We start from the raw sequence: 57,275 nt of genomic DNA on the forward strand, positions 1-57,275 counted from the left end.
GCCGGGTGGGCCGCGAGGCGGCGCATGATGGCGCCATCATCATGCATGCCAATATGTTCGAAATGGCGGATGCCGCAATCCATCGGCGGGTGGTGAATGAACACCGTCACCGGTAGCTCGCCCGCGCTTTCCAGCGCACTCTCCAGCCATGCCAGGCGATCCACGCCATACCTGCCGCCGATGACATCGGCTTCGTGGCTGTCTAAAAACAGCAGTCGGCCGAAGTCCGTATCGATAAAGGACTGGATATAGCCATTATCGTCGCGCGGCTGTTCCGGGAAAGCTGCAACAAATTCCGGACGCCGGTCGTGGTTGCCAAGCATCAGCCGCACGGGCACGGAGACGGGCGCGAGAATATCGCGTAGCAGTTCATAGGCTTCCGGTTCGCCGTAATTGCAGAGATCACCTGTCATGACAAGAAGATCGGCGTCGGCATGTTTTTCGACAATATCGGCCACCGCCGCGCGCAGCTGCTTTTCCGGATCGACGCCGTTTACAGCGATGCCGGGGGGGACGAGATGGGTGTCGGTGATCTGGATGATCTTCATAACAGGTCTTTCTGCACAAAATGGCTGCGGGAACGGATTTCCCCGCAGCCTTCTCGATGGTTTTGCTTATTTCAGCAGGGCGTTGGTCTGCTCGACAACCTGCTTGAGACCGGCTTCCGGCGTCACTTCACCGCGCATGACGGTGCCGATGATGTCGCGCTGGGTGCGCCAGATGCGGACGGAATCACCACCCGGATAACCGGCCCATGGCAGCGAACGGTCAGCCTGAAGCGAAGCGGTCTTCACATTCGGGTTCTCGACATAATAGGGAGCGAGGAAGTCCGGGCCGGTTGCCAGCTTGTTGGTCGGCAGGTAACCGGTGATGCGAACGATGGTGTTCTGCGCTTCCGGACCGGTGATCCACTTCAGATATTTCCAGGCAGCGTCCTGCTTGGCTTTTTCCTGCGTCAGGATAACGGCAGAGTTGCCGCCGGTCGGCACGCCGCCCTTTTCCTTGTTGTCGAGCGGGAAGGTTGCCGTCTTCAGCTTGAAGCGGTCGCCAACCAGGCCCTGGATCGTCTGAACGTGGGCCGGGGTCGAGAAGATGAAGCCGGTGAGGCCTGCACCGAACTGCTGGCGGGACTGATCCCAGTCGAGCAGGTTCTGACCACCTTCAGTGACGAACTGGCGAGCCATCTTCAGGGCGTTGAGGCCGATCTCATTGTCGAAGGCAACGGTCTTGGTCTTTTCGTCAACGAGTTTGCCCCCCTGTTCGAACACCAGCGCCTGCCACAACCAGTCATCCGGCCAGCCGTTGATGTCGTAGCTCATGCCGGCAAACTTGGCATCGAGTGCCTTGATCTTCTTGGCGAGAGCGATGAGCTCCGGGAAGGTGGTCGGCATCTTGTCCGGGTCGCCGCCAGCCTTGGTGACGAGGTCGGCGTTGATGTAGATGATCGGCGAGGAAGCGTTGACCGGCAGGCCGTACTGCTTGCCGTCGATCTGGCCGAGAGCGGCCATCTTCGGGCTGTAGTTCTTGTCGAGGAAGGCCTGACCGCCTTCAGCCTGAATGAACGGGCCGAGATCGGTAATCTGGTTGCGCGGTGCGAGCGTGTGAACCAGTTCCGCCGTCAGGTTGTAACCCGAGAAATAAACGTCAGGCAGATTGCCCGTGACGGCAGAGCGCAGAACCTGCTGCTGGCCTTCATTGTAGCCTGCGGCCGGGGCGAGGAAGTTGATCTTCACATCCGGGTTCTTCTTCATGAATTCATCGGCCAGCGGCTGATGGAACTTGGTGAAGCCCGGCAGGTTGTAGAGAACGTTGAGCGTGATTTCATTGGCCAGAGCCGGCTGTGCAAGGCCTGCAAAAGCCATGCCGAGGGCCAGACCGCTCACCACAGCGCGTCGGTTGAGTTTCATATCAGTCTCCAGAGAGGTTGGGAGGAGGAGGAGTGTGAACGGCGTCACTTGACGCCGGTCATGGTAATACCGGCGATGAAATGGCGGCGTGCGAGGAGGAAGCACAGCACCATCGGCGCGGTAATCAGTGTGGCGCCCGCCATCAGCGCGCCGTAGTTCGCGCCGGATTCAACGTCGGCAAAGAACATCATGCCAAGCGGCGGCGGGGCGAGATTGGTATCGGAGACCACGATCATCGGCCAATAGAGGTCGTTCCAGTGGGCAACGAGCGAGAAGACCGAAAAAGCGGCGAGCGAAGGCAGCGAGCCACGCAGGACGAGCCCCCAGCAAATTTCCATTTCCGAAAAACCATCCATGCGTGCCGCCTCGATGATTTCATCCGGGTAGCTGCGGAAGGACTGGTTGAACAGGAAGATGGCGAAGACCGAGAGGAAGAACGGCATCATCATCGCAAAATAGGTGTTGAGGAGCTGCGTTTTCGCCAGCCCGACGAAAAGCGGCAGCGCCAGCGCCTGGATGGGAACGCAGAGTGCGGCGATGACGAGGCCCAGGAGCAGCTTGCGGCCCGGAAACCGGAGCTTCGCCAGCGCATAGGCCGCCGGAACCGAGGTCAGCACCTGAACAATAAGAATGCCGACGCAGACGATGACGCCATTCAGCATGAAGCGCGCCATCGGTACCTGCCCCGCCGCCCGGGCATAGTTTTCCACCGCGTCGAATTTTTCGGGAATCGGCCAGAGCGAGACGTTGAATATTTCCGCCGGTGAGCGGATCGACGTCAGCATCATCCAGTAGAACGGCAGGAGCATCACGAATGCGCCGAGCGCCAGCACCAGATGCGGGAAATATTTGCGGAGAGCGGCCATCAGTAATGCACCTTCCGGTCCATATGCAGCGTCTGACCTATCGACAGGACCAGCACGATCGCGAGGAAGATAATGGTCAGCGCCGCCGCATAACCGGTGTTGGAATATTCGAAACCCTCAAGATAAAGATCGAACAGCAGGGTTTCCGAACCGAAACGGCCCTTGGTCAGCACGGCGACCGTCTCGAATACCTTGAAGGCCGAGATGGAGGTGGTGACCACCACGAACATGGTCGTCGGCCCAAGCATCGGCCATGTCACCGTCAGGAACCGGTCTATGGGGTTCTTTGCTCCGTCCAGCCGCGCTGCCTCATGCAGATCCTTCGAAATGGCGGTAAGGCCGGCAAGGAACAGCACCATGTTGAAGCCCAGAACCTGCCAGATGCCGATCAGCGCCATGGTGGGAATGAGAAGGACGGGATTGGAAAGGAAAGCGACGGGTTCGAAACCCAGCCATTTGATCGCGGCATTCACCGGGCCGAGCGAGGGGTGCAGCAGGAATTGCCACACGGTTGCCATGGCGACGAGCGTTGCAGTGACGGGCAGGAAATAGGCGACTTCCCAGAAGGCGCGGCTGCGCTTGCGATTATAGACGAGCAGGGCCACGCCAAGCGCCAGAAACACACCGAAGGGGATGACGATGACCGCGTAGATGGCCGTGTTTGCCAGCGCGCGCAGGAACACCGGATCCTGAAACGCCTTGGCGAAGTTGCCGAGGCCGACGAAACGCGTGGAGAGCGCGCCGAGCTGGTAATCCGTGACGGAAAAACCGGCGAGAACCAGCATCGGAACAATATAGATGGCCAGAAGCAGCAGGCTTGCCGGGGCGGCGAACATCAGGCCGCGCCAGATCATCCGCCGGTCCGCCTTCGACAGGCGTGGACGGGATTTGGCACGCACAATCGTGGAAGCATCTACAACCGTCATGCCGGCACCCGCTCACGCACCGTCGTCTTGCGGCGCAGGCCATCGGCGGCAAAAAGATGAGCGCGTTCCGGAGCAAAACCGAGGTTCAGCACGCCATGCGCATCAGCCTCCAGTGCTTCGCCCGCACCCTGACGCAGGGTGATCGCAACCGTCTCGTCGCTGAGAAGACGGCAGCTGACGAAGCGATCCGCCCCGTGGGTTTCGCAGCGGACCACGCGCACGGCAAAACCTTCGGCACTCGGACGCAGATCTTCGGCGCGCAGGCCGAGGGTGGCAGGGCCGGCGTCGCGAGCTGCGGTGTCGATGCCCAGATCACGACCGAAAGCGCTGATCTTGCCGAGTGTATCGATTTCGACCGGCAGCAGATTGATGGAAGGCGTGCCGATGAAGCGCGCGACAGTCAGCGTTGCAGGCTTCCGGTAAAGCTCATCCGGCGTACCGAGCTGCTCGATGCGGCCTTCCGACATCAACGCGATACGGTCGGACATGGTCATGGCTTCAATCTGGTCGTGGGTGACGTAGATGAACGTTGCACCCAGCCGCCGATGCAGCCCGGCAAGCTCCTCGCGCATATGGGCGCGAAGCTTGGCATCGAGGTTGGAAAGCGGCTCGTCCATCAGAAATGCGGCGGGCGAGCGCACCAGCGCCCGGGCGAGCGCAACACGCTGGCGCTGGCCACCGGAAAGCTGCGCCGGCTTGCGGTCCAGCAGATGCGCGATCTGCAGGGTCTCGGCCGCCTGTTCGACGGCGGCATCGATCTCGCGCAACGTTTCGGCTTGCGCCATCATGCGTCCGATCAGCGGCAGGCGCGCGGCAAACGGCAGACGCCGCATGCGCAGCGGCGTCGCGATGTTCTGGCGGACATTCATATGGGGATAAAGCGCGTAGGACTGGAACACCATCGCCAGATTGCGATCGCTCGGATCGATCTCCGTCACGTCCTGCCCGCCGATCGACACCGAACCACGATCCGGCGTTTCCAGCCCGGCAATGATGCGCAGCAGCGTGGACTTGCCGCAGCCAGACATGCCGACGAGGGACAAAAACTCTCCGGGACGGATGGAGAGATCGATCTCTTTCAGAACATCGTCAGCCCCGAAGCCTTTGCCGATTCCTGAAAGCTCAAGTGATTGTGGCGTCATTCTGCGCTCCTTTTCTGAAGCGCATATGCTTATATTGTATGACAATATGACGAAGGTTTGCGGAAAGTTCGGTGACATCAAAAAGCCCGGCAAACCCGGCTCGCCGCCAGGCCTTGTAGTACAGGCTTTCACCAAAACCACTAATATTTAGGGGTTTATTCCCAAATGCGCAAAGCTGGCGTTTTTCGGCTTAAAACCGCCTCGGCGCGTGCAGTTCCTAAAACTATGGCGAGAATCACAAGCGCCCGAATTTTGGCTGAAATCTTTCCGCTGCCGCCATACCGTGCCTCAATCGCAGAGGCGACGCAGTCGTGATTTATCGGGGTCGAACGCGCAAACTGTGTTCTCTTCCAGCATGGCTTTTACTCTGGGCCACTGGTGGGCCAGAGACTTCGGCACATATTCGAGTGATCCGGAATTTGTTGGGCTCACGGAGCCTCGTCGCCGATACAGGATGGGGAGCGCATGCGGGCCAAACTATGCGGATAAGGCCGCGCCACAGCAACGATTGGCTTATGTCTTGTCGACAGTTTTATGGGAAGAGAAATGGCGCACCCGAAGAGATTCGAACTCCTGACCCCCAGATTCGTAGTCTGGTGCTCTATCCAGCTGAGCTACGGGTGCGTGCCGTTCCGGTCGTTTCCGGTGGCGTGGCGATCCTCTAAAACGTCCTCATTCCGATTGCAAGCGATTTCGTTTCGAAATTGTCATTTTTCCGCAGCAATTCATTTATGCCATTGATTACAAAAGAAATTCCATAGGGACCGTTTTTGCAGCGGCGCGCACCGCCCTTTTTCCAGCGGGCACGCCAATGGCTGAGGGTCGTTGACTGAGGAGATCTTCAGGCGGTTCTGGCCGCCTGCACAGTGGCGGCGCGGTCAGCGATCTCGATGCGGAACTGCGTGCCCGGGCCGGGCTTCTCGACAAGCGCTATGGTACCGCCGTGGGCAAGCACCAGTTCGCGGGCAATGACGAGACCGAGGCCGGTGCCGCCGGAGCGGGCCGACCCGCGGAAAGCGGAGAACAGGTTCTCCTTTGCTTTACGTGGCATTCCCGGCCCGTTGTCGTCGATGACGATGCTGACGACACTGCCGGCCCTTTGAGCAGCAATGGACAGATGTCGCGGCGCGGCATTTGTCGTATCCGATTGCAGGGCCTGAACGGCGTTGCGACAGAGATTGTGGATCACCCGGAACAGTTGCTCGGCATCCGCGTCGACGGTCAGATCGGTGGGGACACTGTCATGAAACTCGATGCCGCTCTCCGGCTCGAGCGCCAGAATATCGCGTACATCCCGAACCAGAAGGCTCAAATGAACCGTCTTGCGTTTCGGCGCACCCTCGGTTGCCTGCCCATAGGCCAGAACTTCACCCGTGTAGGCCACGGCGCGGTCAATGGTGCGCAGCAGTTTCGGAGCGAAACTGCGGACCATCGGGTCCTTGGCATCCACCAGGCGGTCAGACATGAGCTGCGCGGATGAGAGGATATTGCGCATGTCGTGGTTGATCTTGGAAACGGCGAGGCCGAGATCGACCAGGTTCTTCTGTTGCCTGAGCGTTTTCTGCAGTTCCGTCTGCATGTCGGCGAGGTGACGGCCAGCAACCGACAGTTCGTCGGTGCCTTCTTCCGGCACGAAGATACGCTCCGGATTGCCCGGATCTTCCGAGAAATGCTGCATGCCGAGCGTCAGCCGCCGTATGGGCCGGATCATGATGCGGTTGATGGAGATAAAGATGAGGCCGGCGGTGACGAGTGACAGGACGATGGAGATCAGGAACACATTGCGGGCATAGGCGAGCATGGCGGCCCGCAGCTTGTATTCGCCGAGCACCAGCTCGATGATGGTGTCACTGTCGCCGACGACATCGAAAACGCGGATGACGCGGTTGCCGCCGAACAGCAATGTGGAAAACGCATCGCGAACCGCCGCCAGCTGCGAAACATCGGAAAGATCATATTGCTCGTCCACCCCGGGCGGCGTTTCCGCCACCGCCAGCAGGCGCGACGTGCCGTCCTTGCGCAGCGCAATCAGCTTTGCCCCGGTTGCCATCAGCGTGTCGTTCTGCACGCTTCGTGGCAATTCGGCCTGCAGGCCGTCGATCACAGCGCCGGCGGCAGCCGCCGTGTTCAGGCGGTCCCGCAGCCATGAAAGGCGCATATTGGCGACGGAAGGCACAAAGATCAGCACTTCGGCGATCATCACGAAAATGACCGTGAGCAACAGCAGGCGTCCCGAAAGACCAGCGGTCAACCCCGGCATGCAGTGCACCGGATTGTCCTCCGTGCGGTCCAAGCTGTCTACGCCTTTAGATAACACCTGGCCCTGATCCTATGCGCGCCGCCGCTTCGGTTGAACGGCTCGGTTTATATGCACGCATGATAATAGGACCTAACTGACATTTTTCCAATGCACTGCAAAATAAACGTTTTCATCATCGCAAAAAACAAACGCCGCCCGAAGGCGGCGTTCTAACTGTAGCGGGTCTTGCGAGAAACGGTAGATCGGCGTTCTCAGAATTCCTGCCAGTCGCCATGCGCCGGCGCGGCGGCCGGCTGCGCATTGAGGGCGCGGCTGACGCTGTTCATCAATTTGCGGGCCGGAGAGGCTACAGCTGCCGCTCTGCCGGATACCGCCACAGGCCGCATCGGCTGCTCGATCCGGGTGCGGAGCGGAGCATCCTCAGCGCCGACCTTGAAGCGCGACACAAGGGTCACGAGATGTCCCGCTTCATTGCTGAGCTTGTGGGTTGCGGCCGAAGTTTCTTCCACCATGGCGGCATTGCGCTGCGTCACCTGGTCCATCTGGTTGATCGCCGTGTTGACCTCGTGCAAGCCGGTGGACTGTTCCCGCGCCGCCGTGGCAATCGAATGGATGTGGTCATTGATCGCGAGAACACGGGTCTCGATCTCGTTCAAGGCGCTGCCGGTTTTCTGCACCAGCGATACACCGCGTCCCACTTCCTGGCCGGATTTGGTGATCAGCGCCTTGATGTCCTTTGCGGCGGTTGCAGAACGCTGCGCCAGTTCGCGCACTTCCTGGGCGACGACGGCGAAGCCCTTGCCCGCCTCGCCGGCGCGGGCGGCTTCGACGCCCGCATTCAGCGCCAGAAGGTTGGTCTGGAAAGCGATCTCGTCAATGACGTTGATGATCTGGCTGATTTCACGCGAAGCGTGCTCGATGCGATCCATGGCGGAGACGGCATCGCGCACGACATTGGCGGATTCTTCCGTCTTCTGCTTGGTCTCGGCCACCATGGTGCTGGCTTCCTGCGCACGATCGGTGGAATTGCGAACAACGGCAGTAATCTCGTCCAGAGCGGCGGAGGTCTCTTCCAGCGCTGCGGCCTGCTGTTCCGTCCGCTTCGACAGGTCGTCGGCCGCAGAGCGCAACTCGTTTGCGTTGCCGCTGATGCCTTCCGTGCTGCTACGCACCTCGTGCATCGTTTCGCGCAACTTGGATAGCGTCTCGTTGACGTTGGCCTGAAGTTCGGCAAACACGCCGCGGAACTCACCGTCCATCTTCTCCGTCAGGTCACCGCGCGCCAGACCTTCGATGACACGGCTGGTCTCGGAGACGCCATTGTCGACGCCGGTGAGCAGCGCGTTGATCGTTGCAGCGAAACGGTTGAGGTTTTCGTCGCCGTAATCCTTGTTGATGCGGCGGCTGAAATCGCCTCCCGCAGCCGCATCGACGACGATGGCCATGCCGGCCTGAAGATCGTCGCTCTTGGCGCGCATGGCAGTTTCCTGCGCGTTCATGCGGCGCATTTCGAGGCCGTTCTTCTTGAAGACTTCAACGGCTGCGGCCATTTCACCGATTTCATCGTTACGGCCAAGATAGGGCACATCCGCGTCCAGATTTCCGTCCGCCACGGCGTTCATCACTTCCGAAACACTGCGGATGGGCGCACTCAGCTGTCGCGTACCGATATAAAGACCGAAGGCCGCGCCGGCCAATATGCCGCTGCCGGTGACGATGATGACCAGCCAGAATGTCGTCGTTACAAAACCATCGATGCCGGCTTCGACGGCCTCAAGTTCGGCAATGTCATTCTGGACGACGGCATCGATATCCGCCTGATAGGCTTTGCGGTTGGCCCGGTTCGCATCGTTGTTGCCCTGCAGGTTGGCCGCCTGTGGGCTGGCCTCGCGGGCAAGCCGCGCGGTTTCCAGGCGGAACGCCTTGAATTCCTTGAAGCGGCTGGCGAGGTTATCAAAGGTCGCCTTCTGTTCCGCCGGAACGAGAGGGGTCCATGTGCCGATCAGCTTTTCCATGGCGTCGAGGTTCTTGACGATGCCATCCGCGAAGGGTGCGGCCTTTGTTATATCGGGGGCGGCATATACGCCGCGCGCCTCCATCACGACCGCGGTGACCAACCGGTTGAGCGCCTCGCCCTTATAGGCGCGCTCCGCGGCCTTTTCATACGCGACCGTACGCACCCGGAATTCGCTGACCGCATAGATGGACAGTCCACCGATGGTACAGGCCACGAGGCTCATCAGCCCGACAAGAAGATTGATACGACCGCGAATTCTCAATTTCGTTCCCCCAACACAAGCCAGCCGCACGATGAAAAACAGGAAGCTGGCATAACTTTTCGCATCACAACATTTATCAATGCTGCGTTAAGAAAGAATTTCGGATTTTATCGATTGCGCGTTGGAATCAATCTCTATCGACAGTCGGCGAAGGAGATGGCGGTGCGTTTTCCGCAAAAGGTGAACCGCGAAAACCCCTTCGGCAATTGACTTTGTTCGGCCTATGCCCTTATAAGCCGCGCACGCTCGGCCATTGAAAGCTCGCCCAGGCGGGGTTAGCCGTGCAAAAAACGAAACGCTCTTGCAAATAATTGCAAATTCAAGAAGGGCCGCACACCGCGGTATTAAATAAATGTCGAAGCGTACCTACCAACCGTCCAAGCTTGTTCGCAAGCGTCGTCATGGTTTCCGTGCCCGCATGGCTACTGCTGGCGGCCGCAAGGTTCTCGCAGCCCGCCGTGCGCGCGGCCGCGCACGTCTGTCGGCTTAATTGCCGAGCGTGTGGCCCGATGAAAGTCGCGGGCACATGAGCGAGACTAAAAAACACCCCGGCCGGCTTAAAAACCGGTCGGAGTTTCTTGCCGTTCAGGCAGGGGAAAAACGACGGGGAGGCACCTTTCTTCTGGAAGTGCTTGATCGGAAGACCCCGGAAACCGAACCACGGGTCGGTTTTACCGTAACAAAAAAACAAGGCAACGCGGTCGAGCGAAATCGCATGCGCCGCCGTCTCAAGGAAGCCGTCAGGCTTTCTGCCGGGGTCGCAATGAAGCCCGGTCATGACTATGTGATTGTCGCCCGCAGGGACGTGCTTAGTACGGCCTTCCCGAAACTTCAGTCTCTCCTTACCGAGCGCATTGAAGGAACGGCGAAACCGAAACGGTCCCAGGAGACCCGCTCCAGGAAAGAATGATGGAAAAGAACCGCAATTACTTCATCGCGATAGCCCTTTCGGTTGTCATCGTCCTCGCCTGGCAATTCCTTTACATGAATCCGCGCATCGAGCAGCAGCGCCGCGCCGAAGAGGCCCGCCAGGCGCAGCAGACGACGCAGCAGCAGCAGCCGGCACCCGGTGCCGCGCCCGGCGCAACCGTAGAAGGCGCGCCGCCCGCATCCTCCACGCAGGCCGCCGCCACGGCGACCCGAGAAGAAGCGATCGCCAAGACCCAGCGCGTCGCAATCGATACCAACGCCATTGCCGGTTCGATCAACCTGACCGGCGCCCGCTTCGATGACATCCGGCTCAAGGGCTACCATGAGACCGTCGATGACTCGAGCCCGATCATCACGCTGTTTTCGCCCTCCGACACCAAGGACGGTTACTTCACCGAGCTTGGTTATGTTGGCGCTGCCGAAGTCGGCGGCGTTCCCGGCCCGACCACGGTCTGGACGCTTGCGAGCGGCGACAAGCTGACGGAAACCACACCCGTCACGCTCACCTATACCAACGAAAAGGGCGTCGTTTTCTCCCGTACGGTGTCGATCGACCCGCATTACATGATCTCGGTCGCAGACAAGGTCGAGAACCCCGGCCAGACGGCTATTTCCTTCGCCACCTACGGCCGCGTGACGCGCAACAACAAGCCGGCGATCCCGCCCGTCTTCGTTATCCATGAGGGCTTTCTCGGTGTCTCCGGCAAAGACGGCAGCCTGACGGAAGAGAAATACAAGGACGTTGAAGAGGCGCCGGTAACGGTTGCCAAGGCGACCGGCGGCTGGCTCGGCATCACCGACAAATACTGGGCTGCGGCCATCGTCCCGCCGCAGACAACGCCGTTTGAAACCCGCTATTCGCATATCACGGGCAATCAGCCGAGCTATCAGGCCGATTTCAAGAGCGACACGATAACGGTCGAACCCGGCCAGTCCATCGAGCTGAAGAGCCTCGTCTTCGCCGGCGCCAAGGAAGTGCCGCTGGTCGACCGTTATGAGACCGAATATTCCATTCCGAAGTTCGACCTGCTGATCGACTGGGGCTGGTTCTACTTCATCACCAAGCCGATGTTCAAAATGATGGATTTCTTCTTCCGTTATTTCGGCAATTTCGGCGTGGCGATTCTGCTCACCACCATCGTGGTCAAGGCGCTCTTCTTCCCGCTCGCCAGCAAGCAGTATGCTTCCATGGCGAACATGAAGCGCGTACAGCCGAAGATGGAAGAGTTGAAGGCCAAGCACGGCGATGACCGCATGGCCATGCAGCAGGCGATGATGCAGCTCTACAAGGAAGAGAAGATCAATCCGGTGGCCGGCTGCTGGCCGATGCTGCTGCAGATTCCCGTCTTCTTTGCGCTCTACAAGGTCATCTACGTCACCATCGAAATGCGGCATGCACCGTTCTTCGGCTGGATCCACGACCTTTCCGCGCCCGATCCGACGTCGCTGTTCAACCTGTTCGGCCTTCTGCCCTACGACGTGCCGCACTTCCTGATGATCGGCGTCTGGCCGTTGATCATGGGCATCACCATGTTCCTGCAGATGCGCATGAACCCGACGCCGCCCGATCCGACACAGGCGATGATCTTCACCTGGATGCCGCTGATCTTCACCTTCATGCTGGCTTCCTTCCCTGCTGGTCTGGTCATCTACTGGGCTTGGAACAACACCCTGTCGATCTCGCAGCAGGCCCTCATCATGAAGCGTCACGGCGCCAAGATCGAACTGTTCGATAATCTCAAAGGGCTGTTCAAGCGAAAGCCGGTGCAATCGAAATGAGTGAAACCGGCTCGGCAACCGAAAAGCCCCTTTTCGGGCGACCCTGGATATTCATTCGCGGCGTTCCCGCGATGAAATTCCTGCCGCCCGAAGGCCCGCCGGAGATTGCTTTTGCCGGACGTTCGAATGTCGGCAAGTCCTCGCTCATCAATGCATTGGTGGGCCACAAGGGACTTGCCCGCACCTCCAACACGCCCGGCCGCACGCAGGAACTGAACTATTTCGTTCCGGAAGGTTATTCCGGCGAGCCGGGTGACCTGCCGCCGATGGCGCTGGTCGACATGCCCGGTTACGGTTATGCGCAGGCACCAAAGGACCATGTCGACGCCTGGACAAAGCTCGTCTTCGATTATCTGCGTGGCCGCGCGACGCTGAAGCGCGTTTACGTGCTGATCGATTCCCGCCATGGCATTAAGAAGAACGATGAAGAGGTTCTGAGCCTGCTCGACAAGGCGGCTGTTTCCTATCAGGTCGTGCTGACGAAGACGGACAAGATCAAGGACGTCGGTGTTCCCCGGTTGATCGGTGAAACGCTGGAGAAAATCCGCAAGCGTCCTGCGGCCTATCCGGAGGTTCTCGCCACGTCGTCGGAAAAATCCTTCGGGCTGGACAGCCTGCGCGCCGAGATCGTCAGAACCGTCTCGCTTTAAGAGGCGCGGCCCTTGTCCTCAGGCGATGGTAAAAAGCAGAACGGCGGTCCACAGCATCGCCGTCAATGCCAGAAGCCGCCAGAAACGCACCGAATGCCAGACCTCCAGAAGCATGGCGGCGAACATGCTGCCATTGCGCAGAGGCTGACTTTTGAAAGGCAGGCCTGACCGGGTTGGATCCCTTTCAAGCAATGCAGCGACGGTTGCCTTTTCCCGATATTCGGTTTCAGCCAGATTATCCCGCCAGCGCCTGACCATGGCGGCGAACTGGCGGTCGCGTTTGACGCGTTTGGCAAGCTCCGCCATGCTTTCCGGCGGCAGGGCACCCAGCACATATTCGCCAGCGAGCACTTCGTCCCGCAAACCGCTTTGCTTGTCTCGATCCGGTGCCGTCATAGGTCTTCAAACTCCTCGGTCGTCCAGGCAGCATCGTTTCGCGATGCGCGACACATCCCTGTCGCCCTGCTGAATAACCCCTCCCCTGCCGCAAACAAGGCTGGTCCGATTGGTGCTTTATGTCAATCTTATTACGCGCTTTGCGCCGCCCAAAAGCGGAATTTTACCAGGTATCGACACAATAAGGCCCGGAGGTTATTTCATTCGTCAAAGGCAGACATCCGCCTGTCCCTGCAAACGTGCCGGCATGGCCGATCCATGCATCCTGCACTGCAAAAATCGATTCCGATTTCTGCACCGATGCTGTAGAGCGATGAAAGGCTTTTTTGGGCCGCAACCACAGACCGAGGTTTTTCCATGACTTCTTCCGAAAGCGAAACTCAGGCGCGGCTGCTTGCACAGGCTCTGCCCTTCATGCAGAAATATGAGAACAAGACCATCGTCGTAAAATATGGTGGTCACGCCATGGGGGATTCGACACTCGGCAAGGCTTTCGCGGAAGATATCGCCCTGTTGAAGCAGTCCGGCATCAACCCCATCGTCGTCCATGGCGGCGGCCCGCAGATCGGCGCGATGCTGACGAAAATGGGCATCGAATCGAAATTCGAGGGCGGCCTTCGTGTCACCGACGCCAAGACGGTCGAGATCGTCGAAATGGTTCTGGCCGGTTCGATCAACAAGGAAATCGTCGCACTCATCAACCAGACGGGCGAATGGGCGATCGGTCTTTGCGGCAAGGACGGCAACATGGTCTTCGCCGAAAAGGCGAAAAAAACCGTCATCGATCCCGACAGCAATATCGAACGTGTTCTCGATCTCGGTTTCGTCGGTGAAGTCGTGGAAGTCGACCGCACATTGCTCGACCTGCTCGCCAAGTCCGAGATGATCCCGGTCATCGCCCCCGTCGCTCCCGGCCGCGATGGCGCCACCTACAACATCAACGCCGACACCTTTGCCGGCGCCATTGCCGGCGCGCTGAACGCCACACGCCTGCTGTTCCTGACCGACGTTCCGGGCGTTCTTGATCGCAACAAGGAACTCATCAAGGAACTGACGGTTTCCCAGGCACGCGCGCTCATCAAGGATGGCACGATTTCCGGCGGCATGATCCCGAAGGTCGAGACCTGCATCGAGGCCATAAAGGCTGGCGTGCAGGGCGTGGTGATCCTCAACGGCAAGACCCCGCATTCCGTGCTTCTGGAAATCTTCACGGAAGGCGCCGGTACGCTGATCGTGCCCTGATGCGATTTAATGTGGCGGACGGCCAGCCTGTCCGCCACAGACGACGTTTCAGCCGAACACCAGAAGCGACAAGACCCCGACGACAATTAACAGGCAGCCGGAAAGTTCGAGCCTGTTGATCTTCTCCTTGAAGAACAGCACGGTCGAGGCGAAGGCAAACAGCATCTCCACCTGTGCCAGCGCCTTGACCACGGCGGCCTGCTGCAAGGTCATCGCCGTAAACCAGCCAAATGAGGCCGTAGCACCGACGAAACCGACCGCAAGTGACGGTTTCCACGCCTTTGCGATGCGCCGCAACTCATCCCTCTGCCGCCAGACGATCCACAGGAACATCGATACTGTCTGCATCACGATGACGATGACGAGGGTGTAGCCCGCCTGCACCACCGCATCGGGCGTTGGCAGGCTGGGCGCGAGCGCCAGCGATGCCGACCGATAGGCAACCGAGGACAGGCCGAAGAACGCACCAGAGGCGAGACCTATACCGGCTGTCCGGCTGAAGATGGAGGTGAGAATAGAGGCAGGTGTGACTTCCGTGCGCGCCACCGAAATCAGCATGACGCCGGCGACCGAAACCGCAATGGCCGCCAATGTGCCGCCATTGACGCTTTCACCGATGAAAATGAGCGCAAACAGCGCCGCCTGCGCGGGTTCGGTGCGGGAGTAGGCCGTGCCGACCGCGAAGTTGCGGAAGGAAAACAGGTGGACCAGAAGGAAGGTGGCGGCGATCTGCGCCATGGCCCCGACCGTCGCCCATACGGCAAAAGACATATTCGGCACCGGCAGCGGCCGGCCGACCCCGAAATGCAAAAAGGCGAGATAGGCAAGAGCAAAGGGCATGCCGAACACGAAGCGCACGAAGGTTGCGCCCGTGGTGCCCATCATGCCCTTAAGGTGCTTTTGCAGGGTCGAGCGCAGGTTCTGCAAGAACGCGCTTGCAAAGGTTATGCCTATCCAGAGTTCCATGGTTTGGCGGTATCATGCGCTGCAGGCCCCAGCCAAGCCCGATTTTCTTGCCAATCGTCGTCTTTTCGATTTTCTTCGGCATTCGAAACGGGCATAAAGCAGGCCATGGACACAAAGCCGAAAAACCTGCCCGATGCCGCCGATTTCGCCCATGTGAGCGAATGGGTCTTCGATCTCGACAACACACTCTATCCGCATCACGTCAATCTGTTTTCCCAGATCGACCGCAACATGACGGCCTATGTTGCGGAGCTTTTAAAGCTCGACCCGGAAGAGGCTCGTGTGCTGCAGAAGCGTTATTACCATGACCATGGCACAACGCTTCAGGGACTGATGATCAATTACGGCATCAGCCCGGACGAGTTTCTGGAGCGCGCCCATGCCATCGATTATTCGGCGCTGAAACCCCATCCGGAACTCGGCGAAGCGATCAAGGCGCTGCCGGGCCGCAAGTTCATTCTGACCAATGGCAGCGTCAAGCATGCGCAGGCGGCCGCCGGCGCGCTTGGCATTCTCGATCAGTTCGAGGATATCTTCGATATCGTCGCTGCCGGTTACCTGCCGAAGCCGGCCAGCGCAACCTATGAGAAATTCGCAGCGCTTGCGAAACTCGACACGAAAAAAGCAGCCATGTTCGAAGACCTGCCGCGCAATCTTGCGGCCCCCAAGGCGCTTGGCATGAAAACCGTGCTGCTCGTTCCCTCCAATCTCGAGGGTGTCATCATGGAGCGCTGGGAAATTCCCGTCGAGACCGATGCGCATATCGACTACATCACCGACAATCTGACCGGCTTCCTGACGAAAACCATTGCCGGCTGAGCGCCATAGCCGAGTTACGCCGCAACATTACCGAAGCTTCATCCACCTTACCGATGTTTAAGTGGTGAGGCTCGATAGAGGTCACTATCTTTTCTTCAGGGACACCAAAGAAAGGTAATGACGATGACCACACGAAAAATCGCCCTCTCTGCTCTTGGCGCAGCCCTTGTGCTCAGCACGGCCGCAACGGCAAGTTTCGCCGCACCCGGCAAAGGCCATAAGGATCGCATGCCGATCCGCCAGGAAGCTGCCTTCATTCACCTCCTGAAGGTTGCCGATACCAACAAGGACGGCAAGATTTCGAAGGAAGAATTCGCCGCACGACAGGACGCGCTTTTCACCGAGATCGACAAGGATAAGGACGGTTCGATCACGCCGAAGGAAATGCGCGAATATCGCCAGGCGAAAATGGAAGCTTTCCGCGCCGCCAATCCGCGCCCCGAGCGTGAGGACGCCAAAGCCGAAGACGGCAAGGGCCCGGAGGGCAAGCGCGCCGAAAGACATGCCGAACGCGAGCATGGCGGCCGTTCCGGTCATCAGGGCTGGGGCAAGCATGGCGGCAAGGGTGCGGGCCTCGGCATGCTCCGCTGGGCCGATACCGACGAGAACGGGCAGGTCAGCAAGGCCGAATTCACCGCAGCCGGCGAGAAAATGTTCGAGCGGCTGGACAAGAACAAGGACGGCGTCATCTCGATCGACGATATGCCGGACCGCCCGTTCCTTTAAATCCATCAAGGAAAAAGCCCGCTCAAAAGCGGGCTTTTTCTTTGCATCTCCAGACGGAAAACAGGGATTCACTTTTCCCGTAAATTCTCCATCTGTTTGTTTGCACGCGTTTTTCAGACGTAAAACCGCTACGCACTTTTACGGGAAATGCTCTAGTGCAGGCTGACGGTCTTGAGATCGTCTTCGGCAGCCTTGAAAAAGGTACTTGAACGGTTGTCGGTCAGGAGGATCGGCGTGCCATCCGCACCAAACAGCGCCCAGAGATCCAGTTGCGGATCGAGATCAGGTGCTTCCGGGAAACAGCGGCTTACGTCTTCCGCACGGATTTTGCGGATATATCCCACTTCTCCTTCGCCGATATGGGCCAGCTGGGATCGGGTGAGACGCGCATGCGCTTCTTTTAAAAGCATATTTCAGCCTCCTTCTTCACGCCGAGCGATTCATGTCCGATTCCGGCGTTCACGTTCTACTCTGAGACGGAAATATTAATTTTCTTTACCACGTTCGAAATTTCAGGCCGCACCAAATCGATGGAAAGAAGGCCGTTGCGCATGCGCGCTTCCCTGACCTGCATGCCATCGGCAAGCACGAAGACCCGCTGGAACTGGCGCGCCGCAATGCCCCTATAGAGGAAATCCCGCTTTTCCTGTTCCTGCTGGCGACCGCGAATGACAAGCTGGTTGTCGGCTGTCGTCACATCCAGGTCGTCCTGTGAAAACCCGGCAACAGCAATGGTGATGCGCAGGCGCTCCGGCACGTCTTCGGCCCCGGGCAACCGCTCGATGTTATAGGGGGGATAGCCGTCATTGGCCTTCGCCATGCGCTCCAGCGTTTTTTCCATGGCATCAAAGCCCAGCAGAAGCGGGTGGGTGAATGGCGTCATGCGGCTCATATCTTTTCTGTCCTTGCAACCAAGCGACGTTTCGCGGTCCCGCTTCCGGCAACCCTGCCGGTCAATCGAACCGGCTGAAACAATATGGGAAGCCAGGCCGCGATGCGCAAGACGGGAGAATGGCGCGAAGGGCACGCCGAGGAATGAGCTTGACAAGTGAGCATCCGTCGCTCGAAAAAAGCGCTCACCTCAACGGCGGGCAAGACATGGCAGAACGCAGAAAAATCATCATCGACACCGATCCGGGCCAGGACGACGCGGCGGCAATCATGCTCGCTTTCGCAAGCCCTGATGAAATCGACATTCTCGGACTGTGCGCCGTCGCCGGCAACGTCCCGCTGAAACTGACCAGCCGAAATATTCGCATCATCTGCGAATTGTGCGGCCGCACCGATATTCCCGTCTATGAGGGCGCAGAGAAGCCGCTGGTGCGCAAGCCCATCACCGCCGAGCATGTTCACGGCAGCACCGGTCTCGACGGCCCTGTTCTCGATGAACCGACGATGGAGGCCCAAAAGCAGCATGCCGTCGATTTCATCATCGAAACGCTGATGCGGGAACCCGCTGGCACGGTGACGCTCTGCACGCTCGGGGCGCTCACCAATGTGGCGCTGGCACTGCTTAAAGCGCCTGAGATCGCCGACCGCATCCAGGAACTGGTGATGATGGGCGGCGGCTTCTTCGAGGGCGGCAACATCACGCCGGCGGCCGAGTTCAACATCTATGTCGATCCGCAGGCTGCCGATATCGTTTTCCGTGCCGGCATTCCTGTTGTCATGATGCCGCTCGACGTCACCCATAAGCTCCTGACCACCAAGGCGCGGGTCAGCCGCATTCGCGACATCGGCACACGCCCGGCTATCGCCATGGCGGAAATGCTGGAGTTCTTCGAACGCTTCGACATCGAGAAATACGGTTCGGACGGCGGCCCGCTGCACGATCCATCCGTCATTGCCTATCTCATCAGACCCGAGCTGTTTCAGGGTCGCGAGTGTAACGTCGAAATCGAGGCCACGTCCGAACTGACCATGGGCATGACGGTCGTTGACTGGTGGCGCGTGACCGAACGCCCCACCAATGCCCGCGTGATGCGCAACGTGGATGCGGACGGTTTCTTCGAATTGCTGACGGAACGTTTTGCACGGCTCTGACCGGAACGCAGGAATGAAAAAAGGGCCGCTGGCGATACCAGCGGCCCTTTTTATTTGAAGCGGGGAAACCCGTCAGAATTCCGTCCAGTCATCCTGCGCCAGTGCGTTTGCACCGCTGGTTCTTGGACGTGGACGCGATGCCGTAGAGCGGGCCGGTGCTGCGGCCGGAGCCGAGGGTGCGCGCATGGCAGCTGCCGCGGAGCGCAATTGCTGGCTGGGTTGACTACCGGACACGGCAAAACCGGCGACGAGCGATTTCAGCGTCTCGGCCTCGCCGTTCAGCGTCACGCTGGCCGCCGTGGTTTCTTCCACCATCGCCGCATTCTGCTGGGTGACCTGATCCATCTGGGTAACGGCAGAATTGATTTCCTTCAGACCTACCGCCTGTTCGCTGGCGGAAGCGGAAATCTGCCGTATCAGCTGGTTGATCTGCAAAACCTGATCAGCGATGTTCTTCATCGTCTCGCCGGCCTTGCCGACCAGCTGAACGCCCTCGCCCACCTGGGTGGCCGAGGTGTTGATCAGTCCCTTGATCTCCTTGGCAGCGGTTGCAGACCGTTGCGCCAGTTCGCGCACTTCCTGCGCGACAACCGCAAAGCCCTTGCCGGCATTCCCTGCGCGGGCCGCTTCCACACCGGCATTCAGCGCCAGAAGATTGGTCTGGAAGGCGATCTCATCAATCACACCGATGATGCGGGAAATTTCCGCTGAGGATTGCGCGATGCCCTGCATGGAGTTGACGGCCTGCTGCACGACCTCACCCGACTTGCCGGCATCATCGCAGGCATGGCTGACGGCGCCGGCGGCCTGCGCGGCATTTTCCGCGCTGGAATTGACCTGTGCGGTCAGTTGGTTGAGGGCGGCGGCGGTTTCTTCGAGACTTGCGGCCTGCTGCTCCGTGCGGTGCGAAAGATCGCTGGCAGCGCGGGTGATCTCACCGGTGCCATTGCCGATGGTGACAACCGTCGCATTGACGGTGGAGACGGTTTCCTCGAGGCTTGCGAGCGCCAAGTTGAAATCACTGCGCAGCTTCGCATAGTCGCCGGGGAACTCGTCCTCGATGCGGTAGGTGAGGTTGCCCTGCGAAAGCGCATTGAGACCCGAGCCGAGCACGCTGACGATGTGTTGCTGCATGCGGCTGTTTTCCGTGCGCTCGGATTCCGACCGCTGACGTGCCGTTTCCGCATTGCCACGCTGGGCAGCGGCGTCCGCTTCCATTTCACGAATGCCGGCGAGTTTTGCGCGGAAGCCTTCCAGAGCGGTGGCCACAGCCCCCGTTTCATCCCGGCGGTCCTGCCCGGACACCGGTTCATCGTAACGGCCTTCGCTCAGCGTCCGCACATCCGAAACCAGCGAGGCGAGCGGGTTGCCGACGAAGTGACGCACGGCGAAATAAAGTGCGGTGATGACGGCGGCGAGAATGACAAGCGCGCCGATGATCATCATGTAGGTCTGCTCTTCCACCGGCGCGTTCAGTGCCTGATGCGGAATATCCACCAGCACGACCCAGGTGGCGTTGAGGCCCGGAACCGCAAAGGGATAGACGAGGCGGTTATAGGGCGCATCGGTATCGAGGCCGAGATTTTCGATGAGACCGTGCTTGCCGGAAGCGAGCGCCGCCTGAATGGCGCTGGCGCCGTCTCCGTCATAGGCCTTCATGTTCTGCTCGGGCGTCGGCGGCACCAGCCACTGGCCGCCCTGCGACACGAGCGTCACGCGGCCGGTTTCGAAAGGACGCAGCGCCTGCAGCTTCTGCGACAGCGAGGCCAGCGAAATATCGACGCCGGCAACGCCAATCATCTTGCCGTCGGACATGACGGGATAGGCAAGCGAGGTCATGGTGGTGGGAACTTCCGTGCCCTGCGCCAGATATGGCTGGGTGATGGCGCCCTTGCCCGTCTTGGCGGCAAGCGCCCACCATTCGGCGGCGTAGTCATTATCGAAAGTCGAGAACTGGATGTCACCCTTCTGGGTCTTCGACCAATAGGGGGCGAAGACGCCATTTTTATTGGTGCCGAGATCGAGCCTGTTGGCAATCTCGGTGCTCTGGCCGTCGAAAAGGCCGAGCTGCTCGCAGAACCAGCTTCCGAAAGCGAAAGTATTCTGCTCGACATTGGCCTTGAGAATATTGACGATGCCGGGGCGATCCATCGATTTCGCCTGATGCGCGCGGCCGATGACACCGGCCATGGAACGCGCAGCGCTGCCAAGCTCACCCACATCGGCGGCGATGACGTTGGCGATGGCGCGCGCCTCGGTATTGGCCTGATCCATGGTCAAAGCATGGACGCGCTCGCTGGTCTGGGAAATGAGGAAGGAATTCGATGCGACAAGGACCGTGGTGATGGCACAGCCGGTAACGAGGATAAGCTTGGTCGCAAGCGACTTCACTTTGAAATTGAACATTTTGGCCTCGATCAAATCGTCTGCCGGGAGGCTGACGTCAACGGATGATAAATCTCCGTCATGGAGGCCCGTCCGCATGGACAGTGCGCTGCAGCGCGACGAGGCAAAATTAGAGTATCTTTGCTAATTAAGCCCTAAAATTTACTTCGCCGCGCCAAGCAAAAATCAGTGTTCGTAATAGGCCGAGATGATTTCCCATGCATCGTCAGCCGTTTCGGCGAAATGCAGCAATTCCATATCTTCCGGGGCGATGGTGCCGAAATCCGCCAGGAATTCGAAATTGACCACCGAGCGCCAGAACTTCTCCCCGAACAGGATGAGCGGAATGGGCGCCATGCGCTTGGTCTGGATAAGCGTCAGCGTCTCGAACAGCTCATCGAGCGTACCGAAACCACCGGGGAAGATCACCACGGCCTTCGCCCGCATCAGGAAATGCATCTTGCGGATGGCAAAATAGTGGAAATTGAAGCTCAGCTCCGGCGTGACATAGGGGTTCGGCGCCTGTTCATGCGGCAGAACGATGTTGAGACCGATCGACGGGCCGCCCACATCGGCCGCACCACGATTGCCCGCTTCCATGACACCGGGGCCGCCGCCGGTGACCACGACATATTCGAGATGATCGGATTTCGCGGCATAGTCGGTGCACAGCCGGGCAAATTTGCGCGCCTCGTCGTAATAGACGGAGGATTGCTCCAGATTGCGCTTCTGCGTTTCGTTGCGCGCCGCCCAGGCCTCGCCACCGGGTTCGGGAATGCGGGCGCCGCCGAACATGACGACGGTGGATTTGATGCCGCGTTCGGTGAGCGCCATTTCCGTCTTCAGAAGTTCCAGCTGCAGCCTGACGGGACGCAATTCCTCACGGCAGAGGAAATCCATGTCCACATAAGCAAGCCGGTAAGACGGGGAATCCGACTGCGGTGTTTTCGGAACGACCTCGGCCTGCTGCTTGTCCGCAGAGCTGCGCTTCAAGGGGTCCCATACCCCATCCTTACGCCGCAATTTGCCATTTTTCAGTCGTGTCATTTCCATGCCTTTCGTCTGACGCGCCAAATCACCCAAATCACATTGACGCCTTTCCAACACTCCCTTAGATCAAATGGCCAAAGCCTTCCAGCGGCGCGGGACCTGCCGTGACCACGACCACACGCGACTTTAAGGAATTTTCCATGAGCCTTACGGATCTCACCTCCCTCGAAACCATCATCGAAACCGCCTTTGACAACCGCGATGGCGTGAACGTATCGACGAAGGGCGAGGTTCGCGATGCGGTGAACACATCTCTTCAACTTCTCGATAGCGGCAAGGCGCGCGTGGCTGAAAAGCAGGCGGATGGCAACTGGAAGGTGAACCAGTGGCTGAAAAAGGCCGTGCTTCTTTCCTTCCGCCTCAACGACATGGAAATCGTCACCGGCGGACCGGGTGAATCCACCTGGTGGGACAAGGTGCCGTCGAAGTTCGAAAACTGGGGTGAAAACCAGTTCCGTGCTGCCGGTTTCCGCGCCGTGCCGAACGCTGTCGTGCGCCGGTCGGCTTACGTGGCCAAGAACGTCGTGCTGATGCCGTCTTTCGTCAATCTCGGTGCTTACGTCGATGAAGGCACGATGGTCGACACCTGGGCAACCGTTGGCTCCTGCGCGCAGATCGGCAAGAATGTGCACCTCTCCGGCGGCGTCGGCATTGGCGGCGTTCTGGAGCCGCTGCAGGCCGGCCCGACCATCATCGAGGATAACTGCTTCATCGGCGCCCGCTCGGAAGTCGTTGAAGGCTGCATCGTGCGCGAAGGCGCCGTTCTCGGCATGGGCGTGTTCATCGGCAAGTCGACCAAGATCGTCGACCGCGCTACCGGCGAAATCACCTATGGCGAAGTTCCGCCCTATTCCGTCGTCGTTGCCGGCACCATGCCGGGCAAGCCTTTCCCGAACGGCGAGCCGGGCCCAAGCCTCTATTGCGCCGTGATCGTCAAGCGCGTCGATGAAAAGACCCGCTCCAAGACCGGCATCAACGAGCTTCTGCGCGACTGATAAAAGCTGATACCATGACCATGACCGATCCCGTTGCCAATCTCGCCGCCCTCATCCGTTGCCCGTCGGTGACGCCTGCGGAAGGCGGCGCGCTTTCCCTGCTCGACAGCCTGCTTTCGCCGCTTGGCTTTGCGGTTGAAAGGATGATTGCAAGCGAGGCGGGAACGCCTGACGTGGAAAACCTCTATGCCCGGCTCGGCACCGAAGGTCCGCATCTGATGTTTGCGGGCCATACGGATGTCGTTCCCGTGGGTGACGAGGCCGCATGGAGCCATCCCCCCTTCTCGGCAGAGATTGCCGGCGGGGAAATGTACGGCCGCGGTGCGGTGGATATGAAGGGCGGCATTGCCTGTTTCGTCGCGGCCATTGCCCGCCATATCGAAAAACACGGCAAACCACAGGGCTCCGTTTCTTTCCTGATTACCGGCGACGAGGAAGGCCCGTCAATCAACGGCACCTCCAAGCTGCTGGAATGGGCGGCTGCCAAAGGCGAGACATGGGATGCCTGCGTGGTGGGGGAGCCGACCAATCCCGACCAGCTGGGCGACATGATCAAGATCGGTCGTCGCGGATCGCTTTCCGGCCGGATAACGGTGCATGGCGTTCAGGGCCATGCCGCCTACCCGCATCTCGCGGACAACCCCATTCGCGGGCTGCTGCAGCTGACCCATGCGCTGATGCACCCGCCCTTCGATCACGGCACGGATAATTTCCAGCCCTCCAATCTGGAAGTCACGACCGTCGATACCGGCAATGCCGCCACAAATGTCATCCCCTCACGGGCGACGGCGGCCTTCAACATTCGTTTCAACGATACCTGGACAGCCGAAAGCCTGCGGGCGGAAATCATCCGCCGTCTGGATGCGGCTGCCACCGAAGGTGAGCTTCGCCCTGACCGCAGCCCGGTCAAATACGAGATCGTCTGGGCGGACCGACCGGCCCACGTTTTCCTGACGCGCAACAATGCGCTCATCTCGTCGCTGTCAGGCGCTGTCGAGGCCGTTACCGGCAAGGAGCCGAAACTTTCGACCACCGGCGGCACCTCGGATGCGCGCTTCATCAAGGATTATTGCCCGGTGGTGGAATTCGGCCTCGTCGGACAAACGATGCATATGGTCGATGAGCGTGTGGCGGTTGCCGATCTCGAGACACTGACGCGCATCTACGAAACCTTTATCGAACGATGGTTCGCCCATGCCGACGGCAAGTGAAATAAGGCTTTATCTGAAGGGCCTGTGGCTGCTGCTGCTCGGCGACCATACCGGTGCGCGTTATCTGGATCTCTCCGAGCGCGGCATGTGGCGCTCCTTCTATTCTGCCCTCTGGTGCCTGCCCGCTATGCTGGTGTCCTGGCTGTGGCTGCGCGCGGCCTTCCTCGCTGGATGTCCACCGGGCACCGGAACCGGGCTGATCTTCTTTTTCCGTCTGGCGATGGTCGAAGCCATCTGCTGGATCGTGCCGCTGCTGCTGATCGGCATGCTGCTCTTTGCCTTCGGTGCCCGGGAAAAATTCGCGCCGCTGGTCACCACCATGAACTGGCTGTCGCTACCGTTTTCCTATGCCTATGCCGTTCTGATCCTGATCGCTTTCTTCCTGCCGCCCTTGCAGGGGCTGATCGCCATCCTGTGGCTGGCGCTGCTTCTGTCGCTGGTCTTCGCCTTTTCGCGGATCGTGCGGTTCTTCATCCGCGACCAGTCGCTGCTCGTCTCCGCCATCGTCATGACGCTGCTGGTGCCGGGCATGCTTCTGTCGGAGGCGCTGCAGCGTTTTCTTGGCGTCTACCCGGCTTGATCGTCGATACTGACTTCTGGGTCAGTCCGCGTCTTCCACGGTCTCGACTTTTGAATGCACACGCGGCGGAATGACATCAGGATAATCCACCTGCATGAAATAAAGACCGTCCGGCGGCGCAACCGGGCCGCAGGCCTTGCGATCCCGTGCTTCCAGTGCCGCGCGCACATCCTCCGGTGTCATGGCGCCTTCACCGGCCATTTTCAGCGTACCGGCGAAAGAGCGGATCTGGTTATGCAGGAAACTCTGCGCCGTCGCGCGGATTTCGATGAGGTCGCCATTGCGTGTCACATCCAGCCGGTCGAGTGTCCGGATCGGGCTGCTCGCCTGGCAATGAACCGAGCGAAAGGTGGTGAAATCATGCCGGCCGACAAGCATCTGCGCAGCCGCGTGCATGCGCTCATGGTCCATGTCTTTCGAAACCCACCATGCACGTTTGTGTTCCAGCGCCAGCCGAGCCTTCCGGCAAATGATGCGATAGAGATAATGGCGGCGGGTGGCGGAAAAACGGGCATCGAAATCTTCCGTTACGGCTGCGACGTCCAGAACCGAGACGGCCTCCTTCGCCATCGCCAGATGGGCGTTCAACGCATTGCGAAGCTTGTAAGGCTCCCAGTCGCGAGAAAGATCGGCATGGGCCACCTGCCCGACGGCATGTACGCCGGAATCGGTACGGCCCGCACCGCGAATGGAAACGGTTTCCCCTGTCAGCGACCGGACGGCAGCCTCCAGCGCGCCTTGAACCGAGGGGCCGTTATCCTGTCTCTGCCAGCCAAAATAGGGTGAACCGTCATATTCGACGGTCATGCGGAAGCGTGGCATCAGCCGAGCCTCGTTGTGACGGGAACGGGGGTGCCACGAACGAAATCGGCGGCCGACATCGGCTTGCCGCCCGCCTTTTGCAGGCGAGTGAGCCGAACGGCATCGCTGCCGCAGGCAATGGTGAGGGCATCATCCAGCACGGTGCCCGCTTCTCCCATGCCGCTCGCCAGCTCAGAGGCCAGAACCTTCACACGCTCGGCCTTGCCGCCAATATCCATTTCCAGCCATGCGCCGGGAAAAGGCGAAAGGCCACGAATATGGTTATGGACATCCTGTGCAGGGCGGGAGAAATCGATGCGGGTCTCACCCTTGTCGATCTTCGAAGCGTAAACAACACCCTCTTCGGCCTGTGTGATGAGGGGCAGGTCGTCTGCTTCCAGCCTGTCCATCGCCTGCCGCATCAGCCGCGCGCCTGCGAGCATGAGACTGTCGTGCAGCTCGCCGGCTGTCATATTCTCGCCGATCGCGACCTTTGCGGTCAGCGCGACGGGGCCGGTATCGAGCCCCTTTTCCATTTTCATGACCATCATCCCGGTCTCGGCATCGCCGGCCATGATCGCCCGCTGGATGGGAGCCGCACCCCGCCAGCGCGGCAACAGGGAAGCGTGGCCATTATAACAGCCAAGGCGCGTGCCGGTGAGGATCGCTTCAGGCAACAGCAACCCGTAAGCCACGACAACCGCCACATCTGCGTTGAAGTCCCGGAACTGCTGGCGATCTTCCTCGGCCTTGAAGTTCACGGGCGTCAGCACGGGCAGGCCCAGAAGTTCGGCCGCCTGATGTACGGGAGACTTCTGCAGATCGAGGCCACGACGACCGCCGGGACGCGGCGGCTGCGTATAAACGGCAACGACCTCGTGACCCGCTTCCACCAATGCACGCAAGGTGGGAACGGAAAAATCCGGCGTGCCCATGAAGATGATGCGAAGAGACATCGTCGCCCCCTGCCCTTTGTGCCCTTCCGTCTCCAGACAAGGAGGACGGATCAGACCTTTACGCGGGCCGCTTTGGTGAATTTCTTGATGACCATGTCGCGTTTCAGCCGCGAGATATGGTCGATGAACAGAACACCATTCAGGTGATCGATCTCATGCTGCAGGCACGTGGCGAGAAGCCCGTCCGCCTCGACGGTCTGCTGCTTGCCGTCACGGCCGACATAGCGCACCGTCAGCGCCGCTGGGCGCTCGACTTCGGCGTAATAATCGGGAATGGAGAGGCAGCCTTCCTCATAGGTCGAAATATCGTCCGACACCTTGAGGATTTCCGGGTTGATGAAGACGACGGGGGTCTTTTCCTCGCCTTCACGCGCAACATCAATCACCAGCATACGGCGCGCCACGCCGACCTGGATGGCGGCAAGGCCAATGCCCGGCGCATCATACATGGTTTCCAGCATGTCGTCGGCAAGGCGCAGCACCTCGGCATCCACCTGTTCGATGGGTTTCGATTGCTGGCGCAGCACGGGATCGGGCAAAATGATAAGCGGTTTGATAGTCATGGCTTCCCATAACGTATCTCTTGCGCGGAGGAAATAAAAAACACGAGCGGTCAAACCGCGCCGGGCTTCCGCTCTGCCGGACTCATTTCCGCCGCAGGAATGTTCTTGTTTTGATCTTACGAATCACAAGAAATCTGCTAGATTTAACCATGAGCATAGATTTATCCGTTCTCCTCGATCCGGCATTGCGGGCCGGTTCCGTCGATATCAGTTTCGGCGCGCTGCTCGCGGCTCTGCTTTTCGGTCTGGCGATCACATGGCTGGTCACAACGAACCGCGTGAAAAAAGCGGGAGCGGATGGAGAAATCTCCGACCTTCTGAAAACCCAGTCCGAACTGCACGGCCGGATTGCCGCCATGGCGGAGACGCTTGGCACACGCCAGACCGAGATGAGCCAGACGCTCAATCAGCGTCTCGACGGCATGTCGCAGCGGCTGGGCGAAACGCTGACGGAGCAGACCCGATCAACGCATGAAAATCTGAGCCGTCTTCAGGAGCGCTTGGCGGTCATCGATGCCGCACAGGGCAATATTCAGGATCTGGCCAAGGATGTGGTCGGGCTGCAGGCGATCCTTTCCAACAAGCAGACGCGAGGCGCCTTCGGACAGGCGCGCATGGAGGCGCTGATTGCCGATGCACTTCCCGCAGGTGCTTTCCAGCTTCAGCCCACACTTTCGAACGGTTACCGGCCGGACTGCACCATCAAGATGCCGAATAACGCGCCGCCGCTTGTCATCGACGCCAAGTTTCCGCTGGAAGCCTGGAACGCACTGAAAGCAGATGAGTCGCCGGAAGCGAAGCGCGCCGCCATTCAGCAGTTCCGGCGCGATATGGAAGTGCACATTCGCGACGTGGCCGAGAAATACCTCATCCGCGGCGAGACGCAGGATACGGCCTTCATCTTCGTGCCGTCCGAATCGATCTTCGCCGATATTCACCAGCATTTCGAATATCTGGTGCAGCGCGCCCATCGGGCTCGCGTCGTCATCGTATCGCCGTCCCTTCTGATGCTGTCGGTGCAGGTCATCCAGTCGGTGCTGAAAGATCAGCGCATGCGCGAGCAGGCGCATCTCATTCAAGGCGAAGTGGCGTTGCTGATGGACGATGTGCGGCGGCTGGACGACCGGACGCGCAAGCTGCAGGCTCATTTCGGGCTGGCGCAGAAGGACGTCGACATGATGCTGATTTCCTCAGACAAGGTCTTGGCGCGCGGCCAAAAAATTGAGGGCCTCGATTTTTCGCCGACGGAAAAAGAAGCTGCGCATGGGGAAATCGAGCAGGCCCGCCGCTTTGCGGATAACAGAGCCGGTGCGGCCAAATTGCGGGTAGTTGACGACGAGTGATCGTCTCGGGCAAAGTCGCCGTCTCGCTTGAATTTCATACGGACATGCCGCCCATGATTACTATTTTCGGCTCCATCAACATGGATCTCATCGCCACCGCCAAACGTCTTCCAAAACCCGGTGAAACCGTGACGGGAGAAAGCTTCTCCACCGCGGCGGGCGGAAAGGGAGCCAATCAGGCGCTTGCCGCAAAGCGGGCGGGCGCCACGGTCAAAATGGCCGGTGCAGCGGGTGACGATACCTTTGCCGCACCGGCGCTGACATTGTTGCGTGATGCCGGCACCGACCTCTCGCTCGTCAAGACCGCGCCGGGCCCGACCGGCACGGCGATGATCCTTATTGGTGAAGGCGGAGAGAACATGATCTCGGTCATTCCCGCCGCCAATGGCGAAGTGTCGGCATCCGACGCCGCCAAGGTCGTGGCGGAGATGTCGGCGGGCGATATTCTGATGCTGCAGTTCGAAATACCCGCATCCGCCATCGAAGCGGCGCTGACGGCCGCAAAGGCCAAGCGCGTCACCACCGTCATCAATACTGCCCCGCTGACCGCAGACGGACCGCGCCTTGCCGGCCTTGCCGATATCGTCATCGCCAACGAAACCGAGTTCGAGTTGCTGATCGGCAAGAACGGACTTTCCGGTTCGGAACGGGAAACCGAACTCAAGGCCTTACATGAAAAATCCGGCCAGACATTGATCGTCACACTTGGAGCGGACGGCGTGATCGCCATTCGCAATAGCAAGCTGTACCGGGCCGCCGGCCTGAAGATCGTACCCGTCGATACGGTTGGCGCAGGCGATACGTTCTGCGGTTATCTCGCTGCCAGCCTTGATCAGGGGATGGATTTCGAAAAGGCGCTGAAGCGTGCCGCCGTCGCAGGTTCGCTTGCCTGCACCCGCGCCGGCGCCCAGCCTTCCATTCCGCTTGCGGCGGAAGTGGATGCGAATATCTGATACTTCAGCCGCTCAGCGACGAATAAAAGTGAGATAGGCCGAGCTGCGGCCTTCTCTTTTCGCCTTGTTCTCATAACGTGTGCCCGGCCAGTTGGCATAGGGCGTGCGCCAGTCGTCAGCGCTCGTCGCCGTCCACTCAAAACCGCCATGGCGGGCGCAATGTTGCAGCGTCCAGTTGACGTAGGTGTCGATATCCGATGCGAAGCAGAACTTGCCGCCGGGTTTCAGCGCCCTGTGGAAGCGGGCAAGATTGACGTCGGAGACGAAACGGCGCTTCCAGTGCTTTTTCTTCGGCCAGGGATCGGGGTAGAGAAGATCAATGTGATCGATCGACCCTTCCGGCAGCCAGTCCAGCAATTGCGTCGCGTCATCATCGTAAAGGCGGATATTCATCAACTCGCGTTCGCGCACGGTTGCGAGCAGCTTGGCCATGGAATTGACGAAGGGCTCGACGCCGATAAAGCCTGTCTCGGGGTTTTCAACCGCGCGATGGGCAAGATGCTCGCCGCCGCCGAAGCCGATCTCCAGACGAACCGATCTCACATCCGCAGGAAAGAGAGCCGCCAGATTTTGCGGCGGTGTGCTCCCCAGATCGATTTTCAGCAAAGGCAGCAGGTTTTCGATCGTGTCGACCTGCTGATTGCGCAAAGGCTTGCCCTTGCGTCTGCCAAAAAACGCTTCCGTTGCGCGCGAACGCCGTTCTTCCGTCATGTCATACTCTCAAGAACAAATAGATTTAACCCGCACAGCGCCAGATGAATGGCACTATGCGGGTTACAAAAGTTGGTCACGGTATCTCTCAATCCCCGCCAAATAACAAGTGTTAGGCGCTCAAAGCTTCCTTGAGCGGCTTCACCAGATCAAGCTTCTCCCAGGAGAAGGAGCCGTCACGGCCGGCCTTGCGACCAAAATGGCCATAAGAGGACGTCTTGGCGTAGATCGGCTTGTTAAGATCGAGATGACGGCGGATGCCCGAGGGCGACAGGTCCATGACCTTGCGGATCGCACCTTCAACCTGATCTTCGCTGACCTTGCCCGTGCCGTGCAGATCGACATAGATCGACAGCGGCTGGGCGATGCCGATAGCGTAGGAGATCTGGATCGTGCAGCGCTCGGCCAAACCGGCAGCCACAACGTTCTTGGCAAGGTAGCGGGCGGCATAGGCGGCGGAACGGTCGACCTTGGTCGTGTCCTTGCCGGAGAATGCACCGCCACCATGGGGGGCAGCACCGCCATAGGTGTCGACGATGATCTTGCGGCCGGTCAGGCCGGCATCGCCATCAGGACCGCCGATGACGAACTTGCCCGTCGGGTTGATGTACCACTGGCAATCGTCAGCGATCTTCAGGTCGCCCAGAGCTTCGCGGATATAGGGTTCGACAACGGCGCGAACCTTCTTCGAATCCCAGCTTGCATCGAGATGCTGCGTGGACAGAACGATGGATACGGCTTCCGAAGCCTTGCCATCGACGTAACGAACCGTCACCTGGCTCTTGGCATCAGGGCCGAGCTTTGCCGCTTCGCCTTCGCCGCTCTTGCGGGCGGTGGCGAGCAGCTGCAGGATACGGTGCGAATAATAGATCGGGGCCGGCATCAGGTCCGGCGTTTCCTTGCAGGCGTAACCGAACATGATGCCCTGGTCGCCAGCACCTTCGTCACCCTGCTTGTCGGAAGCATTGTCGACGCCCTGCGCGATGTCTGCCGACTGTGGATGCAGGAGAACATCGATCTTGGCGGTCTTCCAGTGGAAACCATCCTGCTCGTAGCCGATGTCGCGGATTGCCTTGCGGGCCGCGGACTTGAACTTGGAAGGATTGATAACCGGGTGGCCGGAGGCGTCCTTGACGACCTTGCCGTCCTTGTCCTTCTTCAGCAGGGTATCGGGAACCCGAACCTCACCGGCGATGACGACGCGGTTGGTCGTCGCAAGCGTCTCGCATGCGATGCGCACGGTCCAGGGGTCAACACCCGTCTTGGACGCTTCACGATAAATGAGATCGACGATTTCATCGGAAATACGGTCACAAACCTTGTCCGGATGACCTTCGGCCACGGACTCGCTGGTGAACAGGTAATTGGCACGCATGCGGGATTCCCCTCAAAGAACGATCTTCGAGTTTGTTAGTCATTTCGGCCACGAAAAACAAGGACACAACCACATAAATATATCTTTATGTGAGAATTCCTTTCTAATCCGGCACAAAAAAACGGCCCTTGCGGACCGTTGAGTGTCCGGCGCCCTTGCCGGAAATTATGGGCATCAACTGTGGAGACTTACTCCGCGTCTCCTTCGGCGGCGAGCGCCTTGACGAGATCAACGAGACGACGGCGGACCTTGGGATCGGCGATCTTCACAAAAGCGCGGTTCAACTGCAAACCTTCAGCCGAGGACAGGAAGTCAACCACGTAATTGGAGCTGGAGGCTTCCGCCATGCCGGATGCGCCGCCAACCTGATCACCGGGAGCATCTTCGAAAAAGAAGGACACCGGAACGTTGAGGATCGCGGAAATATTCTGAAGGCGGCTCGCACCGACGCGGTTCGTGCCCTTTTCATATTTCTGGATTTGCTGAAAGGTAATTCCAAGGCTTTCGCCCAGCTTTTCCTGGCTCATGCCGAGCATGGTTCTGCGAAGACGAATTCGGCTTCCGACATGAATGTCGATGGGGTTAGGCTTTTTCTTATTCTCGGTCATCATGCGGTCCTGACACTCGGAAAGGGTTGATATCTCGCTTCATTACTATTCGAATAAATGAGCTGCATTTCGACAGCGTCTAAACTTGTTTTACGACTGACGTATTCACTATGCAATTGCGGGAGTTCCCGGTCAATTCTGACGCCGAGCAAAACTCCAGGCAGGAAATACCGCAACGATTAGCATGATTGAAAAAATCAACCAGAAATACGTCCGATGTGTGTCGTAAGTAAATGCGTCGTTTGACCCACCACTCAAAGTGGCGTCAACAATGCCAACCCGACCGTAATCCAACCCGGCAATAATCCGCCCATAGGGGTCGATGACGGCCGAAATTCCGGTATTGGCGCCGCGAATCACCGGCATGCCCGTTTCAACCGCACGGACTCTTGCCTGCAAAAAGTGCTGATAGGGGCCAGGCGTGTCGCCGAACCAGCCATCATTTGTCACGTTCAGAATTGCTGCCGAACCCGACAGACCCGGCGTCATCTCACCCGGAAAAATGATCTCGTAACAGATCAGGGGATAAAAGGTCTTGCCGGACGGCAACGTCAGGGGCGTGCGCGACGAGGCGGCCGAAAAACCACCCGGCAGGCTGATGACATTGTCGATGCCGAACTCCCGCAAAATGCCTTCGAAGGGGACGTATTCGCCAAAGGGCGTCAGGTGAACCTTGTCGCTTGCGGCGAGGATTTCGCCCTGGCTGTCGATCGCATAGACCGAATTGTAATAACGTGGTGGCCGACCGGCACCCTGATCTTCCATTCTGACAGCGCCGGTGAACAGGATTTGCCCATCCTCCAGCGTTTTTGCGATTTCCGCCAAAGCATCCGGGTTCTGCGTCAGGATGAAGGGCACGGAGGTTTCCGGCCATACGACGATATCGGGGCGCTTTTTCCCCTCGCCGGGCGGCAGCGCCGTCAGCCGCAGATGTTCGCCAAATATCTCCGCACGATCGGCATTCAGCATTTTGCGGGACTGGTCTATGGACGGCTGTACGATCCTGACCGTCAGTGCATCCTGCGGCGTTTCCACCGGTGTCTGAAGGCGATAAAAGCCATACCCAAAATGGCCGGCCAGCAGCAGGCCCGCCAGAGCGAGGCCCGGCCACATGCCTTTTTTCGTGCCAATCAGGGCCGGCGCGGCAAAAATGAACACAGCAAGCGTGGTGACGCTGAAAAGCCCTAGCAGATGCGCGGACTGCATCATGACCGGAATGGGCATGATACCGTAGCCGATGGCGTTCCAGGGAAAACCGGTCGCAAGAAAACTGCGCAGCCATTCAAACAGGCCGAATGCGGCGGCAAGGGCGGCGATACGGCCGAGACCGTCTGACCAGACGATGTTGGCCGCAGCGACTGCAAAACCATAAAACAGCGCAAGAAGAGCCGGAAGGCCGATGATGGCGAGCGGCAGTGCCCAGGCGAATTCGTCTGCCTCCAGCAACAGGGCATTACCCAGCCACCAAAGGCCCGCCACGAAATAGCCGAAGCCGAAACACCAGCCGATGCCAAAGGCGGGCAGGATGCGGCTGAAGATGCCGCCGCCGGGCTTGCCGGTGCAGCCGTCCACCAGCCAAACAAGCAGCGTGAAGGAGAAAAACAGCGCCGCGAAAAAACCGAATGGAGGCAAAGCCAGCGCACCAACCGCGCCTGCGGCAATCGCCATCACTGCTCGGCTTTTGCCACCGGCCAGCATTACCCTGCCTGCAAGACGCTCCATGCCATCTCCGTTTTATGCGCGTCCGGAAAATACCGCTCCCGGCAAGGCGGCGCCGCGGAATTTTCCCTCAGACCCGGAGTAACGGAAAAAAGATTCGCAGTCCACAGGAGTGGAGGAAGCCCTGATGACCCGGCGTGTTTTTCGTCGGCCCACAGAAGCATCAGAAGCGGTCAAATCGATATTGAAGCAGCGAACCGACGGGTATTATCCCGTCGGTTCCTGTTCAGTCGGCATTCTGCTGGTGCGTGATAAGGCGCACATCCGGCGCGGGCAGCGCAATTACCTCATTGGCATGAGCGTCGCCTGGCGCGCGATCATCCTGCCCTTCCGAGCCGTGATTACGGACAATGCGGACACCCTTGATGCGCCGTGTATCCGCATCGAGAATCTGGAATTCGAAACCGGGCACGGCCCTGACCACCTCGCCCTTGGCCGGAATACGGCCGAGCGCAAAGAAGATGAGCCCACCGAGCGTATCGATTTCTTCCAGATGTTCGCGGACATCGAATTCCGGCCCGATCGCCTCAGCGAGTTCCGTAAGTTCGGCGCGGGCATCGGCCACAAGCACGTCGGGGGACAGGCGCGAAAACATCGCCTCGTCCTTGTCGTGCTCGTCGTCGATATCACCGACGACCATCTCGACGATATCCTCGTGGCTGACGAGACCGTCGGTGCCACCATATTCATCGATCACGAGGGCGAGCTGGGTTCTCTGGGCCTGCATGGTCTTCAAGAGATCGGAGGCCAGCATCGAGGGCGGCGCGAACAGAATTTTACGCACCAGCCCGGCATCGGCAACCGTCTGCTCCAGATCAACCCGCGCCAGATCGAAATTCGGGCGCGGTGAACGCGGCGCCTTCGCTTCGCCATAAGCGACGCTGCGCGATCCCGCCCGGCGCTTGTTGCGGGCCTGCTTGGCGACATAGGCCAAGAGATCGCGAATGTGGATCATGCCCTTCGGGTCATCCAGCGTTTCGTCATAGACCGGCATGCGTGAGCGCCCGGTTTCCTCAAAGAGGATCAGCGCCTCGCCGATTGTCATGTTCTGGTCGAGACCGTCAATATCGACCCGCGGGATCATGATATCTTCGACCCTAACCTCACGGAAACGCAGGATATTGTTCAACATCGCCCGTTCTTCGGGCGAAAAGGCGGCACCGATTTCGGTGTCATCCATAAGCGCGTCGGTCAAATCCTCGCGCAGGCGCTCGCCTTGAGACGGTCTCAGCAACCGCGCGATGCGCGACCAGATCGTCGATCTCGGCTTTGCGTTGTAGTCTTGACGTAAATGACTACTGCCCTCTTCCGAGGAGGACTGCTCGCCGTTTTCTCTGCCCTCATTGGCAGGTCGTGCAGAATGTTCGTTCATGGCTCCAGACAATATTCAAAGCGGTTCCTGACCCGCGTATGGATCAGATAGGCCAAGCACCGCCAAAATGCGAGTCTCAAGCGACTCCATTTCTTCCGCTTCTTCCTCGTCCATGTGGTCATAACCAAACAAATGCAGGAACCCATGAACGAGCAGATGGGTCAGATGATCCTCGAAACTCTTGTCAAGTTCAAGGGCCTCGCGCTCAACCGTCTCGCGCGCGATGACGATATCGCCCAGCATCGGGCCGGGCATACCGCCCGGTTCCAGCGGAAAAGCGGGGAAAGACAAGACATTGGTCGCTTTGTCCTTGTCGCGCCACTCGGCATTGATTTCCCGAATATTTTCATCATCGGTAAAGACCAGCGACAGCTCCACCGGCATTTTCGGGAAGGGTTGTTCCTCTTCCCGCTTCAGAAAATCGACCGCCGCGTCCAGCACCTTGGTGGCAAAGGCAGCCAAGTCCTCTTCCGAGGACCAGCCTTCGGCCTCGACGCTGATTTGAATATCCAGAGCTGTCATTGTCTTTACGTCAGTTGCCCTTCACGAGGCTTTCATCCGGCACCGCCGTGTGGGATTCATACGCCCGGACAATGCGCGCCACCATCGGATGACGCACGACGTCGACATCCTTGAAGCGCACGACCGACACGCCCTCCACATCGGTGAGGATTTGCAGGGCCTCGACAAGACCGGATTTCACGCCGCGCGGCAGGTCCACCTGGCTCGGGTCGCCGGTCACGATCATGCGGCCGTTTTCACCAAGACGGGTGAGGAACATCTTCATCTGCATGGTCGTGGTGTTCTGGGCTTCGTCCAGAATGACGGCGGCGTTGGCAAGGGTGCGGCCGCGCATGAAGGCGAGTGGGGCGATTTCGATGACGCCTGCCTGAATGGCGCGCTCCACCTTGTCACCCGGCATCATGTCATAAAGCGCGTCATAGAGCGGACGAAGATAGGGATCGACCTTTTCCTTCATATCGCCCGGCAGGAAGCCCAGCCGTTCGCCCGCCTCGACGGCAGGACGCGACAGGATGATACGGTCAACCGCACCGCGCTCCAGAAGCTGTGCGGCATGCGCCACGGCAAGATAGGTCTTGCCGGTGCCGGCAGGGCCGACGCCGAAAACCAGCTCGGATTGCTCCAGCGCCCGCATATAAACATCCTGCGTCGGCGTGCGGGCAGCGATGGTCTTCTTGCGGGTGGAAATCTGCGCCATGGAAATCTTCGCCTTGCGCTCCATCGTCGGCAAGGTCAGTTGATCGTCCGCGGCCATCGCCATGCGGATCGCGCCTTCCACGTCGGAAACCTCGGCGGTTCCGCCCTTGAGCAGACGTTCGTAGAGGAAATCCAGCGCCCGGCGGGCCTGATTGGTGGCGACGACATCACCGGTGATGGCGACGGAATTGCCGCGCGGGCGCGCATCAATGTTGAGGCGCTGTTCCAGCAATTTCAGGTTCTGATCGAACTGACCGAATAGCTCTCCCGCTATCCTGTTATTCTCGAACGTGAGGACGAAGTGATTGGCGTCGGTCGCGGCTTGGCGTGGCTGGCGCGATGAAGGTGATACCAATTCATGTGCGTTCAAGCGGTCAGGCTCCTGTCCCAATCAGTGTCGGCTCCTCACTCTAACTCTCTGCCACCTCGGCAAACAAGCTGTTTGGACCCGTTGCGGTGATTCGTACATTAACAATGTCACCGATTTTCAAAGTCTTTGCATCAAGATTCACGGATTGCAGCCAGGGGGAGCGACCTATCAACTGTTCAGGCATGCGGCCGGGCTTTTCCAGCAACACATCCATGGTCTTTCCGACCAGCGATTCCGCAAATTCCTTCTGCTGCCGCAGCAACAGCGCCTGCAATCTCTCCAGCCGCTCGGCCTTTACCTCTTCCTCGACCTGATCGTTAAGGTCAGCGCCCGGCGTGCCGGGACGGGTGGAATATTTGAAGGAAAAAGCCTGCGCGTATTTCACCGTCTCGACCATCGCCATCGTGTCTTCGAAATCGCGATCCGTCTCGCCGGGGAAGCCGACAATAAAATCTCCCGACATGGCGATATCAGGGCGGGCGGTGCGGATTTTTTCGATAAGCTGGATATATTCTTCGCCCGTATGGCGACGGTTCATCGCTTTCAGAATGCTATCCGACCCTGACTGCACCGGCAGATGCAGGTAAGGCATGAGGATACGCAGATCGCGATGGGCGCCGATCAGCCGATCGTCCATGTCACGCGGATGGCTGGTGGTGTAGCGAAGCCGGGCAAGACCCGGAATTTCCGCCAGCCGGTAAAGCAGTTCGGCAAGGCCCCATTTATCGCCCTTCGGGCCTTCGCCCTGCCAAGCGTTGACGTTCTGTCCAAGCAGCGTGATCTCCCGCACGCCGGCATCCACCAGTTTCATCGCCTCATCGACGATCTGCCGCACGGGACGGGAGACTTCCGAGCCACGGGTATAGGGTACAACGCAGAAGGTACAGAACTTGTCGCAGCCTTCCTGCACCGTCAGAAACGCGGTGACGCCGCGGGTGCGCAACGTCGCCTTTTCAGCGACCGGCAGATGCTCGAACTTGTCCTCGACCGCATATTCGGTCTCGATGACGCGTTCACCGCCACGCACCCGCTTCAGGGCATCCGGCAGGCGGTGGTAGGTCTGCGGGCCAATGACGACGTCCACGGCGGGCGCGCGGCGGAGAATTTCCTCGCCTTCGGCCTGCGCCACGCAGCCGGCAACGCCAATCATGAACTCGCGGCCCTGCTCTTCGCGCGATTTTTTCATGTCGCGCAGACGTCCAAGCGCCGAATAGACCTTTTCAGCCGCTTTTTCGCGGATATGACAGGTGTTCAGCAGAACCAGATCCGCCTCGCCCATATCTTCGGTCTGAACGTAACCGTCCTTCGCCAGCGCATCACTCATGCGGACGGAATCGTAGACGTTCATCTGACAGCCATAGGTCTTGATAAAGACCTTTCGGCTGTTAGAGCCCTCGCGGGCGATCATGTGTTGGGCGTCAAGGCCAAGCGTTTCCTGGGTCATGGCCGCTATTTAGTGTTTTTCCCGGCCAGATTAAACAAAAAAATCCCGGAAAGAGCGACGACACCGCTATTTCCGCCAGCCGCCGCGCAGGCTGAAGGCCAGCATGGAACGGATGGAAGCAGCGATATCGGTCGCCAGGCGCTTGCGGTTATCCGTGCTGTGAAACGGAACGCTATCGCCGAAGGTCACGTCCACATCAATAGCGCCGGCCTTGATGATGCCAAGCAGATGCGGCACCAGCGTTATGCTGCCCGGCCAGGCGGCAATAACCCGATGATAACGGCCCATGGCCATGCCATGTACCCGCGTATAGGCAATCGCAACCGGCTGCACATAAACCAGCTTGCCCGGCACCTGTTCAGCGGCGGTAGAGGCCGCACCGAACAGCGAGGATTTCACCGCCAGCATTCTGTTCCCGTCCGAAGTGGTGCCTTCCGGAAATAACACGACAATCTCGCCGTCGGCCATGCGGGCAGCGATCTCGCCGACCTGTGCGCCGGTGCTGCGCTTCTGCTCGCGCTGGACGAAGATGCTTTTCTGCAGGCGGGCGAGCCAGCCGAAAACCGGCCAGTCCCGCACTTCCGTCTTGGCAATGAACACAACGTCGGCAATGCTGCCGAGAACGAGGATGTCCTTCCACGAGGCGTGGTTGACCGCAAGCATCAGCGGTTTTGCCCGCTCCACCTCTCCGTGAACATGCACACGAATGCCGAGAACATGACAGGCAATGCGATGCCATAGGCGCGGAATACGGCGACGCAGCCGCCAGTCGAAGGCAAGGCCGAGCAGTTGCAGCGGCAGCAGGATGAGCGTGACGATCAGGAGAACGATCGCGATATAGGCTGTGCGCAGCCACATCATGAGTAAAACGCCCGCTTGTTCACCGGCGTATCAGCGTTCGTCGGGCTTCAACGGCACGCCGTAAAGCTCCAGCCGGTGATCCACCAGCTTGAAGCCGTGCTCGCGAGCGATCTTTTCCTGCAGCGCTTCGATTTCCGGCGAATGAAACTCGATGACCACGCTGTTCTTCAGATCGATCAGATGATCGTGGTGCTCTTCGGGCACGGTCTCATAACGCGAACGGCCATCGCGAAAATCGTGCCGTTCGATGATACCGGCATCTTCGAACAGCTTCACCGTTCTGTAGACGGTGGAAATCGAGATGCGCGGATCCACAGCGGAGGAACGGCGGTACAATTCCTCGACATCCGGATGGTCGGCCGATTCCTGCAGGACACGGGCAATGACGCGGCGCTGGTCCGTCATCCGCATGCCGCGCTCGGCACAAAGCTCCTCCAGCGTTTTCGAAAGGTCTATCACGTCTTCTGGCCTTTTGAGTATTCCGGTTGAATTTTGCGGCTCTCGCCGAAAAAATGCCTGTCGCAGGGAACTAGCGAAGATCGCGGCGCATGACAAGCGCCGTCGACTTGGTTCCATCCCTGGAGGTGTAATAGGCCTTGCGCTCCGCAACCGTCTTGAAGCCGAGCTTTTTATAAAGCCCGAGAGCGGAGGTGTTGCCGTTGTCCACCTCGAGAAACATGGTTTCAGCGCCGCGCATCATCGCTTCACGTACCGCCGACTGCATCAGGCGCCAGCCGAGACCGGTGCGTCCGAACTTGTCGGAAACCGCAACGGTCAGGATTTCCGCCTCGCCCGCCACTTCCCGCGCCAACACAAAACCGCCGAGAGGCTTGCTGAAGAACGCGTTGGTCTGGCGGGCAACGGCGCCAAAAACCGAACCTTGCGTCAACAGCCCGGAAAATTCACCGTCATTCCACGGGCGCGGAAAACGCAGCGCATGCAGTTCCGCCACCGCGGCGCAATCCTCATGCTGCATCGGCACGATCTCGAAATAGGGTTTCCAGCTCAGATATTCGTCAAACATAATAGGAATCTGGCATCAAAAGAATCGGGCATTACAGGAATCATTCACGGGCAATGCCCTATCAGGCAACGTCCTGGCGTGCCAGCGCAAAACCGGTTTGCGGACGGGCATCCGGACCGCGCAGATAAAGCGGCGCAGGTTTCGGCTGACCCGCCGGCTTGCGCGCCGCCGAGCGTGCAATTGAGGCAATTGGGAAATGGTCCGGCCCCGAGCCAATTTCCTCTCCTGCAAACAGCGGCGCGGCCGAACCAATCACGGCACCATCGAAACCGGAAAGAACGCCCCTGGCATCATTCAGAGACAAAAGTGTCGCCTCAGCGAGCGGCGATCCATCCGCCGCGAAAGTCTGGAGATAGGCTTCGCCACGTTTGGCATCCAGCCCGACGGCCACGGGCCGGCCGGGATTTGTCAGCAGATGATGCAGGGCAAGCGTTTCAAGCGTGGTGATGCCAACAGCCTCGACGCCAAGCGACAGGGCAAAGCCGCGCGCAGCGGCAACACCGACACGAATGCCAGTGAAGGAGCCCGGACCGATGGTCACGGCGATGCGCTCAACCTTCTGCAGCGGGAGTTGCGCCTGCTGCAAGGCGCCATCGATGACGGCCATCAGCCTTTCGGCATGGCCCTTGCCGATCATTTCGCACACCTCGCCGAGCACCCTGTCGGAGGCGCTGTCATAGACGCAGGCTGAACAATCCACACCTGACGTGTCGAGTGCGAGAACAATCATGTCGGGACCTGGCTTACGATGTCATACTGCTTCGACTTCGCGCACTTCTGGCACGAAATGACGAAGCAGGTTCTGAACGCCGTGCTTCAGCGTGGCCGTGGAGGACGGGCAACCCGAGCAGGCGCCCTTCATGTTCAGGAAGACGGTGCCATCACGGAAACCACGGAAAGTGATGTCGCCGCCATCCTGCGCCACGGCAGGACGCACACGCGTTTCCAGCAGTTCCTTGATCGTGGCGACGATTGTCTCGTCACCCTCTTCGAAAAACTCGTCCTCTTCGTCCGAGACTTCCGCCGCAATCGCCGTACCCATGATCGGGCGACCGGACATGAAGTGTTCCATGATCGAACCGAGAATGGCGGGCTTCAGGTGCTGCCATTCCGCATCGTCTTTGGTGACGGTTATGAAATCGAAGCCGAAATAAACGCCGGTGACGCCGGGAATCGTAAAGAGACGCTCCGCCAGCGGAGAAGCCTGCGCCTGCGAAGGATTGAGAAACTCAGCTGTCCCGCTTTCCAGCACCACCTTGCCGGGCAAAAACTTCAGCGTGGCGGGGTTGGGCGTGGCTTCCGTCTGAATGAACATCATCGTCTCCTTCGAGGTCGCGGTTCACGCCTCGTAATTTAGAATTCTTCCAAAATACGCCCGGCGAAGCTTCACTTCAAGCCCTGACATGATAATTACATTCAAGAAATCGTCAGCCCCTAAATCTTGTCCGAAACCCGGATCAGCAGAGCGCATCGATTTCCTCATCCGTGAGCGTATCCGGCAGGACAGTGACGGGAATGGGGAAGGCTGCCCCTCGCCCAGCGATGGAAGAAACGAGCGGCCCCGGCCCTTCCTTTGTCGAACCCGCCGCCAGCACGAGAATGGCGATATCGCGGTCTTCCTCGATCAGCCCGTGGATCTGCTCGGTGGCGCTGCCTTCGCGGATCACCGCTTCAGGCTCGATGCCGATTGTCTCACGCACCTTCTGGGCAATCTTGGCAAGCGTGGCTTCCGCCTCCTCGCGGGCCTCGGCCCGCATGATCTGCTCGACACCCAGCCATTGCTGGAAATCGCCTTCCGGGATCATGTAGAGCAGCACCAGCCCGCCATTGGAATTCTTGGCGCGACGACCGGCATAATGCACGGCCCTTTCACATTCCGGTGTGTCGTCGATAACAGCGAGAAATTTGCGACGATGCCCTTCCAGACGCGACAGCCGTGTTGAAACCATTCCGCACTCCCTTAGGTCCGCCGTGATCCGAGAACCGCCCGACGGTTCGGGCGGAGATTATATCAAATCACGGCAGGCGCAAACCGCCCGCCGCATCAGCGCGGCAGCGACTTCTCAGCGCAGGAAGCCGATGATGTCGCGCACCTCGTTCATCGTCTTTTCGGCAATAGTACGCGCCCGCTCACCGCCCTCTTTGAGGATGGCGTCGATATGGGTCGGGTCATCGAGAAGGCGGCGCATCTCGTTGTTGACCGGCGCGAGCACGTTGACGGCAAGTTCGACGAGTGCCGGCTTGAAGGCCGAGAATTGCTGTCCACCGAATTCGGCCAGAACGTCCGCCTTCGTCTTGTCGGAGAGAGCGGCATAGATGCCGACGAGGTTTTCCGCCTCGGGGCGGCCCTTCAGGCCTTCCACTTCGCTCGGCAGCGCGTCGGGATCGGTCTTTGCCTTCTTGATCTTCTTCGAGATCGCGTCGACGTCGTCCATCAGGTTGATGCGCGACAGGTCGGACGGGTCGGACTTCGACATCTTTTTGGTGCCGTCCTTCAGAGACATGACACGCGGCGCCGGGCCACCGATCAGCGGCTCCACCATCGGGAAATAGGCGTGCACCGGCTCGTCGCCCACCTTGATATCGAGGCCGAGACCGGCATTGCGGATATGGTCGCCGAAATCGATGTTGAATTTCTGGGCGATATCGCGAGCCAGTTCCAGATGCTGCTTCTGGTCGTCACCAACAGGAACGTGAGTGGCGCGGTAGACGAGAATGTCGGCGGCCATCAGGCTCGGATAGGCAAGCAGACCGAGCGAAACCTGTTCGGCATTCTTGCCGGACTTGTCCTTGAACTGCGTCATGCGCTCCATCCAGCCGATGCGCGCCACGCAGTTGAAAACCCATGCCAGTTCCGCATGCTGCGGCACGGCCGACTGGTTGAAGACGATGTGCTTTACGGGGTCGATGCCCGAGGCGATGAAGGCGGCCGCAATCGAGCGGGTCTGCGCCTTCAGATCGGAATGAACGAGCTGGGCAGTGATGGCGTGCATGTCGACGACGCAATAGATGCAGTCGTTATCTTCCTGCAAAGCCACGAACTTGCGGATAGCGCCGAGATAATTGCCGAGATGCAGATTGCCGGTCGGCTGGACGCCCGAGAAAACCAGCGGCTTGAATACGTTCATTGTCGTCCTCGAAAAGGCTTGTGGAGGGCCCCGCCCCGTGATTTGAATTGCACGCGCTTATGCACCCGCAGCCCCTCGCAATCAAGCGGTTTCAGGGCATGTCAGCCGCGCGGCTGAAGAAGATCCCAGCGATTTCCGTATGGGTCGACAAAGACCGCGACGGAGCCGTAAACCTCGTGGCGCGGCTCTTCCAAAAAGCGCACGCCGCGCGCCAGCATCGTCTCGTAGTCGCTTTGAAAATCATCGGTATTGAGGAAAAACCCGACACGTCCGCCGGTCTGGTTGCCAATGGCAAGCCGCTGCGATTCACCATCGGCCTCGGCAAGCAACAGGGCGCAGCCATCGGTGCCTTGAGGTTTCACCACCAGCCATCTTTTGCCATCACCAAGCGGCTGATCGGAGAGGCACTCAAACCCCAGAACCTCGCAATAAAACGCCTTTGCCCGATCGTAGTCATCGACAACGAGGGTGACGAGGGCGATGCGGCGATTTTCAGCAAAGGACATCAGCCAGCCTCCGTCTCGGCGTTCTTTTTGCCGCGCTTGCGAATGGCGCGCTTGACCATGCCGATATCAGCGCCGCCGGAAGCGAAGGCCAGCACGAAGTAAACCAGCATGGCGGCAAAAACGAGAGCCATGATGGTGCCGGCCCGAACGAAAATCGACGAGGCCGAAGACAGCTCGAAGCTCAACCAGGTCAGCGCATAGTGCACGAAGCCCGCCATGAGGGCGGCAGCCAGGAGCAGTCGCGGAATGCGGGTCAGCAGCGGAATATCCACCTGCCAGTGGCCGCGCCACAGGAGCATGGCAAACAGCAAGGCGGCATTGACCCAGCCGGCGGTGATTTCAGCAATGGCGATGCCCGGACCGCCGAGACGCGGAAACAGCGTCAGCGCCAGCGAGACGTTCACCACCACGGAAATTGCTGCGAAAATCATCGGTGTGCGGGTGTCTTCGCGGGCGAAGAAGCCCGGAATGAAGGCCTTTATCAGCACGAAAGCCGGCAGGCCAAGACCATAGATGCCGAGGATTTGCGCAACAGTGATGGTGGCGGACGGCGAGAAATTGCCGCGCTCATAGAGAAAACGGACAATCGGTTCCGCCATGACGAGAAGGGCAGCGGCAGCGGGCAAGGTCAGGAAGAGTACGAATTCGACCGAACGGTTCTGCAGGCTACCCGCCTCGACCATATGGCCACCGCGCAGGGCGCGCGCCAGTTCCGGCAGAAGCACGGTGGCGACAGCGATACCGACGACACCGAGCGGGAGCTGGTAAATCCGGTCCGCATAGGCAAGCGAGGAGATCACTCCTTCGCCAGAGGAGGCGATATTGGTATTGATGAGCAGGTTGATCTGGGTGATACCGCCGGTAATTGCCGCCGGCAGCGCGAGGACCAGAAGGCGCTGCACATTCTTCGTCAGCCGCGGCCTGCGGAAACCGATCCTCATGCCGGCGTTGCGCACGGCAATCCAGACGATGGCAAGCTGCACCAGACCCGCCACCATCACCCCCCAGGAAAGGGCATAACCCACCTGCAGGGGATCATAATTCTTCCACCATGCCCAGGCGAGCACGCCGATCAGGATGATGTTGAGGAAAACCGGAGCGATAGCAGCCGCGAAATAGCGGTGCAGCGAGTTCAACATGCCACCCATCATCGCCGCCAGCGACATGCAGGCGAGATAGGGGAACATGATGGTGGCAAGATGCACCGTGTTATCGAACTTCACCGGATCTTCGAGGAAGCCCGGCGCAATCACGGTACGCACGATGAACGGCATGGACAATTCCATCAGAATTGTCAGCGCCAGAAGTACGGTGAACAGGACGCCGAAAACTTCCTCGGAAAAGCGCCTTGCGCCCTCCATGCCGTTCGCCTCGATTTCCTTGGCGAAGAGCGGCACGAAAGCCGAGTTGAACGCGCCTTCGGCAAAAAGTCGCCGGAAGGTGTTCGGAAAACGGAAAGCGGCATTGAAGGCATCGGCCACCGGGCCGGTGCCGACGGCGGCTGCCATCAGGGTTTCCCGCAGAAAGCCGAAGATGCGGCTGCCGAGCGTGGCGGTGCCGACGGTGGCGAACTTGCCGATCAGACTCATGGGCGCTTCAAGCCTTTGCCGTGCGCGCGGCCGGTAATGCGGCCACGTCGGGATGGGCGATGATGCCGTTCGGCATGCGGTCGCGCAATTCGTCTTCCTGCTCGCTCATCACCGCCTTCAGGCGGGTGGCGATGCTGGCCTGCCGGTTGTCATTCGTCACCTTCTGCCCGAAGAGATCAGTCACATAGAAGGTGTCGATGACCTTTTCGCCAAAGGTGGTGATGCGGGCGGAATGAATATCGAGCGACAGATCGGCGATGACAGCCGTCATATCCGCCAGCAGACCCGGCCGGTCGAGGCACTCGACTTCGATAACGGTGAACTTGTTCGACAGCCCGTTGGAAATGATGACCGAGGGCGGAATGATGAAGGCGCTTTTTTTCCTGCGGCTCTTGGTGCGCGTCGCGATCATCTCCGGCAGGCGCTGCTTGCCCGACAGAACCTCCTCGATGAGCTTGCCGACATTGTTGCCGCGCCGCATCTCATCTTCATCGATCGGAAATTCACGGTTGATGAGGATCGTATCGAGCGCCCGTCCATCCGATGTGGTGAAAATCTGCGCATCGGCAATGTTGGCGCCGGCCGCCGCGCAGGCCCCTGTTATGATCGACAGCAGGCGCGGATGGTCGGGCGCCAGCACGGTAATTTCCGTAATCGCGTGGAAGGAATGGGTACGCACCATGGTCGACAGTGCCTTTTCCTGCTTGTCGGCCTCGCGGATGAAGCGGGTGTGGCGCACCTGATCTTCCAGCGCCACCGTGAGCAGATAGGGCTCGTAATGCAGCTTGGTATATTTGCGCCGCGCCTTTTGGCCCCAGTCGTCCAGTGCTTCGTAAAGCGCCTGCCGGGCGATCTGCGCGCGTTCCTTGCGAGAGACTTCCGAGAAGCCACCGGAAAGCAGCAGTTCCGTCTCGTAATAAAGCGAGCGCAGCAGTTGCCCTTTCCAGCCGTTCCACACACCTGGACCAACGGCGCGAATATCGCAGACCGTCAGGATGAGCAGCATCTTCAGCCGCTCCATGGATTGCACCTTGTCGGCGAAATCGGTGATGGTCTTGCGGTCGTGCAGATCGCGTGTCTGGGCGACCATGGACATCAGGAGATGCTGCTCGATCAGCCAGACGACGGTTTCGGTCTGCTTGCCGGTGAGGCGGAAACGCTGGCACAGCTTGCGGGCCACGCGCGCGCCGGCAATCGAGTGGTCTTCCTGCCGCCCCTTGGCCACATCATGCAGCAGGACGGCGACATAAAGCGCTTCGCGCTCCTCAAGACCCGGCATCAGCTGGTTGGCCAGCGGATGGGCATCGACAGCCGTCCCCTTGTCCACCTCGGACAACACACCGACCGAACGGATCAGGTGCTCGTCCACGGTATAGTGATGATACATGTTGAACTGCATCATCGCGACGATCTTGCCGAATTCCGGAATGAATTTGCCGAGAACACCTGCCTCATTCATACGTCGAAGCGTCAATGCAGGATCACGCCGAGAGGTGAGGATCGACAGGAAAAGCCGATTCGCCTCCTCGCTTTCGCGCAAAGTATCGTTGATGAGCGACAGCGAGCGCGTGACGACGCGCAAGGCATCCGGGTGCAGTTCGAGATTGTTGATATCGGCGATGTGGAACAGCCGGATCATATTAACCGGGTCATTCTTGAAGACGTCAGGTTTGGCCAGCGCGATGCGCCCCCTATCCTCGACGAATTCTACCGAACCCGGAATTTTACGCACACGATGGGCGAATCGGCTGAGAACGCCGGAGAGGCCCGGTACATCCTTCGCCTGCCGGTCTTCCAGTGCAGCGCAGACGATGCGGGTGAGGTCACCCACATCCTTCGCCACGAGGAAATAATGCTTCATGAAGCGCTCGACGGCCGAAAGGCCGGGGCGCGGCTGGTAGTTCAGCGCATCGGCGATCTCGCGCTGAATATCGAAAGAAAGGCGCTCTTCCGCTTTATTGGTGATGAAATGCATCTGGCAACGGACAGCCCAGAGAAAATCATCGGCCTTCTCGAACAGTCTGAGTTCACGCCGCGACAGAACACCGAGCTTGACGAGATCGGCGGTATCGCGAACGTGGTAATAATATTTGGCGATCCAGAACAGCGTGTGCAGATCGCGCAGGCCGCCCTTGCCTTCCTTGACGTTCGGCTCCACCAGATAACGCGTGTCGCCAGCCTTGCGGTGACGCTGGTCACGCTCCGCGAGCTTGGCGGCGATGAATTCCGGGCCGGTGCCGGTGACGACTTCCGCCTCGAAGCGTTTTTCCAGATCGTCGGTCAAAGATTTCTTGCCGCAGATCGCCCGCACTTCCAGAATTGCGGTCCTGATCGTCATATCGGATTTGGACAGGCGAATGCACTCATCCACTGTGCGGGTGGCATGGCCAACCTTGAAGCCGAGATCCCAGAGCAGATAAAGCACGAACTCCACGGCCTTGTGCATATCAGGCGTATTTTTCGCGGGCAGCAGGAACAGGAGGTCGATGTCCGATCCCGGCGCCAGTGTGCCGCGGCCATAACCACCGACGGCCGCCACCGCGATCTGCGGGGCATCCTTCGGATAGGCATATTGGCAGGCGAGATCATAAAGCGTCTCGATCAGGCGGTCCTGAAGCCAGGAAATGCGGCGGGCGCAATCAATGCCGCTGCCATCGGCCTTCAGCAGTTCGCGGACCTTTTCCCGGCCTTCCGTGCTGGCCTTGCGAAACAGCGGCAGAAGGTCGGACCTGACATCGGCGATGCGCTTGCCATCTTCCTTAAAGATGATGTCACAGTCGCGCTTCAGCGCCGAGACATCGAGAATTTCGGAAAAATCCAGGTCCTTGATGGCCATCTATGCCGGTATCCATGTCCTGTGGGAAATCCCACCGCTTGCGATGGGAGTGTCCTATAGCGAGTTTTAAAGGCGATGGACAGGCAGTCTCCGCATCGAACCGAAAAGTGTCAGCGGTTTTCGGAAAATTCGATGCGCAAAAAGTTCAAGCCTTGCCAAGTTCTTTCTTTAACGCATAGAGCGCGTCCAATGCCTCACGTGGCGTCATTTCGTCGGGATTGATCCCCTTCAATGATTCCTCCACTTTCGATGGTCCGGCCTTGCGGGTTTCTTCGCGGCGAACGGCGATCTGGAACAGCGGCAGATCATCAATCAGCTGGCTGGCGGGGTTTTTACGGTCGGCATCCTCCAGTTTCGTCAGCACTTCACGAGCACGCTCCACCACCGATGCCGGCAGGCCCGCAAGCCGTGCGACCTGAATACCGTAGGAGCGATCCGCTGCACCTGGTCCGACTTCGTGCAGGAAGATAACGTCGCCTTCCCACTCCTTCACCCGCATCGTGGCATTGGAGAGGCGACCGAGTTTTTCCGACAAAACGGTCAACTCGTGGAAATGGGTGGCAAAGAGACCACGGCAACGATTGACCTCGTGCAGATGTTCGACCGCTGCCCAGGCAATCGAAAGACCGTCAAAGGTCGCAGTACCACGGCCGATCTCGTCCAGAATGACCAGCGAGCGATCCGTCGCCTGATTGAGGATGGCAGCGGTTTCCACCATCTCCACCATGAAGGTCGAACGGCCGCGCGCCAGATCGTCGGAAGCGCCGACGCGGGAAAACAGCCGGTCGACGATGCCGATATGGGCGGCTTCCGCCGGAACGAAGGAGCCGATCTGCGCGAGAATGGCGATCAGCGCATTCTGGCGCAGGAAGGTCGATTTACCGCCCATGTTCGGGCCGGTGAGCAGCCAGATTGCACCGTTCTTGCCACCATTGACGGCCGAAAGATCGCAATTATTGGCGATGAAGGGTCCAGCCGATTGCCGCCGCAACGCCTGTTCTACGACCGGATGACGCCCGCCCTTGATCGCAAAGGTCATGGAGGCGTCGACAATCGGACGGCAATAGGCCTGCTCGGTGGCGAGATAGGCGAGGCTTGAGGCGACGTCGATGACGGCGAGTGCGAAAGCACCGGCCTTGATCGCTTCGGCCTGCTGCACCACGGCCTCGACCATGCGGGCGAAGGCTTCCAGCTCCATGGTCAGAGCCTGCGCTGCGGCATTGGCGATGCGGCTTTCGAGATCGGCAAGCTCGGTGGTGGTGAAGCGCATGGCACCCGCCATCGTCTGACGGTGGATGAAGCGCGCCTTGGCCTCATCCGTCGCCATCATCACATCAGCATTGCCCGCCGTCACCTCGATGAAATAACCGAGAACGTTATTGTGCTTGATCTTCAGTGACTTGATGCCAGTCTCATCGGCATATTTCAGCTGCAGACCGGCGATAACCCGGCGCGACTGGTCGCGCAGCGCCCGCACCTCGTCAAGTTCGGGATTGGCACCGTCACGCAGGAAACCGCCGTCGCGCTTCAGAAGCGGCAGGTCGTCGGCGAGCATCGAGCCGAGCATGGCTTCCAGCCCGCCCGGCAAGGCTTTCAGATCCTTGAGAGCCGTCGCCAACTCATCCGGCAGCAACCCGCCATCGAGAATAGTCGCGATTTTTTCAGCCGAAGCCAGCCCCTGCCTGATAGCGCCGAGATCGCGCGGGCCGCCGCGCTCCAGCGCAAGGCGGGATAATGCGCGCGGCATATCCGCGACATGTTTCAAGGCGTCGCGCAGGTCTTCGCAGAGAGAGACGTCATCGATGAGATAGGCCACGGCATCAAGGCGGGCATTGATCTTGTCCGGGTCGGTGAGCGGCGACATCAGCCGCTCGGCCAGCATCCGCGCGCCACCGCCGGTCACCGTGCGGTTGAGGGCATGCAGCAGCGATCCATCCCTTTCGCCTGATAGCGTCTTCACCAGCTCCAGATTGGCGCGGGTGGCGGGATCGATGAAGAGGGTGGAGGCAGCACTTTCGCGTTCCGGCGCGCCGAGAGGCGGACGCTCGGCAATCTGGGTCTTTTCGACATAAGCGACGGCAGCGGCAGCGGCAGCCATTTCCACCCGCGAAAACGTGCCAAAACCATCAAGCGTCGAGACGTTGAAATAACGGGCGATCCGCCCTTCCGCCGTGGCGCTGTCGAAAAGAATGGCCGGCTGCGGCACCGCAACGCGGCCGAGAACGTCGAAGACCGGCCGCAGCTCCTCGTCATGAAACAGGCTGTCTGCAACGATCAGCTCACGCGGGTCGATGCGCCAGATATCGGCGAGAAGCCGCGTCAGCATGGTTTCCGCCAACCGGAAAACGCCGGTGGAAATATCGATCCAGGCCAGTGCAAACTGTGCCTCGGCACTGCCACGAATGCGGGCAAGCGCCATCAGATAGTTGGATTCCGTCGGCGACAGCAGCTTTTCTTCGGTCAGCGTGCCGGGCGTGACGAGCCGCACCACATCACGCTTGACCACGGATTTCGAGCCACGTTTCTTCGCCTCGGCGGGATCTTCCACCTGCTCGCAGACGGCAACGCGATAACCGCGCAGGATGAGTTTCTGGAGATAGTCGTCCGCCGCGTGGACGGGAACGCCGCACATGGGAATATCATGCCCCATATGCTGTCCACGTTTCGTCAGCGTGATTCCCAGAGAACGGGAGGCTTCGACCGCATCGTCAAAGAACAATTCGTAAAAATCGCCCATGCGGTAAAACAGCAGCGAACCCGGATTGTTCGCCTTGATCTCGATATATTGTTCCATCATCGGAGTGGCCGTCGCGCGGCTCTCCTCCGAGATCAGGGAAGCGGTTGTCAGAACGTCCGTCAATGGCCTGCCGATGTCATATCGTGTTGCGGAAAACGAGCGCCGACACTAGCGGGAATGCCCGCCTCAAGACAACACGCGCAGGCCCGCTGCCCACAGGAACATCCGGCAAAAAGCCGATCAGCCGTTGATGCGCTCGGCCTCGCCGCCGTAATAGCTGATATAGCGGCCGGCGATGGACGTGACCGGCAGAACCACAAGAACATCCGTGGTGTTGAAGGCATGATCCACCACCGCGCCGGAACCGAACATGGCGCCAAGACGCATATAGCCCTTGATCAGCGGCGGCATGGCGTTCAGCGCCTTGCGGGTGTTCAACGCCTCCGCCGGCATCAGGTCCATCTCGTGGTAAAGCTCGGGAAGCGCCGAAGCCTCCCACTCGCCTTTCGCAACGCAATTGTGGTGAAGGAAGGAGAGCGCCAGCGCATGGGTTTCCGGCTGCACGCCGGGGAAGGAGGCGCAGCCGATCATGGCGTCCATGCGATGTTTCACCGCATAGGCCCAGTTGCCCTGCCACAGAAGCTCGACCGTGCGCTTGGTGCGATATTCCGGCAGCACGCAGGAGCGGCCAAGCTCCATGAAGCGCTTGCCCGGATGGCGCGCAACCAGCCCGGCAATGTCGAATTCGCTGGCGGAATAAAAACCATTATTGGCGAGCGCCGTTTCCTGACGCAGCAGACGATAGGTGCCGACGATCTGATCCTCGCTGTCACCTTCGATTGCCTTGTCCAGTACGAGCAGGTGGTCGCAGACACTGTCCCAGGCGTCGATGTCACGCTTGCGCCGCATCGCCTCAGCGGGAAGGCGCGCATTCATTTCCTCAACGAAAACCTTGTAACGCACGGATTGTGCGGCATCGATCTCGCGCTCATTTCTCGCGAGCCGGGTTTCCAGCGTGCCGATACGACCGAAAAGACCCTCATTATCCTGAGCGGACTCAGGGCGTGGGGGAATGACAACATTGTTTTCACAAATGTCGTGATTGAAGATTTCGGCAACCATGGGGAATCGCTCCGCCACCAAAGAATTTTCCTGTCATAAATCACTAATTGACGACAGAATAGTGACAAAATGACGCCAGCGCGAGTCTGTCAAGCTATTATGGCGAAAGGCGTTTCGCCTCCAGCATACGACGAATTTCCTCAACCAGCTGTCTCGGGTCGGTTGGCTTGGTCAAAACCTTGGCTGCACCGGCTTTCAGCAGGATTTCAGCCGTGTCGGCGCTGGCATCACCACTGAGCACGATGACGGGAATATTTCTCTCATCCCTCAACGTGCAGAAAAGTTCCGGCAGCACCTCAAGCCCCTCGCCACCTGGCATATTGAGATCCGAGATGACGAGATGCGGCAAACGGGCAGCACCCGGCGCCAACGACTGCCGCAGGGCCTGAAAATCATCGACGGCACGAACGATATAGCCGCTCTTCTCCAGGACCGCCCGGATGATGCGGGCATTGACGGCATCATCCTCGGCCACGAGAATTTCGACGCCACTTGCCCCTTCCTTCAACCGTGATGAAAAGCCCACATCGGGGTGGTTGTCGTTCAGCGCGTCGCGGCGTTCTATGCCCCGCAGGCGGCCACAGAGGACGTCGATCAGCGATTTTTCGCGCAGTGGTCGGATAAGCCAGGCGTCGAAGGAGACATGCATCGTCGAAGGCCGTTCCTCCGGGCTCACCAGCAGGGTGCGGCGAACATTCTGCTGCGGCCAATCCTTCAGGGCATCCCTGAACAGGGGTGAAACGCGCCGGTCGACGATGATATCGGTGAGATCGTCGCCGATGTCAGCTGCCCCATCCCGCAGCTTTTGCAGATCTTCCGGCTGATGAATGAGAACACATTTGCCGCCAAACGCCTCTATCGCCTCCATCGTCACCGCCCCAGCCACACCCTTGGGCGCAATCAGCAGGACATTGGTGTGTTGCAGACAACGACGCCGGCCAGGATCCGGAACTGCAACGGGCGCGCCGCCCGGGCGGAACGAAAGCGTGAAGATACTGCCCTTCCCCCTGTGGCTCGAAACCGTAAGGCTGCCGCCGAATTCCCGCACGATGCGGGCGGAAATCGCAAGACCGAGGCCCGTGCCGGCGCTTCGCTGCGACATCGGCCCTGCCTGCTCGAATTCACCGAAGATGCGGGCCTGTTCGCTCTCGCTCATGCCCGGACCGGTATCCTCAACGGTCACCTGCAATTTGCCCTCGACCATGCGCGCCCGGATGATAACCCCGCCTTCGCGGGTGAATTTGACGGCGTTTCCGAGAAGATTGAACAGAACCTGCCGCAGTCTTGCCGGATCGAAATCGAGATAATCGGGCACGTCAGGGCTAACGAAGGAGGTGATTTCGATCCCTTTTTCGTGGGCGCGGTGCGCCAGCATCTCGACAATGCTCTCGATCAACCGCCGCAGGTTTTCCGCGCGCGGATTGAGCTTGAAGCGGCCCGCTTCCATGGTCGAATAATCCAGCAGATCCTCAACGAGCTGCACCAGCGACTGGCCGGACTGCTTCATGCCATCAAGATAATTACGCTGCTCTTCGTTGATCTTCGTTTGTGACAGCAGATGGTTCATGCCGAGCATGCCGGAAAGCGGCAGGCGGATTTCATGACTTACCGTGGCAAGCAGCCTTGCCTTTTCGGCATCGGCCTTTTCGGCGCGCAAACGGGCGTCTTCCCTTTCGGCAAGCGCAAGCCGCTCTTCCGTCACGTCTCTGGCGATGCTGCTGATGAGAAGACGGCTGCTGGCCAGATCGCGGGTTACCACATCGTGCCAGGAGAAGATGCGCTGTCCGAAAGGGGTGGCAATTTCCACGTCATAGGCGTGAACCTTGTCGCCTGGACGGAAGGCAATGCCGATTTCCTCGCAACTCAACCCTTCGGGGGCCGAGCATCCCGTCATTTCACGAAAGATCCGGTTCGCTTCAACGATACGCCTATCCAGATTGCGGATGACGACGATATCACCCATGGATTCCTGCATCTCGGCGATCAGCGAGCGGTTCTGCGTCTGCCGCAGCCGGACATCCAAATCCTCGGCCAGCGCGTCTGTATTTCGGACCGGTTTGCCAAACAGCGCGTAGAGAAGGACACCGACGAGCGCGGCGCCGAAAAAGGATGCTACGGCGACGGTGATCACATAGGGCACTGCAAGCGCAATCAGCGCAGCGGCGAATGCGCCGACCGACAACGAAATGGCAACGTAGAGGGAAATCGGCCCTGAGCCGATCTCGTGTTCCGTGCCGGCATGCCGCCTTGTCGCGTCGACACGATCATCCGGCTGCGCCGCTACAGGCGCCAGCCCAAGCCCGTCTGAAACTTTTTCCCGAAGTTTTGCCAGTTCGCTCATATGCAACCGCTACCATGGCAGCGGTTTTGATATGTTTGGTGCAAACCCTAAAATTTTACTTTTTAGCCGCCCGGGCGTGCAGAAATTCGTCAAGAATGACGCAGGCTGCACCGATGGTTATGAAACTGTCGGCGAGATTGAACACAGCGAAGGACCATGTCTGCGTGTGAAACAGGATGTAGTCGATGACGTGTCCATAAAAGAACCGGTCGAGAAGATTGCCGGCAGCACCCGCGATGATGAAGGCAAAGCCGAGATGGGCAAAGGTGCGGTCCGCCGCCGTCTTGCGCCACAACCACAGAACGAAGACGACGATAACGAGACGCATGCTGACGATGAACCAGCCCTGCATGTCCGATAGCATCGAAAAGGCGACGCCGAGATTATAGGTGCGGTAAAGCGCCAGAAACGGAATGACCGGCACCATCTCCTGCAATGGCAGATAGGCTTCGACCAGTTGCTTGACGATCTGGTCCAGCACCAATGCGGCGATGATCAGCGCAAAGGCCGGGCCGAATTTCGAAAACAAAGCCGCTTTGGCCATTACTTCACCGGTGCCAGTTCGAGGAGATGGCGCCGCGCTTCGAAAAGCATCACGGCGGTTGCGATGGCGAGATTGAGGCTGTCGGCACGGCCCTGCTGGGGGATGCGCGCCAGCTGATCCGCCTTGCCGGCCAGTTCCGGCGGCAGACCGGATTGCTCGTTACCCATCAAAAGCACGACCGGCTTACCGGCATAGTCGATCTTCCGATAATCCACGGAACCCGAGAGATGGGTGGCGACGACACTGACCTGCGCCGATTTTTTCCAGGAGAGGAATTCCTCAACCGAGGCACGGGCGACGGGCATGGCGAAGACCGAACCCATGGTGGCACGAACGGTTTCCAGCGAGAAGGGATCGGTGCAATCACCAACCAGAATGACACCGGAGGCGCCGGCCGCATCGGCGGTGCGGATGATGGTGCCGAGATTACCGGGATCGCGGACACGGTCGAGCGCGATATAGGTCTCGCCCTTTTCCGGGCGAATATCCCTGAGCGAGGCCCATTTCTGTTCGAAAATGCCGACGACCATCTGCGGATTGTCCCGGCGGGTGATCGAGGCAATGACCTTTTCGCTGACTTCGAGCACCAGCCCGCCTGACGCGACTGTCTTGACCGCCGCCTGCTCTACCAGCGGCTTGCCCTTGGCGGCCTTTGCGTAAACCAGCGTCTTGATCGTCCAGCCGAGTTCGAGGGCATCGATGACCAACTTCAAGCCTTCCGCCATGAAGGTGCCGGTCTCTTCCCTGCCCTTTTTCTGGGTGAGCGCCTTGATATCCTTGATGATGGGATTGGCGAGGCTGGTCACTTCCTTGACCTGGCCAACCCGGCGCGTGGTGTTTTCGCGCATATCTTTCATCATTTCGGCTCCCAACGGCTGAACAGCGATGTGGAAAGCACCCGGCCCGGCGTCTTGCCGTCAAGCCCGGCCTCGCGAATGACGAGCTCGCCTGACGCGACGACGCCGCCGGCGCCACGCATGATTTCGCGCATCAGCTCGTGCATCGAATAAAAACTGGCCCTGATGGAATAGGCCGTCAGCACCAGGCCGAGCGCCTTGGGTGAGAGGATTTCCCGGCAGATATCCAGCATCAACGGCAGATGGTCGAACAATTGCCAGACCTCGCCATGGGTGCCGCGGCCGAATTTCGGCGGGTCGGTGAGGATGATGTCATAGGTGCTGCCACGACGCTCCTCACGCTGGATGAATTTCATCGCATCTTCGCAAATCCAGCGGATGGGCGCCTGTTCAAGCCCGGCAAGCGCCTGATTTTCCTTGGCCCAGCCAATCGCCTTCTTGGAAGCATCGACATGGGTGACTTCAGCACCCGCGGCAGCCGCAACCAGCGAGGCGACGCCGGTGTAACCGAAGAGGTTCAGCACTTTCAGAGGTCGGTCGGCCGTCTCGACGGCATGTTTCAGCCATTCCCAATGGACGATCTGCTCCGGGAAGACGCCGACGTGCCGGAAGGCCGTGAAGCGGCCCAGAAATTCAACGCCGAGCAGGGACAAGGGCCAGGTTTCGCCCAGCGCCGTCTTCGGAAAGCGCCAGCGGCCCATGCCGTCTTCATCCGTATCGCCGGTAAAAATGGCATCGGCATTCTGCCACACCCGGTCGGGGACCGACGGTTGCCACAGCGCCTGCGCCTCGGGACGGACGATGCGGTAGTCGCCATATTGTTCGAGCTTCAGGCCATTGCCGCTGTCGATCAGGTGAAAATCGCCCGCACCGCTCGATTCCAGAATGACCGGAACCTGTTCTGCGGGACGTTCCCCGGTGCGTTGCTTGAGGGGCCGCGCAGGCGCCTGCTCAACCGCCGGTGCGGCAGCAACCTTCTCCTTCGGTGCAGGTTTCGGCACGCTGCGAACCGCGTCGGGCGCGCGCTTTTTCGGCGCTGCGTCGGCGCGTCGCGCCGGCTTTGCGGCATGAACCTGTTTTTTCTCGCTCCCGGCACGTGCACGATTGCCCGGCCGGCTGTCTTTTTTCTTCAATGGAAATCTTTC

General features: G+C 59.5%; 53 protein-coding genes and 1 tRNA gene (1 of these 54 cut by a window edge). 13 read left to right on the plus strand and 41 right to left on the minus strand.

Annotated features, from left to right (window positions below; all coding sequences use genetic code 11):
* From M0412_RS11050 to M0412_RS11085, 8 genes are all read right to left on the minus strand, one after another.
* Positions 1 to 548, minus strand: partial view of a phosphodiesterase gene (locus M0412_RS11050; protein ID WP_269700113.1) — the 5' portion only. It extends 253 nt beyond the left edge of the window; 548 of the gene's 801 nt are visible here — the first part of the coding sequence; its start codon is at positions 546 to 548; its stop codon lies off the left edge, out of view.
* Positions 549 to 614: 66 nt separating this feature from the next.
* Positions 615 to 1,907: an ABC transporter substrate-binding protein gene (locus tag M0412_RS11055; RefSeq protein ID WP_046799372.1), complete on the minus strand. Its 1,293-nt coding sequence runs from the start codon at positions 1,905 to 1,907 to the stop codon at positions 615 to 617.
* 44 nt (positions 1,908 to 1,951) lie between these two features.
* Positions 1,952 to 2,773: a carbohydrate ABC transporter permease gene (locus M0412_RS11060; protein WP_142840961.1), complete on the minus strand. Its 822-nt coding sequence runs from the start codon at positions 2,771 to 2,773 to the stop codon at positions 1,952 to 1,954.
* Positions 2,773 to 3,699: a carbohydrate ABC transporter permease gene (locus tag M0412_RS11065; RefSeq protein ID WP_269700114.1), complete on the minus strand. Its 927-nt coding sequence runs from the start codon at positions 3,697 to 3,699 to the stop codon at positions 2,773 to 2,775. Before M0412_RS11065 ends, M0412_RS11060 begins: the two co-directional genes overlap by 1 nt.
* The gene (locus M0412_RS11070) at positions 3,696 to 4,841 is read right to left on the minus strand and encodes an ABC transporter ATP-binding protein (RefSeq protein ID WP_269700115.1); all 1,146 of its coding nucleotides are present in this window, start codon (positions 4,839 to 4,841) and stop codon (positions 3,696 to 3,698) included. Before M0412_RS11070 ends, M0412_RS11065 begins: the two co-directional genes overlap by 4 nt.
* Positions 4,842 to 5,388: 547 nt before the next feature.
* Positions 5,389 to 5,465: transfer RNA gene (locus M0412_RS11075), tRNA-Arg, on the minus strand.
* A gap of 217 nt (positions 5,466 to 5,682) precedes the next feature.
* Positions 5,683 to 7,101 carry a HAMP domain-containing sensor histidine kinase gene (locus M0412_RS11080; protein WP_269700626.1) on the minus strand — a complete coding sequence of 473 codons (1,419 nt, stop codon included), beginning with the start codon at positions 7,099 to 7,101 and terminating at the stop codon, positions 5,683 to 5,685.
* Between the two features lie 251 nt (positions 7,102 to 7,352).
* Positions 7,353 to 9,380, minus strand: a complete 2,028-nt coding sequence (locus M0412_RS11085; protein ID WP_269700116.1) for a methyl-accepting chemotaxis protein — start codon at positions 9,378 to 9,380, stop codon at positions 7,353 to 7,355.
* 352 nt (positions 9,381 to 9,732) lie between these two features.
* On the opposite strand from M0412_RS11085, the gene rpmH reads away from it, so the two are divergent.
* The 4 genes from rpmH to yihA are packed head-to-tail and all read left to right on the plus strand — an operon-like array spanning position 9,733 to position 12,739.
* The gene (gene rpmH / locus M0412_RS11090; protein WP_003493611.1) at positions 9,733 to 9,870 is read left to right on the plus strand and encodes a 50S ribosomal protein L34; all 138 of its coding nucleotides are present in this window, start codon (positions 9,733 to 9,735) and stop codon (positions 9,868 to 9,870) included.
* 36 nt (positions 9,871 to 9,906) lie between these two features.
* Entirely contained in the window at positions 9,907 to 10,290 is a 384-nt protein-coding gene (rnpA, locus tag M0412_RS11095) for a ribonuclease P protein component (RefSeq protein WP_046799366.1), read from the plus strand.
* Complete coding sequence (gene yidC / locus M0412_RS11100; protein WP_269700120.1) at positions 10,290 to 12,089, plus strand: membrane protein insertase YidC; 1,800 nt, start codon at positions 10,290 to 10,292, stop codon at positions 12,087 to 12,089. Before rnpA ends, yidC begins: the two co-directional genes overlap by 1 nt.
* Entirely contained in the window at positions 12,086 to 12,739 is a 654-nt protein-coding gene (gene yihA / locus M0412_RS11105; RefSeq protein WP_269700121.1) for a ribosome biogenesis GTP-binding protein YihA/YsxC, read from the plus strand. The genes yidC and yihA overlap by 4 nt, the downstream gene beginning before the upstream one ends.
* A gap of 18 nt (positions 12,740 to 12,757) precedes the next feature.
* On the opposite strand, the gene M0412_RS11110 is transcribed toward yihA, so the two are convergent.
* Positions 12,758 to 13,135, minus strand: a complete 378-nt coding sequence (locus M0412_RS11110) for a hypothetical protein (RefSeq protein WP_142840945.1) — start codon at positions 13,133 to 13,135, stop codon at positions 12,758 to 12,760.
* Between the two features lie 357 nt (positions 13,136 to 13,492).
* Between M0412_RS11110 and argB the strand changes: the two genes are divergently transcribed.
* Entirely contained in the window at positions 13,493 to 14,377 is an 885-nt protein-coding gene (gene argB, locus M0412_RS11115) for an acetylglutamate kinase (RefSeq protein ID WP_052820274.1), read from the plus strand.
* Between the two features lie 48 nt (positions 14,378 to 14,425).
* Here argB and M0412_RS11120 read toward each other — a convergent pair whose 3' ends face one another.
* Positions 14,426 to 15,343 carry a DMT family transporter gene (locus M0412_RS11120; RefSeq protein WP_142840944.1) on the minus strand — a complete coding sequence of 306 codons (918 nt, stop codon included), beginning with the start codon at positions 15,341 to 15,343 and terminating at the stop codon, positions 14,426 to 14,428.
* A gap of 105 nt (positions 15,344 to 15,448) precedes the next feature.
* Between M0412_RS11120 and M0412_RS11125 the strand changes: the two genes are divergently transcribed.
* Both M0412_RS11125 and M0412_RS11130 read left to right on the plus strand, forming a co-directional pair.
* Entirely contained in the window at positions 15,449 to 16,162 is a 714-nt protein-coding gene (locus M0412_RS11125) for a pyrimidine 5'-nucleotidase (protein WP_269700123.1), read from the plus strand.
* Between the two features lie 117 nt (positions 16,163 to 16,279).
* On the plus strand, positions 16,280 to 16,888 hold the full coding sequence (locus M0412_RS11130; protein ID WP_142840942.1) for an EF-hand domain-containing protein: 609 nt from the start codon (positions 16,280 to 16,282) through the stop codon (positions 16,886 to 16,888).
* A 152-nt stretch (positions 16,889 to 17,040) separates the two neighbouring features.
* Here M0412_RS11130 and M0412_RS11135 read toward each other — a convergent pair whose 3' ends face one another.
* On the minus strand, positions 17,041 to 17,298 hold the full coding sequence (locus M0412_RS11135) for a DUF1150 family protein (protein ID WP_003493591.1): 258 nt from the start codon (positions 17,296 to 17,298) through the stop codon (positions 17,041 to 17,043).
* Positions 17,299 to 17,354: 56 nt separating this feature from the next.
* Positions 17,355 to 17,780 (minus strand): Hsp20 family protein, encoded by a 426-nt coding sequence (locus tag M0412_RS11140; protein WP_046799358.1) that lies wholly within the window; start codon positions 17,778 to 17,780, stop codon positions 17,355 to 17,357.
* A gap of 206 nt (positions 17,781 to 17,986) precedes the next feature.
* Here M0412_RS11140 and M0412_RS11145 point away from each other — a divergent pair, with 206 nt between their 5' ends.
* Entirely contained in the window at positions 17,987 to 18,931 is a 945-nt protein-coding gene (locus tag M0412_RS11145; RefSeq protein WP_269700628.1) for a nucleoside hydrolase, read from the plus strand.
* A 72-nt stretch (positions 18,932 to 19,003) separates the two neighbouring features.
* Here the strand turns inward: M0412_RS11145 and M0412_RS11150 are convergent, their stop codons facing one another.
* Both M0412_RS11150 and M0412_RS11155 read right to left on the minus strand, forming a co-directional pair.
* Complete coding sequence (locus tag M0412_RS11150) at positions 19,004 to 21,337, minus strand: methyl-accepting chemotaxis protein (RefSeq protein ID WP_269700124.1); 2,334 nt, start codon at positions 21,335 to 21,337, stop codon at positions 19,004 to 19,006.
* 165 nt (positions 21,338 to 21,502) lie between these two features.
* The gene (locus M0412_RS11155; protein ID WP_371338184.1) at positions 21,503 to 22,369 is read right to left on the minus strand and encodes an LOG family protein; all 867 of its coding nucleotides are present in this window, start codon (positions 22,367 to 22,369) and stop codon (positions 21,503 to 21,505) included.
* A gap of 137 nt (positions 22,370 to 22,506) precedes the next feature.
* Between M0412_RS11155 and dapD the strand changes: the two genes are divergently transcribed.
* From dapD to M0412_RS11170, 3 genes are read left to right on the plus strand one after another with little or no spacing between them, the layout of a single operon-like run.
* Entirely contained in the window at positions 22,507 to 23,361 is an 855-nt protein-coding gene (gene dapD, locus M0412_RS11160; protein WP_046799357.1) for a 2,3,4,5-tetrahydropyridine-2,6-dicarboxylate N-succinyltransferase, read from the plus strand.
* A 14-nt stretch (positions 23,362 to 23,375) separates the two neighbouring features.
* The gene (gene dapE, locus M0412_RS11165; protein ID WP_269700125.1) at positions 23,376 to 24,572 is read left to right on the plus strand and encodes a succinyl-diaminopimelate desuccinylase; all 1,197 of its coding nucleotides are present in this window, start codon (positions 23,376 to 23,378) and stop codon (positions 24,570 to 24,572) included.
* Complete coding sequence (locus M0412_RS11170; protein WP_269700126.1) at positions 24,556 to 25,152, plus strand: hypothetical protein; 597 nt, start codon at positions 24,556 to 24,558, stop codon at positions 25,150 to 25,152. Before dapE ends, M0412_RS11170 begins: the two co-directional genes overlap by 17 nt.
* 21 nt (positions 25,153 to 25,173) lie before the next feature.
* On the opposite strand, the gene truA is transcribed toward M0412_RS11170, so the two are convergent.
* From truA to def, 3 genes are read right to left on the minus strand one after another with little or no spacing between them, the layout of a single operon-like run.
* Positions 25,174 to 25,974 carry a tRNA pseudouridine(38-40) synthase TruA gene (gene truA, locus M0412_RS11175; RefSeq protein ID WP_269700127.1) on the minus strand — a complete coding sequence of 267 codons (801 nt, stop codon included), beginning with the start codon at positions 25,972 to 25,974 and terminating at the stop codon, positions 25,174 to 25,176.
* Entirely contained in the window at positions 25,974 to 26,909 is a 936-nt protein-coding gene (gene fmt, locus M0412_RS11180; RefSeq protein ID WP_269700128.1) for a methionyl-tRNA formyltransferase, read from the minus strand. Before fmt ends, truA begins: the two co-directional genes overlap by 1 nt.
* Before the next feature lie 50 nt (positions 26,910 to 26,959).
* Entirely contained in the window at positions 26,960 to 27,472 is a 513-nt protein-coding gene (gene def / locus M0412_RS11185) for a peptide deformylase (RefSeq protein WP_269700129.1), read from the minus strand.
* Positions 27,473 to 27,621: 149 nt separating this feature from the next.
* Between def and M0412_RS11190 the strand changes: the two genes are divergently transcribed.
* Positions 27,622 to 28,815: a DNA recombination protein RmuC gene (locus M0412_RS11190; RefSeq protein ID WP_161991304.1), complete on the plus strand. Its 1,194-nt coding sequence runs from the start codon at positions 27,622 to 27,624 to the stop codon at positions 28,813 to 28,815.
* A gap of 53 nt (positions 28,816 to 28,868) precedes the next feature.
* Positions 28,869 to 29,768 (plus strand): ribokinase, encoded by a 900-nt coding sequence (locus tag M0412_RS11195; protein ID WP_269700132.1) that lies wholly within the window; start codon positions 28,869 to 28,871, stop codon positions 29,766 to 29,768.
* Between the two features lie 12 nt (positions 29,769 to 29,780).
* Here the strand turns inward: M0412_RS11195 and trmB are convergent, their stop codons facing one another.
* The 24 genes from trmB to M0412_RS11315 form a co-directional block, all read right to left on the minus strand.
* Positions 29,781 to 30,479 (minus strand): tRNA (guanosine(46)-N7)-methyltransferase TrmB, encoded by a 699-nt coding sequence (gene trmB / locus M0412_RS11200; protein ID WP_269700135.1) that lies wholly within the window; start codon positions 30,477 to 30,479, stop codon positions 29,781 to 29,783.
* Between the two features lie 112 nt (positions 30,480 to 30,591).
* Entirely contained in the window at positions 30,592 to 31,854 is a 1,263-nt protein-coding gene (metK, locus tag M0412_RS11205; protein WP_142840930.1) for a methionine adenosyltransferase, read from the minus strand.
* Between the two features lie 188 nt (positions 31,855 to 32,042).
* A complete protein-coding gene (locus M0412_RS11210; RefSeq protein ID WP_052820310.1) occupies positions 32,043 to 32,462 on the minus strand; it encodes a helix-turn-helix domain-containing protein in 420 nt (139 codons plus the stop codon).
* A gap of 132 nt (positions 32,463 to 32,594) precedes the next feature.
* Positions 32,595 to 34,184 carry an apolipoprotein N-acyltransferase gene (lnt, locus tag M0412_RS11215; RefSeq protein ID WP_269700138.1) on the minus strand — a complete coding sequence of 530 codons (1,590 nt, stop codon included), beginning with the start codon at positions 34,182 to 34,184 and terminating at the stop codon, positions 32,595 to 32,597.
* 223 nt (positions 34,185 to 34,407) lie between these two features.
* Positions 34,408 to 35,553 (minus strand): hemolysin family protein, encoded by a 1,146-nt coding sequence (locus tag M0412_RS11220; RefSeq protein ID WP_142840928.1) that lies wholly within the window; start codon positions 35,551 to 35,553, stop codon positions 34,408 to 34,410.
* Positions 35,554 to 35,568: 15 nt separating this feature from the next.
* Positions 35,569 to 36,075 carry an rRNA maturation RNase YbeY gene (gene ybeY / locus M0412_RS11225; RefSeq protein ID WP_035219195.1) on the minus strand — a complete coding sequence of 169 codons (507 nt, stop codon included), beginning with the start codon at positions 36,073 to 36,075 and terminating at the stop codon, positions 35,569 to 35,571.
* Between the two features lie 10 nt (positions 36,076 to 36,085).
* Positions 36,086 to 37,141, minus strand: coding sequence for a PhoH family protein (locus tag M0412_RS11230; protein ID WP_035219197.1), 1,056 nt, complete (start codon positions 37,139 to 37,141; stop codon positions 36,086 to 36,088).
* Positions 37,142 to 37,181: 40 nt separating this feature from the next.
* Complete coding sequence (gene miaB / locus M0412_RS11235; protein WP_269700145.1) at positions 37,182 to 38,585, minus strand: tRNA (N6-isopentenyl adenosine(37)-C2)-methylthiotransferase MiaB; 1,404 nt, start codon at positions 38,583 to 38,585, stop codon at positions 37,182 to 37,184.
* Between the two features lie 66 nt (positions 38,586 to 38,651).
* Positions 38,652 to 39,446, minus strand: coding sequence for a 1-acyl-sn-glycerol-3-phosphate acyltransferase (locus M0412_RS11240; protein ID WP_269700147.1), 795 nt, complete (start codon positions 39,444 to 39,446; stop codon positions 38,652 to 38,654).
* 30 nt (positions 39,447 to 39,476) lie between these two features.
* On the minus strand, positions 39,477 to 39,905 hold the full coding sequence (locus M0412_RS11245; RefSeq protein ID WP_046799341.1) for a Fur family transcriptional regulator: 429 nt from the start codon (positions 39,903 to 39,905) through the stop codon (positions 39,477 to 39,479).
* Positions 39,906 to 39,975: 70 nt separating this feature from the next.
* Positions 39,976 to 40,470 carry a GNAT family N-acetyltransferase gene (locus M0412_RS11250; RefSeq protein ID WP_142840924.1) on the minus strand — a complete coding sequence of 165 codons (495 nt, stop codon included), beginning with the start codon at positions 40,468 to 40,470 and terminating at the stop codon, positions 39,976 to 39,978.
* A gap of 61 nt (positions 40,471 to 40,531) precedes the next feature.
* Positions 40,532 to 41,200, minus strand: a complete 669-nt coding sequence (gene tsaB, locus M0412_RS11255) for a tRNA (adenosine(37)-N6)-threonylcarbamoyltransferase complex dimerization subunit type 1 TsaB (RefSeq protein WP_269700152.1) — start codon at positions 41,198 to 41,200, stop codon at positions 40,532 to 40,534.
* A gap of 21 nt (positions 41,201 to 41,221) precedes the next feature.
* On the minus strand, positions 41,222 to 41,785 hold the full coding sequence (locus tag M0412_RS11260) for a NifU family protein (protein WP_052820288.1): 564 nt from the start codon (positions 41,783 to 41,785) through the stop codon (positions 41,222 to 41,224).
* Positions 41,786 to 41,927: 142 nt separating this feature from the next.
* A complete protein-coding gene (locus M0412_RS11265; protein ID WP_046799337.1) occupies positions 41,928 to 42,419 on the minus strand; it encodes a universal stress protein in 492 nt (163 codons plus the stop codon).
* 114 nt (positions 42,420 to 42,533) lie between these two features.
* Positions 42,534 to 43,598 (minus strand): tryptophan--tRNA ligase, encoded by a 1,065-nt coding sequence (trpS, locus tag M0412_RS11270; protein WP_142840921.1) that lies wholly within the window; start codon positions 43,596 to 43,598, stop codon positions 42,534 to 42,536.
* Between the two features lie 101 nt (positions 43,599 to 43,699).
* Positions 43,700 to 44,104 (minus strand): VOC family protein, encoded by a 405-nt coding sequence (locus tag M0412_RS11275; RefSeq protein ID WP_142840920.1) that lies wholly within the window; start codon positions 44,102 to 44,104, stop codon positions 43,700 to 43,702.
* A complete protein-coding gene (murJ, locus tag M0412_RS11280) occupies positions 44,104 to 45,693 on the minus strand; it encodes a murein biosynthesis integral membrane protein MurJ (RefSeq protein ID WP_269700156.1) in 1,590 nt (529 codons plus the stop codon). The genes M0412_RS11275 and murJ overlap by 1 nt, the downstream gene beginning before the upstream one ends.
* Positions 45,694 to 45,700: 7 nt before the next feature.
* Complete coding sequence (locus M0412_RS11285) at positions 45,701 to 48,529, minus strand: [protein-PII] uridylyltransferase (protein WP_269700158.1); 2,829 nt, start codon at positions 48,527 to 48,529, stop codon at positions 45,701 to 45,703.
* Between the two features lie 145 nt (positions 48,530 to 48,674).
* The gene (mutS, locus tag M0412_RS11290) at positions 48,675 to 51,389 is read right to left on the minus strand and encodes a DNA mismatch repair protein MutS (RefSeq protein WP_309568469.1); all 2,715 of its coding nucleotides are present in this window, start codon (positions 51,387 to 51,389) and stop codon (positions 48,675 to 48,677) included.
* 117 nt (positions 51,390 to 51,506) lie between these two features.
* A complete protein-coding gene (locus tag M0412_RS11295) occupies positions 51,507 to 52,388 on the minus strand; it encodes a GNAT family N-acetyltransferase (protein WP_142841277.1) in 882 nt (293 codons plus the stop codon).
* A 97-nt stretch (positions 52,389 to 52,485) separates the two neighbouring features.
* A complete protein-coding gene (locus M0412_RS11300) occupies positions 52,486 to 54,729 on the minus strand; it encodes a PAS domain-containing sensor histidine kinase (protein WP_269700160.1) in 2,244 nt (747 codons plus the stop codon).
* Between the two features lie 55 nt (positions 54,730 to 54,784).
* Positions 54,785 to 55,273, minus strand: a complete 489-nt coding sequence (gene lspA / locus M0412_RS11305; RefSeq protein ID WP_142840916.1) for a signal peptidase II — start codon at positions 55,271 to 55,273, stop codon at positions 54,785 to 54,787.
* The gene (locus tag M0412_RS11310) at positions 55,273 to 56,133 is read right to left on the minus strand and encodes an RNA methyltransferase (RefSeq protein WP_046799328.1); all 861 of its coding nucleotides are present in this window, start codon (positions 56,131 to 56,133) and stop codon (positions 55,273 to 55,275) included. Before M0412_RS11310 ends, lspA begins: the two co-directional genes overlap by 1 nt.
* Positions 56,130 to 57,263: a class I SAM-dependent methyltransferase gene (locus tag M0412_RS11315; RefSeq protein WP_269700164.1), complete on the minus strand. Its 1,134-nt coding sequence runs from the start codon at positions 57,261 to 57,263 to the stop codon at positions 56,130 to 56,132. Before M0412_RS11315 ends, M0412_RS11310 begins: the two co-directional genes overlap by 4 nt.
* Positions 57,264 to 57,275: the final 12 nt, after the last annotated feature.

The organism is Agrobacterium sp. O3.4 (assembly GCF_041414895.1).
GTDB lineage: Bacteria > Pseudomonadota > Alphaproteobacteria > Rhizobiales > Rhizobiaceae > Agrobacterium > Agrobacterium cucumeris.

Bases quoted from the DNA above. Each gene is read 5' to 3' on its own strand.
- M0412_RS11310 (WP_046799328.1), bottom strand. From the start codon at position 56,133: ATGATGAAAGATATGCGCGAAAACACCACGCGCCGGGTTGGCCAGGTC.
- M0412_RS11260 (WP_052820288.1), bottom strand. From the start codon at position 41,785: ATGTTCATTCAGACGGAAGCCACGCCCAACCCCGCCACGCTGAAGTTT.
- tsaB (WP_269700152.1), bottom strand. From the start codon at position 41,200: ATGATTGTTCTCGCACTCGACACGTCAGGTGTGGATTGTTCAGCCTGC.
- trmB (WP_269700135.1), bottom strand. From the start codon at position 30,479: ATGACGGAAGAACGGCGTTCGCGCGCAACGGAAGCGTTTTTTGGCAGA.
- metK (WP_142840930.1), bottom strand. From the start codon at position 31,854: ATGCGTGCCAATTACCTGTTCACCAGCGAGTCCGTGGCCGAAGGTCAT.
- M0412_RS11150 (WP_269700124.1), bottom strand. From the start codon at position 21,337: ATGTTCAATTTCAAAGTGAAGTCGCTTGCGACCAAGCTTATCCTCGTT.
- M0412_RS11295 (WP_142841277.1), bottom strand. From the start codon at position 52,388: ATGGTTGCCGAAATCTTCAATCACGACATTTGTGAAAACAATGTTGTC.
- M0412_RS11190 (WP_161991304.1), top strand. From the start codon at position 27,622: ATGAGCATAGATTTATCCGTTCTCCTCGATCCGGCATTGCGGGCCGGT.
- truA (WP_269700127.1), bottom strand. From the start codon at position 25,974: ATGCCACGCTTCCGCATGACCGTCGAATATGACGGTTCACCCTATTTT.
- M0412_RS11240 (WP_269700147.1), bottom strand. From the start codon at position 39,446: ATGATGTGGCTGCGCACAGCCTATATCGCGATCGTTCTCCTGATCGTC.
- yidC (WP_269700120.1), top strand. From the start codon at position 10,290: ATGGAAAAGAACCGCAATTACTTCATCGCGATAGCCCTTTCGGTTGTC.
- rpmH (WP_003493611.1), top strand. From the start codon at position 9,733: ATGTCGAAGCGTACCTACCAACCGTCCAAGCTTGTTCGCAAGCGTCGT.
- M0412_RS11145 (WP_269700628.1), top strand. From the start codon at position 17,987: ATGGCAGAACGCAGAAAAATCATCATCGACACCGATCCGGGCCAGGAC.
- M0412_RS11135 (WP_003493591.1), bottom strand. From the start codon at position 17,298: ATGCTTTTAAAAGAAGCGCATGCGCGTCTCACCCGATCCCAGCTGGCC.
- M0412_RS11130 (WP_142840942.1), top strand. From the start codon at position 16,280: ATGACGATGACCACACGAAAAATCGCCCTCTCTGCTCTTGGCGCAGCC.
- yihA (WP_269700121.1), top strand. From the start codon at position 12,086: ATGAGTGAAACCGGCTCGGCAACCGAAAAGCCCCTTTTCGGGCGACCC.
- M0412_RS11055 (WP_046799372.1), bottom strand. From the start codon at position 1,907: ATGAAACTCAACCGACGCGCTGTGGTGAGCGGTCTGGCCCTCGGCATG.
- M0412_RS11170 (WP_269700126.1), top strand. From the start codon at position 24,556: ATGCCGACGGCAAGTGAAATAAGGCTTTATCTGAAGGGCCTGTGGCTG.
- M0412_RS11195 (WP_269700132.1), top strand. From the start codon at position 28,869: ATGATTACTATTTTCGGCTCCATCAACATGGATCTCATCGCCACCGCC.
- M0412_RS11275 (WP_142840920.1), bottom strand. From the start codon at position 44,104: ATGTCCTTTGCTGAAAATCGCCGCATCGCCCTCGTCACCCTCGTTGTC.
- miaB (WP_269700145.1), bottom strand. From the start codon at position 38,585: ATGACCCAGGAAACGCTTGGCCTTGACGCCCAACACATGATCGCCCGC.
- M0412_RS11155 (WP_371338184.1), bottom strand. From the start codon at position 22,369: ATGGAAATGACACGACTGAAAAATGGCAAATTGCGGCGTAAGGATGGG.
- argB (WP_052820274.1), top strand. From the start codon at position 13,493: ATGACTTCTTCCGAAAGCGAAACTCAGGCGCGGCTGCTTGCACAGGCT.
- M0412_RS11120 (WP_142840944.1), bottom strand. From the start codon at position 15,343: ATGGAACTCTGGATAGGCATAACCTTTGCAAGCGCGTTCTTGCAGAAC.
- M0412_RS11265 (WP_046799337.1), bottom strand. From the start codon at position 42,419: ATGGTTTCAACACGGCTGTCGCGTCTGGAAGGGCATCGTCGCAAATTT.
- lspA (WP_142840916.1), bottom strand. From the start codon at position 55,273: ATGGCCAAAGCGGCTTTGTTTTCGAAATTCGGCCCGGCCTTTGCGCTG.
- dapD (WP_046799357.1), top strand. From the start codon at position 22,507: ATGAGCCTTACGGATCTCACCTCCCTCGAAACCATCATCGAAACCGCC.
- M0412_RS11140 (WP_046799358.1), bottom strand. From the start codon at position 17,780: ATGAGCCGCATGACGCCATTCACCCACCCGCTTCTGCTGGGCTTTGAT.
- M0412_RS11070 (WP_269700115.1), bottom strand. From the start codon at position 4,841: ATGACGCCACAATCACTTGAGCTTTCAGGAATCGGCAAAGGCTTCGGG.
- M0412_RS11285 (WP_269700158.1), bottom strand. From the start codon at position 48,529: ATGGCCATCAAGGACCTGGATTTTTCCGAAATTCTCGATGTCTCGGCG.
- M0412_RS11210 (WP_052820310.1), bottom strand. From the start codon at position 32,462: ATGACCGAGAATAAGAAAAAGCCTAACCCCATCGACATTCATGTCGGA.
- fmt (WP_269700128.1), bottom strand. From the start codon at position 26,909: ATGTCTCTTCGCATCATCTTCATGGGCACGCCGGATTTTTCCGTTCCC.
- M0412_RS11080 (WP_269700626.1), bottom strand. From the start codon at position 7,101: ATGCCGGGGTTGACCGCTGGTCTTTCGGGACGCCTGCTGTTGCTCACG.
- M0412_RS11110 (WP_142840945.1), bottom strand. From the start codon at position 13,135: ATGACGGCACCGGATCGAGACAAGCAAAGCGGTTTGCGGGACGAAGTG.
- M0412_RS11300 (WP_269700160.1), bottom strand. From the start codon at position 54,729: ATGAGCGAACTGGCAAAACTTCGGGAAAAAGTTTCAGACGGGCTTGGG.
- M0412_RS11125 (WP_269700123.1), top strand. From the start codon at position 15,449: ATGGACACAAAGCCGAAAAACCTGCCCGATGCCGCCGATTTCGCCCAT.
- M0412_RS11250 (WP_142840924.1), bottom strand. From the start codon at position 40,470: ATGTTTGACGAATATCTGAGCTGGAAACCCTATTTCGAGATCGTGCCG.
- ybeY (WP_035219195.1), bottom strand. From the start codon at position 36,075: ATGACAGCTCTGGATATTCAAATCAGCGTCGAGGCCGAAGGCTGGTCC.
- trpS (WP_142840921.1), bottom strand. From the start codon at position 43,598: ATGAACGTATTCAAGCCGCTGGTTTTCTCGGGCGTCCAGCCGACCGGC.
- dapE (WP_269700125.1), top strand. From the start codon at position 23,376: ATGACCATGACCGATCCCGTTGCCAATCTCGCCGCCCTCATCCGTTGC.
- M0412_RS11060 (WP_142840961.1), bottom strand. From the start codon at position 2,773: ATGGCCGCTCTCCGCAAATATTTCCCGCATCTGGTGCTGGCGCTCGGC.
- M0412_RS11065 (WP_269700114.1), bottom strand. From the start codon at position 3,699: ATGACGGTTGTAGATGCTTCCACGATTGTGCGTGCCAAATCCCGTCCA.
- murJ (WP_269700156.1), bottom strand. From the start codon at position 45,693: ATGAGTCTGATCGGCAAGTTCGCCACCGTCGGCACCGCCACGCTCGGC.
- lnt (WP_269700138.1), bottom strand. From the start codon at position 34,184: ATGGAGCGTCTTGCAGGCAGGGTAATGCTGGCCGGTGGCAAAAGCCGA.
- rnpA (WP_046799366.1), top strand. From the start codon at position 9,907: ATGAGCGAGACTAAAAAACACCCCGGCCGGCTTAAAAACCGGTCGGAG.
- def (WP_269700129.1), bottom strand. From the start codon at position 27,472: ATGACTATCAAACCGCTTATCATTTTGCCCGATCCCGTGCTGCGCCAG.
- M0412_RS11220 (WP_142840928.1), bottom strand. From the start codon at position 35,553: ATGAACGAACATTCTGCACGACCTGCCAATGAGGGCAGAGAAAACGGC.